Raw genomic sequence first — 56,831 nt, 5'->3', positions numbered from 1 at the left:
CCGTGAACGGCGTCATCGGCGTGCGCAGGTTCTGGATCTCGAACCATCGCTACCGCTGGATGTACACCGGCTTCATGGCGGTCGTGTTCGTCGTGCTCGCCGTGGCTCTCGTGATGGACATCGGACGATTGGTGGGCGCATGAGCGACAAGGTTCACGAGGCTCCGGTCGACGAGGCTGAGGGCTCGCCGCGTGCCGTGTGGCTGACCGTCGCACTTTTCGTCGGCTTCGTCGTGCTGATGTCCAGCTGCATCGCGGTGAACTTCTTCTGACTCAGGCGCGGCTCGAGTGCCGCGTCACCCACTGCGTCACCCACTGCGCAGCCAGGAGGACGACGGCGGCGATCGCGGTGAGTGCCGCGCACACGAGGAACATGCCGGGGTAGCCGAATCCCGGGATGCCGGCGATCGCGATGATCGGGCCGGTGAGGATCGCGCCGACCCGTCGGGTGTTCATGAAGATCCCGGTGGCGATGCCCGCGCCGCGGATGACCTCCTGGAAGAACGTCATGCCGATGCCGAGGAGCGCGGCGAACGACCAGGCGTTGAGCACCTGCAGGGCGATCAGGGCGATCGGATCGTGCACGAACGCCAGCGCAGCGTAGTAGACGACGGCGGCGACGCATCCACTGATCAACAGGCCGTGGGACGAGAACCGGCCGCTGAACCGTCCGATCAGCCACAGCGCCGGGATCTCCAGCAGCGCCGCGACGCCGAGCACGATGCCGCCCCAGAACACCGGCAGGTCGAGCCCCGCCGTCACGAACAGGGTCATGACCGTCATGATCGTGTTGTTCGTCGCCTGCAGCAGGACGAAGGCGAGCAGGATGGCGATCAGCTGCGGCCAGCCGGGCCGGTCGCCGGGTGCGGCGGGGGTGGGCTCGACGGCATCCGTCATCGCGGCCGGGATGCCGGGATCGACGGGGTCCGTCGGCAGAGGGTTGCCCGCCGCGGCGGCGCGCCGGTGCCGCAGCATCAGGATCGTGGTGATGACGTTACCGACGCCGACGACGGCGATCGCGACGAGGATCGATCGGTCGCCGAGGGCGCCCATGAGGAGCGTCGCGACGGGCGGCCCTGCGACCCACGCGAACGACACGATGGCGCGCGTGTTCATGACCTGCGCGGTCGCCGCGCCCGCGTGGCGCAATCCCGCATACAGCAGCGTGCTGCCCACGCCGGCGGGACCGCCCAGCACGACGAGGGCGATGACGGCCAGCGGCAGCGCGGTCGCCAGCGCGAGGGTGCCGGCGAGGGCGATGGTCAGTACGCCGCAGATCAGCATTGCGCGCAGGTAGTCGCCGGTGCGGTCGGCCCAGCCGGGCAGCACGAGCGACGCGATGAACCCGCCGACGTTGTACACCACGAGCACCCAGCCGACGTCGGCGGGCGTCGCGTCGTAGAGCGACGTGAGGAGGAGGGCGAGCACCGGGTTCAGGAAGGCGAACTGCAGACCCCACAACAGCGCCGAGGCCGATGACAACAGGCGGGCCGGTTGCACAGGCGGGGGAGGGGTCACTTCGCCATCAGATCACACCGCCCGACGCGCCGACAGGTACTGGTGTTGCACCCTTGATGTGCCAAAAGCAGGCTGAAACGTCGATTCGGCGGTCCCACGGGGCCGGCGAGTGCGGTTGAGCCTGCTTTTGGCGCGCCTCAGGCGTCGAAGCTCAGGCTGAGCTTGCGCAGCAGTCCGGCGAGGCGCTCGCGGTCGGTGCGGGGGAGCGCGCCGAGCAGCGCGGCCTCGGCATCCACGAGCCGGGTGATGGCGGCGTCGACCCGGATGCGGCCGTCGTCGCTGAGGGTCACCAGCACGCTGCGGCCGTCGTCGGGGTCGGCCTCGCGGCTGACGAGCCGGCGGGCGACGAGGCGGTCGATGCGGTTGGTCATCGTGCCGCTGGAGACGAGGGTCTGCTGCAGCAGCTGCTTGGGGCTCAGCTGGTACGGCTCGCCCGCGCGGCGCAGCGCCGACAGCACGTCCCACTCCCACGGCTCCAGGTCGCTGCGGCGGAACGCCTCGCGCCGCGCCCGGTCGAGGTGCCGCGACAGCCGGTCGACGCGGGAGAGCACTTCCAGCGGCGAGAAATCGAGGTCGGGGCGCTGCGTGCCCCACGCGACGACGATGCGGTCGACTTCGTCGTGCTCGGTGGTCATGCTCCCATTATCCCGGCTCGGCATCCGCGCGGCATCCGCCATGTTGTCGATAACACTTCGGTAACAGAGTGGCCGGAGAGCTTCTCACGCGCTCGCCGGGTGACGCACACTGTGACCGGTAACAGTCCTGTCGCACGGGCCGCGGCATCGTAGATCGAAGGAGATCGAACTCCATGCGCACCCGCTTCCGCATGCCCGCGCTCGGCATCGTCGCCGCCGTCATCATCGGCGGCCTCACGCTGCCCGCGGCCGCGATCGCCGACGACACGGAGACCCCCGTCTCCGCCGGGATCACGGTCCCGAAGGTCGAAAACCTCCCGGACGACTTCATCAGCGGCGTCGACGTGTCGTCCGTGCTCTCGCTCGAGGAGTCCGGCGTCGTCTTCCGCGACGACGACGGCCAGCCGGCGGACCTGTTCGACGTGCTGAAGGAGCACGGCATCACCGATGTCCGGGTGCGCGTCTGGAACGACCCCTACGACGCCGACGGCCACGGCTACGGCGGCGGCGAAGTCGACGTCGCCCGCGCCGTCGAGATCGGCGAGCGCGCGACGGCGGCGGGCCTGGGTGTCCTCGTCGACTTCCACTACTCCGACTTCTGGGCGGATCCGGGCAAGCAGAAGGCGCCCAAGGCGTGGAAGGACCTGTCGGTCGCCGACAAGGCCGCCGCGGTGCGTGACTACACGACGGATGCCCTCGCGCAGTTCGCCGACGCGGGCGTCGACGTCGAGATGGTCCAGGTCGGCAACGAGACCAACAACGGCGTCGCGGGCGTGACCGGGTGGGCGAACATGGCGCAGATCTTCTCCGCCGGGTCGGCTGCCGTCAGGGAGGTCTTCCCCGACGCCCTCGTCGCGCTGCACTTCACGAACCCCGAGACGGCGGGCCGGTATGCCGGCTACGCCGCGAACCTCGCCGCCGCCGGCGTCGACTACGACGTCTTCGCCTCGTCGTACTACCCGTACTGGCACGGGACGCTCGCCAACCTCACGAGCGTCCTGAAGAACGTCGCCGACACGTACGGCAAGAAGGTCATGGTCGCCGAGACGAGCTGGGCGTACACGCTGGAAGACGGCGACGGTCACGGCAACACGATCGACCTGCCGAGTGAGGCGACGCAGTACCCCGTGAGCGTGCAGGGCCAGGCGTCGGCCGTGCGCGATGTCATCCAGGCCGTCGCGAGCGTCGGGTCGGCGGGCATCGGCGTCTTCTACTGGGAGCCGGCATGGCTGCCGGTCGGCACGCCCGCGCAACTCGCGCAGAACAAGCTCCTGTGGGAGCGCGACGGCTCGGGCTGGGCGTCGAGCTACGCCGGCGAGTACGACCCCGACGACGCGGGCCAGTGGTACGGCGGCTCGGCCTGGGACAACCAGGCCCTGTTCGCCTTCGACGGCACGCCGCTGGAGTCGCTCGACGTGTTCGCCTACGCCCGCACCGGCGCCATCGCGCCGCGCGCGGTGACCTCCGTCGAGCAGCCGGCGATCACGGTGCAAGACGGCGCCACCATCGCCCTGCCGCAGAGCGTCACGCTGACGTACAACGACGGATCCACCGAGCAGGATGCCGTCACGTGGTCGGAAGCCGCCGACTTCATCTCCGGTCCCGGCACCTACGCGATCGCCGGCACGACCGCGAGCGGACATCAGACCACCGCGACGGTGACGGTGCTCGCCGTCAACCTCTTGCGCAACCCCGGTTTCGAGGATGCCGACGTCTCGATGTGGACCAAGACGGGCAGCGGCCTCACGATCCGCGCGACCGACGACCCCCGCACCGGCACGCGGTCGGCGCACTTCTACGCGGCATCCGCGTTCTCGTTCACCCTCTCGCAGAAGGTCACGGGGCTTGCGGCGGGCACCTACAGGGCGTCGGCGGCGCTGCAGGGCGACGGCGAGAATGCGTCCAGCGTCATGACCATTGCGCTCTCCAGTGCCGCGGGCAGCGCCAGCGCGCCGTTCGAGTTGAACGGCTGGAAGGCGTGGTCGACGCCGACGACCGATGCGGTGACCGTGCCGGCGAACGGCACGGCGACCGTCACGATCACGGTCTCCCTGCCGGCCGGTGCGTGGGGCACGATCGACGACGTCGTGCTGACGCGCGCCGCCAGCGGGGCCGACACGACAGCCCTGCGCGCGGCGGTCGATCGCGCGAAAGCCCTCGATCGCACGATCGTCACGGCCGCATCGCTGGCCCCGCTCGATGCCGCCCTCGTGATCGCCGACGTCGTGCTGGCCTCGGCGGCCCCCGACGCGAGCATGGTCGCCGCGGCCCTGAGCCGTGTGCAGAACGCGTGGGAAGGGCTCGTCCTCAGCGGCGCGGAGCCCGCGCCGGTGGTCGTCCCCGTGACGCGCACCGTCGTCGAGGGCGATGCCGTGACGCTACCCGCCGAGGTCGACGTCCGCCGCTGGAACGGCAGCGTGCAGATCCAATCGGTCACGTGGGCCGACGTGCTCGGGCAGATCGGCAGCACGGGCCAGTACACGATCTCCGGCACCACGTCGCAGGGCCTCGCGGCCACCGCGACGGTCACGGTGACGGCGCGCCAGTGGGTGCGCAACCCGGGCTTCGAGCAGACCGACGTCAGCATGTGGGAGGTCACCGGTACGGGGGCCGCGATCGGGGCGACGACGGATGCCGCCGCCGGCAGCCGTGCCGTCTCGTTCTGGGCCGGCACCGCGTACGCCTTCGCCGTGACGCAGAGCATCACGGGCGTCACGCCCGGCACGTACACGCTCGCGGCGACGGCGCAGGGCGACGGGGAGGGCGCCACCGACCAGCTGCGGGTGCAGGCGACGACAGCGACCGGCACGACGTCGGCACCGCTCGCGCTCGACGGCTGGCAGGCGTGGCGCACCGCGACGACGCCGGAGTTCACGGTCGGTGCCGACGGCGTGCTGACGGTCGCCGTGACGGCCTCGCTGAGCGCCGGGACGTGGGGCACGGTCGACGCGCTGCAGCTCGTGCGGGCCGGCGATCGCGTCGACACCACCGCACTGGCGGCATCCGCCGACGACCTCGCGGGCCTCGCCGCCGCCGACTACACCGAGTGGTCGTACGCGCCGGTGCCGCTGGCGATCCAGCGCGCGCGGATCGTCGTCGTGGCCGACTGGCCGACGACCGCCCAGGTGACGGCGGCGACGGATGCGCTCGCGCAGGCCCGCGCCGGACTCGTCCGTCGTGACGCCGACAGTGCGACGGCGGTGCCCGCGAAGGGCGTGCTCAGCAACGACAACGGCTGGGACACGGGCCTTGCGGACGGCGACTACACCGTGACGATGAACCTGTGGTGGGGGCAGAACGCCTCGAGCTTCCGGCTCTTCGAGAACGGCGTGCTGATCGCCACCGTGCCCCTGTCGGCGAACGGCACCGCCGCCCAGACGGCCACCGTGAAGGTGAGCGGGAAGAGCAACGGCACCTACCGCTACACCGCCGTGCTGGCCAACACGCAGGGTGAGACGACCCTCGACGCGATGACCGTCACCGTGACGGCGGCGAGCCCGGGTGTGCCCGTCCTGAGCCACGACAACTGGGACGGTGACGGAGCCTTCACCGTGACGGCCAACCTGTGGTGGGGAACGAACGCGACGAGCTACCGTTTCTTCGCCGACGGCGTCGTGGTCGCCGCGGGTGTGCTCAGTGCGCACACCCCGGCCGCGCAGACGGCCCGGCTGGTCGTGGCCGGAGCGCCGAAGGGCTCGCACGTCTACGTCGTGGAGTTCCGCAACGCCGCCGGTGCGACCGTCAGCCAGCCGCTCACCGTGGCTGTCACGCGGTAGGCGCCGCGCGAACACAGACCGGTGGGATGCCGGGGGAGGCCCGACCCCCGGCATCCCACCACCTGACCGGTGCTGCGCGCATGGCAGACTGGACGGGCGACCGCGGCGTGAGCGCCCGGCGCGGTCCGCCGTGGTGTAACGGCAGCACGACAGCCTTTGGAGCTGTGAGGCCCAGGTTCGAATCCTGGCGGCGGAGCATGACGAACAACGCACTCGACGCGAACCTCGCCGTGATCATCCTCGCGGCGGGGCAGGGGACGCGGATGAAGTCGGCTTTGCCCAAGGTGCTGCACCGCATCGGCGGGCGCCCGCTCGTCGGCCACGTGCTCGACACGGCGCGCGACCTCGGCCCGGGGCACGTCGTGGTGGTGGTCCGGCACGAGCGTGACCTCGTCGCAGACGCCGTGACCGGCATCGCCGACGAGGTCATCGTCGTCGACCAGGACGAGATCCCGGGCACGGGCCGCGCGGTCGAGGTGTCGCTCGCGGCGATCCCCGACTTCGCCGGCGACGTGCTCGTGCTCTCCGGCGACGTTCCGCTGCTCGACGCCGGCACCCTCGGCGCGCTCGTGGGTGACCACCGCGCGTCCGGCGCCGCGGTGACGCTGCTGTCGGCGGTGCTGCCGGATGCCACCGGCTACGGCCGCGTCATCCGCGACCCCGACGGGTCGGTGGCGCGCGTCGTCGAGCAGAAGGACGCGAGCGCCGCCGAGGCGGCGGTCACCGAGATCAACGCCGGCGTCTACGTCTTCCGGTCGACGGTGCTGCGCACCGAGCTCGCGCGCGTGGGCACCGACAACGCGCAGGGCGAGAAGTACCTCACCGACGTGATCGGGCTGGCGCGCGCCGGCGGGCTGCCGGTGACGGCATCCGTCGTCGCCGACGCGACCCTCACGCTGGGGGTCAACGACCGCGCCCAGCTCGCCGAGGCCGGGCGCCTGCTCAACGCGCGCACGGTGCGACGCTGGCAGTTGGCGGGCGCGACGATCCAGGATCCGGCGACGACGTGGATCGACGTCACCGCGACCCTCGCCCCCGACGTCACGGTGCTGCCCAACACCCACATCCTGCGGGCCACGACGGTCGCCGTCGGCGCCACGATCGGCCCCGACACGAGCCTGGAGGACTGCGAGGTCGGCGAGAACGCCACCGTGCGCCGTGCCGACGCCACGCTCGCCGTCATCGGCGCGAACGCGACCGTCGGCCCGTTCGCCTACCTGCGGCCGGGCACCGTGCTCGCCGCCGGCGGCAAGATCGGCACGTTCGTCGAGACGAAGAACTCGACGATCGGCGAGGGCAGCAAGGTGCCGCACCTGTCGTACATCGGCGACACGACGATCGGCCGCGGCGTGAACCTCGGCGCCGGTGCCATCACCGCCAACTACGACGACGTGACCAAGCACCGCACCGAGATCGGCGACGAGGTGCACTCCGGCAGCCATAACGTGTTCGTCGCGCCCGTTAGGATCGGAGATGGCGCCAAGACCGGCGCCGGCGCGGTGATCCGCAAGGACGTCCCGCCCGGCGCGCTCGCCTTGAGCGTCGCCCCTCAGCGCAACATCGAGGGGTGGGTCGACAATCACCGACCGGGCACCGCCGCAGCCGCGGCAGCGGCCCGGTCCCGGTCCGCACAGGAACAGGGCGATGGGGCGCAAGAAGAACACGGTTGACCTGGACGTCGCGCGGGGCATCGCCCCGGGGCTCGTCGCCAAGACCAAGAAGCGTCTCGTCGTCGCCAGCGGCAGTTCGCATCCGGCGCTCTCGCAGCAGGTCGCCGAGGCGCTCGGCACCGAGATCGTGCCGACGGAGCATCGCACCTTCGCGTCGGGTGAGATCCTCACCCGCTTCGAGGTGTCGATCCGCGGGTGCGACGCGTTCCTCATCCAGTCGTTCGGCCCGCCGGTGAACGAGTGGCTCATGGAGACGCTCATCATGCTGGATGCCGCCAAGCGCGCCTCCGCCAAGCGCATCACCGTCGTCGCGCCCTATTACCCGTACTCGCGGCAGGACAAGAAGGGCCGCGGGCGCGAGCCGATCAGTGCGCGCCTCGTCGCCGACCTGTTCAAGACCGCCGGCGCCGACCGCGTCATGAGCGTCGACCTGCACGCGGCGCAGATCCAGGGCTTCTTCGACGGTCCGGTCGACCACCTGTTCGCCAAGCCCGTGCTGCTGGAGTACTTCGAGCGCACCCTCTCGGCCGACGACCGCGCCAAGCTCACGGTCGTCTCGCCCGACACCGGCCGGGTGCGCGTGGCCGACCAGTGGTCCGACAGCCTCGATGCGCCGCTCGCCATCATCCACAAGCGCCGCGACCCCAACGTCGCCAATCAGGTCACCGTCAACGAGATCGTCGGTCACGTCGCGGGCCGGGTGTGCCTGCTCGTCGACGACATGATCGACACCGGCGGCACGATCGTCAAGGCCGCGCAGGCGCTGAAGGCCAACGGCGCCGAGCGCGTCATCGTCGCCGCGACCCACGCCGTGTTCAGCGCCCCGGCCACCGAGCGCCTGCAGGACGATGCGATCGACGAGGTCGTCGTCACCGACACGATCCCGCTGCCGCCCGAGAAGCAGTTCCCCGGGCTGACGATCCTGCCGATCGCACCGCTGCTGGCCCGCGCGATCCACGAGGTCTTCGAAGACGGCTCGGTCACGAGCATGTTCGACGGCGCCGCCTGAGACACCGCGCCTCCAGCTCCGATTCTGCGCGCGAAGCGGACGCGAGATCTATTCACTCGCATTCATAGCTGACGCAGAGGAATCTGAGAGAGGATGTCGGAAGTCGCCCCCTAGCGTGGGAGCACACCCCAGCCGGGAACGACAGAAGGAGGATCCGGATGATCCGCACCACCGCCGTACCGAAGCCCCAGCACAGTCACCTCCGCGCCGGCCTGGCCGCGGCATCCGTCGTGGGCGTCGTCGCGCTCGCCGGATGCGGCACCGCCGCAGACGCGGAGGAGACCACCCCGACAGCCGCGAGCACCTCCACCCCGACGGCCACGACCACCCCGACCGCCGAGCCGACGACCGATTCGACCGCCTCCGACAGCGACTACGTCGACGGCACCTACACGGCGGAGGGTTCGTACTCGACGCCCGAATCGGTCGAGACCATCAGCGTCACCATCACCCTCGAAGACGACATCATCACGGCGGTCGAGGTCACCGGCACCCCGAGCAAGCGCGAGTCGGAGGAGTACCAGTCGGAGTTCATCGGCGGCATCGCCGCGGTCGTCGTCGGCAAGGACATCGACGAGATCTCGGTGTCGCGGGTGGCGGGATCTTCGCTGACGAGCGGCGGTTTCAACGAGGCGATCGAAGAGATCAAGGCCGAAGCGGCGGCGTGAGATGACCGTCGCCGTGACGGCGTGGGAGTTCGACGCGATCGGCACCCGGTGGCGCATCGACACCGCCGCGCCGCTCGACGCGGCGACCCGCGACGGCGTGCGCGGCCTGATCGACGGGTTCGACCGGGCCTGGTCGCGGTTCCGCTCCGATTCGCTCGTGACCGCCCTGGCCGTGGGCGGAGCCGCCCCGGCACCGCCGGATGCGGCGGCGATGCTCGACCTGTACGTCGCGCTGGATGCCGCCACCGACGGCGCGGTCAACCCGCTCGTCGGCGACGCGCTCGCCCGCCGCGGCTACGATGCCGGCTACGGCTTCACCGACCTCGGCCCCGCCCCCGCCCCCGCCCGCTGGCGAGAGCTGCTGAGCTGGGACGACGACCTGCGGCTGACCCGGCCCGCCACGATCGACGTCGGCGCGGTCGGCAAGGGGCGTCTCGTCGACCTCGTGCTGGCGTACCTGCAGGGCCGCACCGAGGGTCCGATCGTCGTCGATGCCAGCGGCGACCTCGCGCTGCGCGGCACGACCGAACGGATCGGGCTCGAGCACCCGTACGACCCGTCCCGCGCGATCGGCGTGTGGCAGATGACGGATGCCGCCCTCTGCGCCTCGGCCGTGAACCGCCGGGCGTGGGTCGGGGCCGACGGCGGCGGCCTGCACCACGTGCTCGACGCGCGCACGGGCGCACCGGTGCGCGCGATCGCCGCGACGTGGGCGGTCGCAAGCGACGCGATGCGCGCCGATGCCGCCGCCACCGCACTCTTCTTCGACGGCGGCCCGCGCTTCGCGCACGCGCACGGCATCGCGTGGGTGCGCATGACCACCGACGGCCGGATCGAGTGGTCGCCCGGATGTACGGCAGAGTTGTTCCTGTGATGTCGACGCTCACCGCCGCCTGGACCCGCTTCTACGCCGTCGTCGGGCGGTACTCGATGTACCGGCTCGTCGTCCTGTCGCTCGCCGCGCTCGCGGTGGTCGCGTTCGTGCTGGCGCTGTTCGGGCTCGTCGCCCCGTCGCCGGTGGAACTGCTCGCCGCCTACGCCGTGCTGGCGGCCGCGTGCGCCGCGACCGACGTCGTCGCGCACCGCATCCTCGGCACGGCGTGGCGGTGGGAGTCGTCGCTGATCACGACGCTGATCCTCGTGTTCGTGCTGCGGCCGACGCTGGAGCCGCTGGCCCTCGCCGGGCTCGCGATCGCGGGCGTCGTGGCGTCGGCATCCAAGTTCGTCCTGGCATGGCAGGGCCGGCACGTGTTCAATCCCGCCGCCGTCGGCGCCGCGGTCCTCACGGTGCTCAGCATCTGGCTGCCGGACCTCGGCGCCTCGTCGTGGTGGGTGGGATCGCCGTACCTCGCGGCGCCGGTGCTGCTCCTCGGGTTCATCGTGCTGGTGCGCACCGAGAAGCTGCGGGTCGTCACGGTGTTCGTCGTGATCGCGGTGACGGTCGCGTTCGTGCGCACCTCGATGCAGTACCAGCAGGCCGGGCTCGACGTCGACGCGGTGCAGGTGTTCTGGCAGCTGCTGTGGTCGTCGCCGTTCCTGTTCCTCGGGGCGTTCATGCTGTCGGAGCCCCTCACCCTGCCGCCGCGGCGCTGGCAGCAGTTCACCGTCGCCGCGCTCGTCGGCGCGCTCGCCGGCTGGCCCATCGACCTCGGGGTCATCAGCCTCGGGCAGGAGCGGGCGCTGCTGATCGGCAACCTGCTCGCGTTCGCCCTCGCCAGCCGCACGGCGGTGCGCCTGACGTTCCTCGAGCGCGTCGTGCTCACTCCGAGCGTGCGCGAGCTGGTGTTCCGCGCCGAGCGCCGGTTCCGGTTCGTCGCCGGGCAGTACCTCGAGCTGGAGGTGCCGCATCCGCACCCCGACGCGCGCGGCACGCGCCGCGAGTTCAGCATCGTGTCGGCTCCCGAGGAGCTGCCCGAGGTGCGCATCGCGCTGCGCGAGGGCTCGCAGTCGAGCTACAAGAAGGCGCTCGCTCTCGTTGAGCCGGGGGAGCGGCTGGCCGTCACGGGCGTGTGGGGCGATTTCGTGCTGCCCGCGCGCCCATCGGCACCCGTGCTGATGGTGGCCGCCGGCATCGGTGTGACGCCGTTCGTGTCGCAGCTGCGCCACCTGCGCCTGAGCGACCAGGATCGCGATGTCGTGTTCGTCTACGTCGCCTCGGATGCCGAGGAGCTCGCGTTCCGCGCCGACCTCGAGGCCGCCGGCATCCCGGTCATCGTCTTCACCCGCAACGAGCCCGCGTCGCTGCCGCACAATTGGCAGTGGGCGCGCGGGGTGCGGCTCGATGCCGCCGGCCTGCTGCAGGTCGTCCCCGACATCTCGGCCCGCCACGCCTACATCTCCGGCCCGCCCGGGCTCATCGCCGACCTCGCCCCCGCGCTGGAGCGGGCCCGCTCGATCACGACCGACGCCTTCTCGGGCTACTGAGTCCGGCCTCGATTGCGGGCCTTCCTGCCTGCGCGATTCGGTGGCGCGAACCGTCCTCTCGCCCGACTTGAGGGGACAGAACGTGCACCCGTATGCCTCAGGGGATCAACCGCGCCACCCGCGCCGCCGAAGCGCATCGCGGACGATCGCGGCGCCGGGGGCGCCGTGACCGCGGATCTGGTCGCCGCCGAGTCGCACGACCTCGTATCCCGCGGAGGCGTACGCCGCATACTTGCTCAGGTCGCGTTGCCATTGGGCGCGACTCGTGCGGTGCTGGTCTCCTTCGACCTCGACGATCGTCATCCATTCGAGGTAGACCACATCACCGATCCCGATCCGGACGCCGGCGGCATCCCTGATCTCGACATCCAGCTGTGGCTCGGGCAACCCCGCGCTCGATGCCAAGAGCCGATAGTCGGTCTCCAGCGGCGACATGCTGCCGACACGGATGACGTCGAGCGCCCGCAGAAGCTCCGAACGATTGCGCCGCCGCGGCGCCATCGCGGCTGCGGCGAGTTGCTGCAGGCTCGCCAGCTGCAGTTCGGGGCGTGGTGTGCCGCTGCGATCACGGGGGATGCGCGCGATGGCGTCGCCGACAATCACCAGTTCGCGATGCGTGAGCTCACCTCCGAGGGCCGCCCACGTGGCGGCGGGGCTCAAGATCCGCAGTCCACCGTGTTGCCGGATGCTCGTGAGGCCTGCGGAAACCTGCACTCCTCGGATGCCGGGGCGCCGTGGTGCGCGATGCGGTGCGGGAACGCCGATGCACAGCTCTGGGCCCGGTTCGCAGGGAAGCCCCCAGGCGACGGCGGCGGAACGTCCGGCGAGGAAGGCGTGCTCCGGCGCGACCTGGAAGTAGGCGCGGGCGTCGCGCAGCACGCGCGCCTGGATCGCCCGGTCGAGAGCGAACGGTTCGGACGTCTCGGCGACCGACTGCGGTTCACGACGCCGTCGCACCCCGCGGTAGGGACGCTCGAGGTCGTGTGACCGCAGTCGCCCCGGGGTGGTCCCACTGCGCAACGCTGCCGCGACGGTGAAGACGCTTCCGAGCTGTGGGTCGAGCGGGCCAGGAGTGATCGGCATCCATCGACCCTGCATCATCCGTGCGGGTCGTGGGAGCGTCTCGGTGCGAATTGTGGACAGTTTCTGGAAATCGCAGGCTGGGGAGGAGGTGATGAGCCGGGTGCGCGCGACCCGAAAGGTGGCGGGTTCTGCTGCCTCCCGTGAGGGGAGGCGACAGAACCCGCCACCTCATTGGCGGGTCCGGCCGACTTCAGCGGGTGATGTCGCGGATCGTGCCCTTCTCCAGGCGCAGCCGGCGCCGCGCGCGGCGCGCGACGGCCGAGTCGTGCGTCACGACGACCAGGGTGAGACCCTCGGCGTTCAGACGCTCGAGCACGGCGAGGATCTCGTCGCGCATCGACTCGTCGAGGTTGCCGGTCGGCTCGTCGGCGAGCAGCACCCGCGGCTGCTTGGCGATGGCGCGTGCGATGGCCACGCGCTGCTGCTGCCCGCCGGAGAGCTCGCCGGGCCGGTGGTCGGCGCGCTCGGTGAGGTCGACGTGGGCCAGCGCCTCGGCGACGCGCGTGTCGCGCTCGATCTTGTCGAGGCCCAGCGGCTCCAGTCCCATCGCGACGTTCTCGGCCGCGGTCAGGGTCGGGATGAGGTTGAACGCCTGGAAGACGAACCCGACCTCGCGCGAGCGCACCCGCTCCAGCTCCGTGCTCGAGGCCTTGGCCAGGTCGGTGTCGCCGATCAGCACGTGGCCCTCGGTGGGCTTGTCCAGCGCCCCCAGCAGTTGCAGCAGCGTCGACTTGCCGCCGCCGGTGGGACCCTGGATCGTGACGAAGTCACCGGCGGCGATCTCCACGTCCACGCCCTTGAGCGCGTTCACCGTGCGCCCCTTCTGCTGGTACGTCTTCTTCACCCCCGACAGCCGGTAGGCGGGGACGGCCTGCGGCGTGGCGGCATCCGTCGTGATGTCTTCGACGATGGTCATCTGATTCTCCTCGGTGTTCTCGGGTACGGGTGCCGCGCTCACGCGACCGCTCGCAAGGCTTCGGCGGGGCTCAGCCGGGCGGCGCGCCAGCCGCCGAACGCGCCGGCGACGAGGCCGCCCGCGACGGCGAGGCCGAGGGCCGCGACGATGATCCACATCGACAGCGGAGCGTGCAGGACGACGTTGCTCACGGTCTCGCCGAGCTGGTCGAGTCCGCCGCCGCCACCTTGGCCACCGCCCTGGCCGCCCATGCCGCCGGGGCCTTGCGTGCTGGCGGCCGTCGTGGAGATCGTCGGCTGGATGAGGTTGATCGCCACGGCGCCGGCGACGCCGATGACGACGCCGATCACGCCGCCGATGAGAGCCTGCACGACCGACTCACCGGCCACCTGGCCGACGACGCGTCCGTTGGACCAGCCGATCGCCTTGAGGGTGCCGAGCTCGCGGGTGCGGCGGGAGATGCCGGAGATCGTGAACAGCACGGCGAGTGCGACCGCGACGGCCAGCACGATGATCGACAGCCACGTGCCGAGGCTCGTGATGAGCGAGCTGGCGCTCGACAGCGACGACGACACCGTCGAGGCGAGGTCGGACTGCGAGCTGACGGTCGCATCCGGCAGCGCGGTCTCGAGGCTGCTCTGCACCGAGGCGATGGCATCGGACGACGTGGCCTGCACGTAGATCGTCGAGACGACGTCTCCGGCGCCGGAGAGATCCTGGGCGACATCGAGCGGGATGTACACGTTCGCCGCGGTGTCGGCCGTCGAACCGGTGGAGGCGATGATGCCGACGATCTCGAAGTCGGTCCCGCCGACGTTGATCGTGTCGCCGACGGCGAGGTCGGAGCTCGTCGCGTAGCTGGAGTCGAGCACGGCGACGTCGGTGCCGTTGTCCGACTCGGTGAGAGCCCGGCCGTCGGTGACCGAGGTCGACGACATCGGGCCGACGGCCGTGTCGGACGGCTCGATGCCGAGCACCGTGAACGAGTCGACGTTGAACGAGCCGCCGCCGAAGCCGCCGCCGCCGCCCTGGCCACCCTCGCCCTCGCCGCCCTGGCCGGGTGCGCCGCCCTGGCTCGCATCGGACTGGCTGTCGTCGCTGGGCATCGCGGGGAGCTCCCCATCGAAGGTCGAGTTGGTGAGGCTCAGGGCACCCGAGACCGCCGACACGCCGTCGACGGCGGCGACCGTGTCGAGGGTCGAGGCGTCGAGCGTGCCGCGGGTGAAGTCGGTGCGCAGCGTCGACTGGTTGAGCGTCGTGTTGCCGTCGGCGTCGGTCGTGCCGCCGTTCTCGTCGAAGTCGAAGCTCGGGCCGCCCTGGCCGCCGCCCTCGCCGGGCTCGGCCTGAGCGCCGGTCACGGTGATGTCGGTGCCGACGCCGTAGACCGACTCCAGCGCCTGCGCCTGTGCGTCGCGGATGCCGGCCGACAGCGAATTGACGATGATGACCAGGGCGATGGCGATGCCGAGTCCGATCGCCACGATCGCGGTCTGCTTCTTGCGGCCGGAGAGTTCGCGGCGCAGGTACGTCCAGTACATGGGTTCCTTTCCGGCGCGTGCTCTTCTGCTGCGGTGATGCGCCGATGGACCGACGCTACGGACGCCGATGATGCGCGCACCCAGCGCTTCTGATGCGAAACCTATGAGCGCCCGGGGCGGGGATGCCGGCATCCATCGGAACATGGTGCCGGATACATAGGATGCTCATAATCAGTGCCATAGCAATCGCATAGCCCGCTCGTGAGAATGGAGGCATGACAACACCCGCCACCCACGCCCTGCACCGCCCCGACGGCTCGGCCCTCCGCGTGCTCGTCGTCGACGACGAACAGATGCTCACCGACCTGCTGTCGATGGCCCTGCGCATGGAGGGATGGGAGGTGCGCACAGCCGCCAGCGGCTTCGACGCCCTCACCGCCGTGCGCGAGTTCGACCCCGACGCGCTCGTCCTCGACATCATGATGCCCGACCTCGACGGCATGGCCGTGCTGCAGCGGCTGCGCCAGGCCGGCAACGACGTGCCGGTGCTGTTCCTCACCGCGAAGGATGCCGTCTCCGACCGCGTCGCGGGCCTCACCGCCGGCGGCGACGACTACGTGACGAAGCCGTTCAGCCTGGAAGAGGTGGTCGCGCGCCTGCGCGGCCTGATGCGTCGCGCCGGCAGCGCGACGCAGGGCGGCGCCGACCCGATCCTGCGCGTGGGCGAGTTGACGCTCAACGAAGACTCGCACGAGGTCGAGCGCGCCGGTACGGAGATCGAACTGACCGCGACCGAGTTCGAGCTGCTGCGCTTCCTCATGCGCAACCAGCGCCGCGTCGTGTCGAAGGCGCAGATTCTCGACCGGGTGTGGAACTACGACTTCGGCGGCCGCTCGTCGGTGGTCGAGCTGTACATCTCCTACCTGCGCAAGAAGATCGACGCCGGGCGTGAGCCCCTCATCCACACCGTGCGCGGCGTGGGCTACATGATCAAAGCGCCCCAGTGACCGAACACCCAGTGACCCAACTCGAGCCCGCTCCCGCCCGCATCCGGCGCCGCTGGAGTCTGCAGACGCGCCTCATCGTGACGGTCGTCTCCTTCGTCGCGCTGATCCTCGTCGCGATCGGGCTCGCGACGGGCGCGATCCTGGGGCAGATCATGTCCGACAACCTCGACGCGCAGGTCAGCGCCGCGAGCAACCGCATGATGGTCTTCCATCCGGGCAGTCCGGACGAGTCGGACCTGACGGCGGTTCAGGTGCTGACGGACCGCCCGGCGGAGGTCGGCACACTGCTGGTGATGCAGACCACCGGCGGCATCACCGGTGCCTACCTCGATGACGACGGCACGGCCATCGCGCTCACCGACGACCAGCTCGCCAGCCTCACCGGGGGCAACGTCGACGCGCAGGGCTGGGGGACGGTGGCGATCAGCGACCTCGGCGAGTACCGGGTGCGGCTGCAGGCGCAGGCGAGCGGGCCCGTGCTCGTGGGCATGCCGACCTCGGAGCTGACCGCCACGGTCGCAAAGATCCTCACGACGGTCGGGCTGGTCACCGCGGGCGGGCTGCTGGTGCTCGCCGCGATCGTGGCGCTCGTCATCCAGCGCTCGCTGCGGCCGCTGCGCGCCGTCGCCGACACCGCCGCGCGCGTCGCCGCGCAGCCCCTCGACCGCGGTGACGTGTCGATCACCGAGCGGGTGCCGGCATCCGACGCCTCCGACGAGATCGGCCGCGTCGGCGCGGCCCTGAACACGCTGCTCGACCACGTCGACGCGTCGCTCGCGTCGCGCCAGCGCAACGAGGAGCGCATGCGCGCCTTCGTCGCCGACGCCAGTCACGAACTGCGCACGCCGCTGGCCGCCATCCGCGGCTACTCCGAGCTGTCGCTGCGCTCGCTGCGCCAGACGCACGACGCCGGCGCCCGCGCGACGAAGGCCCAGCTCGCCGCGAGCGCGGGGCAGTCGGAGCAGGGGCTGGAGCGCATCCAGGCCGCCTCACTGCGGATGACCTCGCTCGTGGAGGACCTGCTGCTGCTGGCCCGCCTGGACGAGGGCCGCGAGCTCGTCTACAGCGCCGTCGACATCACGCGGGTCGTGGTGGATGCCGTCGCCGACGCGCAGGCGGCCGGTCCCGAGCACGAGTGGGAGCTCGACGCCGGGGAGGAGCCGGTCGTCGTCGCGGGCGATGCGACGCGGCTGCATCAGGTCGTCACCAACCTGCTCGCCAACGCCCGCGTGCACACGCCGGCGGGGACGCGCGTCACCGCCAGCGTCGCGGTGGAGGACGGCGACGCCGTTGTGCGGGTGATCGACAACGGCCCGGGCATCGACCCGGCCGTCGCGGACGAGCTGTTCGAGCGGTTCGCGCGGGCCGACGTGTCGCGGGCGCGTCAGACCGGCGGCAGCGGGCTCGGCCTGTCGATCGCGAAGGCGATCGTGACGGCCCACCATGGCATCATCACGGTCGACAGCGAGCCCGGCGCGACGGTGTTCGAGGTGCGCCTGCCGGCCCGCCCCGAGCTCCCCGCCTGACAGCCGCCGCGGGCCCCGCGCCGCCGTTTCGCGAAACCTCACAAATGTCGGCGACACGCCGTGTGGAGCCCCCCAAAACGGGACATTTGCGAGGTTTCGCGAAGGGGTGGGGGTGTGGGGTCAGTGGGTGTCTTCGGCCTCGACCTCGGTGCGGTCGCCCGACCACAGCGTGTGGAAGGTTCCGGGCTTGTCGGTGCGGCGGTAGGTGTGCGCGCCGAAGAAGTCGCGCTGGCCCTGGACGAGCGCGGCGGGCAGGCGCGAGGCGCGCAGCCCGTCGTAGTAGGCCAGCGACGAGGAGAACGCCGGGGCCGGGATGCCGGCACCCGCCGACAGCTGCACGATCTCGCGCCATGCGTCCTGCGCGCGGCCGAGCGCCTCGACGAAGTACGGCGCGGTCAGCAGCACCGGCAGGGTTCCGTCGGCGTCGTAGGCGTCGGCGATGCGGTTGAGGAACTGCGCCCGGATGATGCAGCCGCCGCGCCAGATCTTGCTCACCGCACCCAGGTCGATGTTCCAGCCGTACTGCGCGGCGCCCGCGCGGATCTCGTCGAAGCCCTGGGAGTAGGCGACGATCTTCGACGCGTACAGCGCCAGGCGCACCTGCTCGACGAACGCGTCGGGGTCGGCGACCGTGAACGCGCCCTCGGCCGGGCCGGGGAGGGTCCCCGCCACGTCGCGCTGCTCGCGGTGGCTGGACAGCGACCGGGCGAAGGTCGCCTCGGCGATGCCGGATACCGGCACGCCGAGGTCGAGGGCGGTCTGCACGGTCCACGCGCCGGTGCCCTTGGCGCCGGCCTCGTCGACGATGAGGTCCACGAGCGGTGTGCCCGTGGCGGCATCCGTCTGGCGGAGGACCTCGGCGGTGATCTCGATGAGGTAGCTCTCCAGTTCGCCGCGGTTCCACGCGGCGAAGATGTCGGCGATCTCGGCCGGGGTCTTGCCGGTGCCGCGGCGGATGAGGTCGTACGCCTCGGCGATCAGCTGCATGTCGGCGTACTCGATGCCGTTGTGCACCATCTTCACGAAGTGGCCGGCGCCGTCGTGACCGACGTGCGTGACGCACGGCTCGCCCTCGGCGACCGCGGCGATCGAGCGGAGGATGGGGCCGAGCGTGGCCCACGCCTCGTCGGGGCCGCCGGGCATGAGCGCGGGGCCGAGGAGGGCGCCCTCCTCGCCACCGGAGACGCCCATTCCGACGAAGTTGAAGCCGGCGTCGCCGACCGCCTTCTCGCGGCGGATCGTGTCGGTGAAGAGGGAATTGCCGCCGTCGATGATGATGTCACCGGGCTCGAAGACGTTCATGAGGTCGTCGATGACGGCATCGGTCGGTCCGCCCGCCTTGACCATGATGATCGCGGTGCGGGGCTTCTGCAGCGACGCCGCGAACTCCTCGTACGAGAATGCCGGGACGAAGCCTGCCTCGGGGTGAGCCGCGACGAGTTCGTCGGTCTTCGCCCGCGACCGGTTGTACACCGCGACGGTGTTGCCCTCGCGCGAGGCGAGGTTGCGGGCGAGGTTCGAGCCCATCACGGCGAGTCCGACGACTCCGATGTTGGCAGTGGCTGGCGAAGACATGGCAGGACTCCTCGATGGTGACGCGGGATGACCCCAGCGTAGTAGGGGCGGGGATGGAATCGGTGACCTTACACGTCGTCGACCAGGCGCAGGCTGCTCGCGAACGGGGCGTCGAGCGGCAGTGGCGGCATGGAATGTCCGTGGCGGCGCATCCTGCGCTCGTGCACGACGTCGCGATAGGAGCGCGTGAGCGCGGAGCGTGAGATGAGTCCGGGCTCTCCACGACTCTAGAACGGTGGTTCCAGCTCGGGGGTGAATCTCACGGTGGCGGGTGGTTTGTCGAGGTAGTGGCGGCCGGTGGGGCTGGTCCATTGCAGGGTGCCGTGGCCGAGTTGTTTCACGTGCCAGGCGGTGTGGTGTTTGGCGGTGTGGTGTCTGCGGCAGAAGTTTGCGAGGTTGTCGGGGTGGGTGGGTCCGCCGATGCTGGCGGGGATGGTGTGGTCTTCGTCGCAGCGGTGTGCGGGGCGGGTGCAGCCGGGGGTGCGGCAGTGTTCGTCGCGGGCGGCGAGGTACCGTTTCAGCTGTGCGGAGGGTTTGTACCGGTCTACCGCGAGCGGGAGTCCGGTGTGGGGGTGGGTGAACACGCGGTCCCAGCCGGGGGCGAGTCCGGCTAGTTGTCGGGCGAGGTGGGGGTGGATGGGCCCGTATCCGGCCAGGAGAGCGGGTTCGCTGGTGGGGTCACCGGCGAGGGTGAGGGCGGGGATGGTGATCTGGATGGTGCCGGTGATGCCGGCGAGGGTGCCGTCTGTTCCGCCGTGGGCGGTGGGTGCGCCGGTGAGCAGCAGGTCGGCGAGAAGGTCGGCGCGCAGCTGGTTGATCGTCCGCGGGTCGATGCCGGGTTTCGGGTTCGCGGCGCGGCCGGGGCGTGTTGTGAAGACGGTCCGGTCTCGGGCGTCACGGTCGGAGCCGTGGTTGCCCGCGTCGCTTCGCGTGGTGTCGTCGTTGGTCGTTTTCGCTGCGGCGTGGGCTTGTGTGGTGAGGCGGTCGAAGATCGCGTGTGCGAGGGGTGCGGGCAGGTCTGCGATCAGCCGGGACATGCCGTCGGCGAGGTCGCACAGCCGGATTCCGCGGTCTTCGGCGGCGATGGTCGCGTTGTCGGTGAACGCGTCTGGGCATATGGTCGCGGCGATCGCGCGCGCGGCGTGCAGCATCCGTGACGGCGATTCCGTCTCGGCGACGGCCAGCACGAGCTCCTCATAGCGGGCACGGTCGGCCTCATCGTTCAGGGCGGCGCCGGCGTGCACGATTCCCCACGCATGGCCCGCGTCGATCCGCCCGACACCGAACGCGGCGAACGCGGCCGGGTATGCCGTGACCAGCTGGTGGGCGTCACTGATGCGGGACTGCACGGTGCGATCGCCGACGCGCATCGCCATCCCGAGTTCGAGGGCGACTTCCCGCAGCGGGAGATCCGCCTCCGACACGCGCGGCATCCGCCCGGCCGCCAGTGCCTCCTGCCGGCGCAGCGCGACCCGGTCGGCGATCACATCGACCGCTTCGGCCAGCACCGCGGCCTCGGCCGCCTGCGCGGCCGCGACCTGCGCCCGGGCGGCAAGCAACCGGATGACCAGGTCATCCAGCACCGGCCACCCCGACACCGGCGAAAACACCGCATCAGCAGACATGAAGACACTCCCGTGATGAGCAACGAAAACCAGACTCTTCGCTACGGAGCAGAACGCTCCCGCCTCACCCGAGGCCACCCGTAAGGGACTTCACTCCCTACCAGCAGAATAGAATATAAAACCGAAAGAAGCAAGAAGAAAATCGAACAAATCACTTCCGATAATTCGCTGTTGAACAGAAAGAAAAAGAGGTCAGGTCAGAGGGCCGATCGAAGCGGTGATCGACGCTAGCCGTGTGAGAAACCCCGCCGCGCGCGCCACGACGAGGAGCGCGGCCTTTTCGGTTGCGTAGCGCGGGCGACGGCGGCGCGGCACCCGCGTGCACGGGGAGCGGGCTGGCAGGATGCCGTCATGCGGATACTTGTCACAGGCCCCGCGGGGTCGGGAACGGCGCTGATCGGCGCGGCGCTGGCCGCACGGCTGCACGGGCGCTTCGTGGACGGCGCCGAGCTGCGCGAGGCGCCGCGGCGCGTGCGCGATCCGCTGCTCGTCGAGGCCGAGGGCAGGGCCGCGCAGGCGCGGTGGCTGGATGCCGTGGCGGTCGCGCTTGCGGCGGGCACGGCCACGGTCGTGGCATCGCCGCTGCTGACCCGCCCGGAGCGCGACCGGCTGCGGCAGGCGGTCGCCGGACTTCACGTCGTGGAGCTGGTCGCCGACTCGCAGACCGCGACGCGCACGCGCCGGCTGACCAGGCGGCAGCGGCGTCGCCTCGCGGCCGCCCCGCCCGCGCCGGTCGACGAGCCGCTCACCGCCGACGAGCGTGGCGTGCGCATCGCCGACGATGCCGACCTGGAGTCGATCGTCGCGCGCATCGACGGCGCCCTGCGGGGCGCTCAGTCCTTGCGGTAGCCCGAGCGGCCCAGCGACCACAGTGCGGCGAACGCGCCGACCGTCGCGCCGAGGGTCATCAGGCCGATGAACCAGAAGATCGCGTGCGACATGAAGCCGTATTCCATGGGTCCTCCCGGGTTCGATGGCGTCGTCGCGGCCGCCAAGACCGGTGCGCGCCGGACGATGTCTTCATCGTAGCGGGGTCGCTGGTAGACTGGGGGAACCTCGGCGAGGGATGCGCGCATCCGTGATCGACGCGGTGATGCGAGCACAGCGAACCCCGGTTCGGTTCTCCTCACGCGCGGGCGTTCGAGTCGAGACCACAGACCCACAGGGCCCGCCCCGCAGACAACCCAGGGCGCACGCCCACAAGGAGAACCATCATGTCGACCGAGACCGACACCAAGGTCATCGCCGAGCTTCGCGAGAACTTCGGCAAGGGCTTCGCGCGCCGCCTGCGCGCCGCCGGCCAGATCCCCGCCGTCATCTACGGCCACGGCACCGACCCGGTGCACGTCGCGCTGCCGGGCCACCAGGTCGGCCTGCTCATCCGCCGCGCCAACGCGGTGCTCGAGCTCGAGGTCGCCGGCAAGCAGCAGCTGACCCTCGTCAAGGACGTGCAGAAGGATCCGGTGCACCAGATCATCGAGCACATCGACCTGCTCGTCGTGAAGAAGGGCGAGAAGATCCACGTCGACGTTCCCGTCGTCGTCGTGGGGGAGTCGTTCGCCGGCACCATCGTCAACCTCGACAACGCGACGGTGTCGCTCGAGGTCGAGGCCACGCACATCCCGGAGAGCGTGGAGGTCGACGTCGAGGGTCTCGAAGAGGGCACGCATATCACCGCCGCCGACCTGAAGCTGCCCCAGGGTGCGAGCCTCGTGACCGAGGGTGAGACTCTCATCGTCGCGATCGCGGTGCCCGCCGCCGCGCACGCCGAGGGCGACGCCGAGGACGGTGCGTCGGCCGCCGACGAGGCCGCCGCAGAGTAAGCGTCACACGCCGCACGCAGCCCGCCCCCCATACTGGGGAGGCGGGCTGCGTCGATTTCATCGAGGGGGAGCACATGGCCGAGACCTGGCTGGTAGCGGGACTGGGCAACCCGGGCCCGCGCTACGAGAACACGCGGCACAACGTCGGCCAGATGGTGATCGCGGAACTCGCCGCCCGGCGCTCCGAGACCCTGCGCTCCCACCGGGCGAACGCGCGGGTGGCGGAGACCTGGCTGCGCCCCGGCGGGGCCAAGCTCGTGCTGGCGACGCCGAACTCGTACATGAACGTGTCCGGGGGGCCGGTGTCGCAGCTGGCGCGATTCTACGACGTGCCGGCCGAGCGGGTCGTGCTCGTGCACGACGAGCTCGACATCCCGTTCGACACGATCAAGCTCAAGACGGGCGGGGGGCACGGCGGACACAACGGCATCCGTGACGTGGCGAAGGCGCTCGGCACCGCCGACTTCCCGCGCGTGCGCGTGGGCATCGGCCGCCCGCCCGGGCGGCAGGATCCGGCCGACTGGGTGCTCGATCCCTTTTCGGCGACCGAGCGCGCGCACCTGCCGCTGTTGGTGGCGGACGCGGCGGATGCCGTCGAGCTTCTCGTCGGCGAGGGTCTGCTCGCCGCGCAGCAGAAGCATCACGCCCCGCGGGAGTGAGCTCGGCTGAGCCCGCTCTAGACGAACGAGCCGGCGGCGCCGGCGCCCACCGCCACGACGACGACGACGAAGAAGACGACCGGGCCGAGCACGGCGACGACGACCGCGCCGATGCCCTGACCCCGGCCGCGACGCGTGCCGATCGCGATGGCGCCCTGCACGAGGGCCCACAGGCCCAGGACGGTGCCGACCCAGAAGGAGATCTCGGCCATCAGCACCCAGCCCCGCACGGGGGAGTAGATCGACAGGTCGGCCGATTCGAGGCTCTGGAGGTCGGAGAGCGCCGGCCCCACGCCGGTGCCGATCGCGACGCCGGCGACCGCCGCCCCGATGGCCGATGCCACGACGGCGACGATCGCGACGATGAGCGCGACGAGGCCGAGCGTCTTGGCCTGCCCGGGCTGGGCGGGCGCCTGCGGGGATGCCGGCTGCGTGGGCGCCTGCGCCGCGTAGGCGGGCGGGGCGTAGGCGCCGGGCTGGGCGTACACCGGCGGCTGCGCGGGCTGGGCGTACACCGGCGGCTGCGGCGGGGCATACGCGGGTTGCTGATACGGCGGCGGGGTCGACGGCGTGTTCTCGCTCACCTGCCCATCCTGGCAGACGGGCCGCTGCGAACTAGACTCGTGCGGTGACAGTTTCCGGGATCGTGCGCGCCCTCGCGCGGGTGGATGCCGTCCGCGACGCCGCCGACGCCGCCCGCGTCGACACCGACTTCTCCCTGGTCGCCGGGCTCGATGCGCCCCTGCTCGCCACCCTCCTCGATCGGCGCACGGCGGCCGGCAGACCCGCCGCGCTGCTCTCGATCGCGCCCACCGGGCGGCGCGCCGAGGCGCTCGGCGCCGCGCTGCAGAGCCTCATCCCGGATGCCGTTGTGCGGCACTTCCCGGCCTGGGAGACGCTGCCGCACGAGCGCCTCAGCCCGTCGGCCGAGACGGTGGGGCGCCGGCTGTCGGTGCTGCACGAGGTGGCGGCGTGGGAGCGCGCCGGTGCCCCGCGCCCGCTGGTCGTGACGGCGTCGGTGCGCAGCGCCCTCCAGCCGGTCGCCGCCGGACTCACCGAGGTCGGCGTCGTCGAACTGGTCGTCTCCGCGCGCGGGCATGACCTCGACGCCGTCGCACGGCGCCTCGTCGAGCTCGCCTATCACCGCGTCGACATGGTGTCGCGGCGCGGGGAGTTCGCGGTGCGCGGCGGCATCCTCGACGTCTTCCCGCCGACGGCCCCGCACCCGTACCGCGTCGAGTTCTTCGGCGACGAGGTCGAGCAGATCCGCGCGTTCTCGGTCGCCGACCAGCGTTCCCTCCCCGGCGAGGTGACGGAGGTGACGCTGCTGCCGAGCCGCGAGCTGCTGCTGACCCCCGCCGTCCGCGAGCGCGCCGCGGGGCTGCGCGACCGGTTCCCCGGGCTCGGTGGGATGCTGGAGAAGATGAGCGAGGGCATCCCCGTCGAGGGGATGGAGTCGCTTCTGCCGGCCGTCGCCGATGCCGTCGTGCCGCTGGTGGACTACCTGCCGCGCGGCACCGCGACCGCCCTCGTCGACCCCGAGCGGGCCGTCACCCGCGCCGTGACGCTCGGCGAGACCAACCGCGAGTTCCTCGAGGCCGCGTGGAGCGCCGCGGTCGCGGGCGCAGACACGCCCGTCGATCTCGGCGCGGGCGACTTCCTCACCCTGCCCGAGCTGCGCGAGGCGACCGCCGCGCGGGGCGGCGTGTGGTGGACGTTCAGCAGTTTTGATTCCGGAGCCACGGATGCCGCGGCCGACGGGCTGGACTCCGACGGCACGGCCGTGCGGGTGGCGGCATCACCGGTGCCGTCGTTCCACGGCAACGTCGACGGCGCGACGGCGCACGTCGGCGAGCTGGTCGCGGCGGGGTGGCGCGTGGTGGTGGCGGCATCCGGGGTGGGGCTCGTGGAACGCACCCGCGACGTGCTCGCCGAGCGCGGCATCGCCGCGCGCACCGTCGACACGCTCGACGAGATCCCGGATGCCGGGGTGGTCACCGCCGTCGTCGCGACGCTGGAGAGCGGTTTCGAGCTGGCCGGCCTCGCGGTGCTCACCGAGAGCGAGTTCTACGGCCGCACGATCGGTGCCGACGGCCGTGTCGTCAAGAAGCTCGCGTCGCGGCGCCGCAACGTCGTCGACCCGCTGCAGCTGAAGGCGGGCGACATCGTCGTGCACTCCACGCACGGCATCGGCAGGTTCGTCGAACTCGTGCAGCGCGAGGTCTCCAGCGGCGGCCGGGGCGCCATCAAGACGACGCGCGAGTACCTCGTCCTGGAGTACGCGCCGTCCAAGCGCGGCCACCCCGGCGACAAGCTGTACGTCCCCACCGACCAGCTCGACCTCCTCAGCCGCTACGTCGGCGGGGAGGCGCCGGCGCTGTCGAAGATGGGCGGCAGCGACTGGGCGGCGGCGAAGGGCAAGGCGCGCAAGGCCGTGCGCGACATCGCCGTCGAGCTCGTCAAGCTCTACTCGGCGCGCATGGCGGCGAAGGGCTACGCGTTCGGCCCGGACACGCCGTGGCAGCGCGAGCTCGAAGAGGCGTTCCCGTTCGCCGAGACGCCCGACCAGTTGCAGACGATCGACGAGATCAAGGCCGACATGGAGCGGCCGATCCCGATGGACCGGCTGCTCTCCGGCGACGTCGGCTTCGGCAAGACCGAGGTCGCCGTACGTGCGGCGTTCAAGGCGATCCAGGACGGCAAGCAGGTCGCGATGCTCGTGCCGACGACCCTGCTCGTCAAACAGCACTTCGACACGTTCACCGAGCGGTTCGCGGGCTTCCCCGTGAAGGTGCGGCCGCTGTCGCGGTTCCAGACCGACAAGGAGGCCCGCGACACCGTCGCGGGGCTCGCCGACGGCACCGTGGACCTCGTCATCGGCACCCACCGCATCCTCACCGAGAAGATCGCGTTCAAGGATCTCGGGCTCATGATCATCGACGAGGAGCAGCGTTTCGGCGTCGAGCACAAGGACGCGCTGAAGAAGCTGAAGACGAACGTCGACATCCTCGCGATGAGCGCGACCCCCATCCCGCGGACGCTGGAGATGGCGGTCACCGGCATCCGGGAGATGTCGACCCTGGCCACTCCGCCCGAAGACCGGCATCCGATCCTGTCGTACGTCGGTGCGCGATCCGACAAGCAGATCGCGGCCGCGATCCGGCGGGAACTGCTGCGCGAGGGCCAGGTGTTCTACGTGCACAACCGCGTGCAGTCGATCCAGCGCGTCGCCGCACACCTGGCCGAGCTTGTCCCCGAGGCGCGCATCGTCGTCGCGCACGGCCAGATGGGGGAGCACGCGCTGGAGCAGGTCGTCGACGACTTCTGGGAGCGCCGCGCCGACGTGCTCGTGTCGACGACGATCATCGAGACGGGCCTGGACATCTCCAACGCCAACACGATCATCATCGACCGCGCCGACAAGTACGGCCTGTCGCAGCTGCACCAGCTGCGCGGGCGCGTCGGGCGCGGGCGCGAGCGGGCGTACGCGTACTTCCTCTACGACGAGTCGAAGCCGCTGTCGGAGACCGCCGCCGACCGGCTGGAGACCATCGCCGTCAACAACGACCTCGGATCGGGCATGCAGGTCGCCCTGAAGGATCTGGAGCTGCGCGGCGCGGGCAACCTCCTGGGCGCCGAGCAGGCCGGCCACATCGCGGGGGTCGGCTTCGACCTGTACCTGCGGATGATCGGCGAGGCCGTCGCGGCGTTCCGCGGCGACGAGGTCGCGGGGCCGGCCGAGCTGCGCCTCGAGCTGCCCGTCGACGCGCGGCTGCCGGAGAGCTACATCGACAGCGAGCGCCTACGGCTCGAGGCCTACCAGAAGCTGTCGGCCGCGGCATCCGTCACCGCGGCGCCCGCCGCACCCGGAGCGCCCGATGCGATCGACCTCGTCGCCGACGAACTGCGCGACCGCTACGGCGCCCCGCCCGCCGAGGTCGAGGGCCTGTTCCGCATCGCCCGGCTGCGTCGCCGCGCCGCGCAGTCGCAGCTCACCGACGTCGTCGCGATGGGGCCGAACCTGCGGGTCGCCCCCGCGCACCTGCCCGATTCGCTGCGCGTGCGGCTGCAGCGCCTGCACCCGAAGGCGAAGGTGCTCGCCGGGGGCGAGGCGATGATCGTGCCCCTGCCGACCGGCGGCGAGCCGCTCGCCGACGCCGACCTCGTCGCCTGGACGGCGCAGCTGCTCGACCAGCTCTTCCCGCTGCCGGTTACCGAGCCGACCGGCGCGTGAGCGCCGCGCGGAACCTCTTGCGACGGCCGCACGCGCGCGGCAGTGTGGCACCATGCAGTTCGAGCATCTCGGCGCGAGCCCCCGCATCCATCCCGACGCCGTCGTCGCCCCGACGGCGGTGATCTCCGGCGATGTCACGATCGGCGCGGGATGCCACGTGCTGCACGGCGCCGTCCTCACCGCCGAGGGCGGCCCGGTCGTCCTCGGCGCGCACGTCATCGTCATGGAGAACGCGCTCGTGCGGGCGACGTCGGCCAACGCCGTGCGCATCGGCGATCACACGCTGATCGGCACCTTCGCGAGCATCGCGGGCGCGACGCTCGGCGACGAGGTGTTCCTCGCCTCGGGGGCGCGCGTGTTCAACGGCGCCCGCGTGGGGCGGCGCTGCGAGGTGCGCATCAACGCGATCGTGCACCGGCAGACCGTGCTGCCCGAGGGCACCGTCGTGCCGATCGGCTGGGTCGCCGTCGGCGACCCCGTGCAGTTGCTCTCGTCCGACCAGCACGAGCAGATCGGCGCCGCCCAGCCCGAACTCGACTTCCCCGGCTACGTCTTCGGGGTCGACCGCGACACGCCCGACCTCATGGTGCAGCTCACCGAGCGGTATGCGTCCTCGCTCGCCCGCCACGCCGCCGACCGCCGCCTGGACTGACCCTCACCCGGTGTTCTGCAGCCCCGCCGACACCCCCGACACCGACAGCAGCAGCAACTGCTGCCACGGGGCGGGGCCTCGGTCGCGTCGCCCGTGCGCAGCGCCCGCAGGGCCCGCAGCTGCAGGAGCGAGAGGGCGTCGACGTAGGGACTGCGCATCGTGACGGCGCGCTGCAGGACGGGCTTGTTCGCCAGCAGCGCCCCGCCGCCGGTGATGCGGATGACCCACTCGGCCGTCAGGCGCAGCTCGTCGAGGACGAGGTCGGCGAGGTCGGCGCGGTCGCCGAGGTCGAGGTACTGGCGCGCGATGCGCTCGTCGGCCTTCGCCAGGCTCATCCCGACGTTGTCGATGACCGTCCGCAGCAGCGGCCACTCGTGGTAGGCCCGGCGCAGCAGCTCCTCGTCGCCGACCGCCTCGAGCGCAGAGCCCAGCCCGAACCAGCCGGCCAGGTTGATGCGCGCCTGCGACCAGGCGAACACCCACGGGATCGCGCGCAGGTCGGCCAGCGACTCCACCGACAGTCCGCGCCGGGCGGGTCGGGAGCCGAGCGCGAGCAGGCCGATCTCCTCCATGGGCGTGACGGTCGCAAACCACGACGCGAACCCGTCGGCCTTCACGAGGGAGAAGAACCGGTCGCGGGAGGCGGCATCCATCGTGCGTGCGATCTCGGCGTAGCGGGCGGCCGCGTCGCGGTTGCGCTGCTCGATCGAGGGGGCCGAGGCCAGGAGCGCCGCCGCCGCGACCTGGTCGATGTGCCGCATCGCGATGGCCGGGTCGCCGTAGCGGGCGAAGATGACCTCGCCCTGCTCGGTGAGCTTGAACCGCCCATCGACGGAGTGCGGCGGCTGCGCGAGGATCGCCGAATTCGCAGGGCCCCCGCCGCGCCCGAGCGCGCCACCGCGACCGTGGAAGAGCGTGAGCCGGATGCCGGCCCCCTCCGCCCACGCCGTGATCAGCGCCTGCGCCTCGTACAGCGCGAGGTTGGCGGCGACGGGCCCGACGTCCTTCGACGAGTCGGAGTAGCCGAGCATGACCTCCAGATGCCGGCCGGTCTCCTCCAGGCGCGCGGCGAAGGCCGGGTGCTCCACGATCTCGGCGAGGATGCCGGGGGCCGCCTGCAGGTCGGCGAACGTCTCGAACAGGGGGATCACGTCGAGCACCGGGGCCGTGCCGCCCGGCCCGACGGCCAGGCGCGCCAGCTCGTGCACGGCGGCGAGGTCGGCCGCCGACTGCGTGAACGAGACGATGTAGCGCCCCGCCGCGCGCGGCCCGTAGCGGTGCTGGATCTGCGCGATCGTGCGGAAGACCTCGAGCACCTCCTCGGACTGGCTGCTGAGGGGACTGTGCAGGGCGCCGGAGGCCGCCTCGGCGAGCACCCGCGCGTGCACGGCGGAGTGCTGCCGCACCTCGAGCTCGGCGAGGTGGAAGCCGAACGTCTCCACCTGCCACAGCAGCTGCTGCAGGTGCCCGTACGCCTGGCGCGGCGCACCGGCGGCGACGAGCGACTCCTGCACGGTGCGTAGTTCGCCCAGCAGCACCTCGGGGTCGCGGTACGCGAGATCGGCGTCGCGGCGGCGGGTCGCGACGATGCGGCGTGCGATCAGCAGCATCGCGCGCTTGTGCGGTTCGGACGGCGCGCGCTTGGCGGCGTCGGCGGCGCCGTCTTCGTCGGCGTCCGACAGTCGCTGCAGCAGGCCCACCAGCGCGTTGCTCGGGGGCGTCGTGTCGGCCGCGACCGTGAGCGTCTTGGCGATGCGCTGCGCGGAGTGCTCCAGCCCGAGCAGGATGTGCTCGGCCGCGATGCCGGCCGCCTTCTTGGTGACCGCCGCCGTGACGAAGGGGTTTCCGTCGCGGTCGCCGCCGACCCAGGTGCCCAGGCGCACGAACGGCCGCACGATCGGTGCGCGGCTGCCCGCGGCGGCGCCCTGCAGCGCGTCGTCGACGCGGCGGTAGACGTGCGGCGTGGCCGTGTACAGCGTCTCGTCGAACACCGCCATGATGGCGCGCACCTCGTCGACGGGTGTCGGCTTCTCGGCGCGCAGCGGCGCGGTACGCCACAGGGTGTCGACCTCCTCCAGCATCCGGCGCTGCGCGCGGCGTTCGTCGGCGCCGCCGTGCAGCGATGCGTCGTACTCCGAGAGCAGCTTCGCGAGGCGACGGATGCTGGTGGACACCGCGCGGCGCCGCGCCTCGGTCGGGTGCGCCGTGAAGACGGGGTGGAAGCGCAGGCCCTGCAGCCGTTCGAGCGCGGCCTCGTCGCCGACCTCGGCGGCCAGGTGCACGAACGCGGCGGCCACCGAATCGGCGGCATCCTCCCGGTCGGGCCGGCCGTCGCGCGCGCGCAGCGCGCGCACCCGCTGGTGCTCCTCGGCGAGGTTGACGAGGTGGAAGTACACCGTGAACGCCCGGGCGACCTCGTCGGCGCGCGCCACCGAGAACGACTGCGCGATCGCCGCGGCCCGCTCGAACCCTTCCGGCGAGGCGTCGGAGCGGGCGGCGATGGTGGCCTGGCGCAGCCGCTCGACGTCTTCGAACAGGCCGGGGGATCCGCTCTCGCGCAGCACCTGGCCGAGGAGCGAGCCGAGCATCCGCACGTCGGCGCGCAGGCGCTCGGGCAGATCCTGCTCGGCCTCGTCGCGACCGACGAGACTGATGGCTTCGGTGCGGGGCTGTTCGGGCATCCCTCCACGCTAATGGCCCCGTGTGACGATGCGGTTACGCGTTACGATGCCGGGGTGACGCCCGATCCCGACTCCCTGCGCCAGGCGGCGCAGGCGATGCGCGCCGTGCGCGAGCGCTGCGTGTGGTCGCAGCGCATCACTCATCGCGACCTCGTCCCGTACCTCATCGAGGAGAGCGCCGAGCTGATCGACGCCGTCGAAGCCGGCACCCGCGCCGATCTGCGGGAGGAGCTCGGCGACCTGCTGTGGCAGGTGCTGTTCCACGCGGCGATCGCCGCGCAGGATGCCGACGACCCGTTCGACATCGACGACGTCGCCCGCGGGCTCACCGAGAAGATGGTGCGCCGGCACCCGCACGTGTTCGCGGATGCCGTCGCGACGACTCCGGAAGAGGTTCTCGTCCACTGGAACGCGGCGAAGGCAGCCGAGAAGCACGAGCGCCGGTCGGTGCTCGATGGCATCTCGCACCACATGCCTGCCCTCGCCCTCGCCCAGAAGCTCCTCGCCAAGGCCGCCGTGCGCGGAGTCACCCCGGGCGCCGCCGCCCCGGCGCCGGAGACCGAGGCCGAGCTCGGCGACGCGCTGCTGGGGCTCGTCGCCGTGGCGCGGGAGCGCGGGTGGGACGCGGAGCGCGCGCTGCGCGAACGGCTCCGGATGCTGGAGGGGGAGATCCGCGCGGCGGAACTGGAACAATAGCCGGGTGGCATCTGTGAACCCGCCGCGCGGCATGCGCGACTTCCTCCCCGCCGACAAGGCCCGCCGCGAGCGCGTGCTCGCCGTCATCCGCGAGCGTTACCGCGCGCACGGCTTCGACGAGATCGAGACCCCCGTGATGGAGGACTACGAGCGCCTGCACTCAGGGCTCGGCGGCGACAACGAGAAGCTCGCCTTCGCCGTCCTCAAGCGCGGGATGGATGCCGCGGCCATCGCCGCCGCGGGCGACCCCGCGCAGCTGGCCGATCTCGGCCTGCGCTACGACCTCACGGTGCCGCTCGCGCGTTTCTACGCGACGCACCGCGCCGAGCTGCCGACAGTGTTCCGCTCGATCCAGATCGCGCCGGTGTGGCGGGCCGAGCGCCCGCAGAAGGGCCGCTACCGCCAGTTCGTGCAGTGCGACATCGACATCATCGGCGACGCCACCGGCCGCGCCGAGGCCGAGCTCGTCACCGCCACCCTCGACACGCTCGATGCCCTGGGGCTCGAGGGCGGCACGATCCGCATCAACGACCGCCGCGCGCTGGAGTGGATGCTGGAGCAGTTCGGCTTCGCGCAGGGCGAGCGCCCCGGCGTGCTCATCACGATCGACAAGCTCGACAAGCTCGGCCCCGCCGGCGTCACCGCCGAACTGCGCGAGCGGGGCGCCACCTCGGCCGCGGTCGACGCCTTCGAGGCGTTCCTGCGCCGCCCCCAGACGATGGAGTATCACCCGTACGGCGAGCGCCAGATCCGCAAGGCGCTGCCGGCGGGGGCGCCCGACGAGGTCGTCGGAAGCCTCGTCGCGATCGGCGACGCCGTCGGTGCCGCTCGTGCCGGCGCCGCGCCGCGGCCGGGCGGCATCCCACTGGTCTTCGACCCCTTCCTCGTGCGCGGGATGGGCTACTACACCGGCACGATCTTCGAGCTCGCGCACCCGAGCGTCGACTACTCGCTCGGCGGCGGCGGCCGCTACGACGGCATGATCGGTCGCTTCCTCGGCCAGGACGTTCCGGCGGTCGGTTTCTCGCTCGGGTTCGAGCGCATCGTCGATCTCGTGTCTGCGGGGGAGGATGCGCAGGTCTGCGCGGTCGTCCTCGTGCACGACCGCGACGTGCCCGTCGCCGAACTCGTCGCCCTCAAGGCCGCGCTCGTCGCAGACGGTGCCCGCGTGCGTCTGGAGCAGCGCACCAAGAACCTCACGGCGCTGCTGGGCCGCGCCGCCGCCGACGGCTACACGGCTTTCGCCACGGTCTCCGCCGGCCACACCCCCGCATCCCTCGATCTGAAGCCCCTGTCCTGACCCCCACCCCCGCCGCGCACTCCTTGCGAGACAGCATCCGTGCACCGAAACAGCGGTTGCGCGCTGCAGTCTCGGTGCACCGATGCGGTCTCGCCGGGTGGGGCGGGGGGATGGGGGTGGGGGTGTGGGGGCGCGCGTCAGTTGGGTGCCCAGTCGGCGGTGGTGATGGAGATCTCGCCGGCCATGTCCTGGAGGAACCGGATGACGGTCTCCCGTTCCGGGCCCGTCAGGCGGGCCGCCGCGTGCAGGCGCTTGGCGTGCTGCTTTCCGACAGTGCGCTTGGCGGATGCCTCGGTCTCGGGCGTGATCTCGATGGCGAACGCGCGGCGGTCGGTGGGATGCAGGCGGCGAACGACGTGGCCCCCACGTTCCAGGCGGTTCAGCAGCTTCGTGGTCGAGGCGGCCGAGATCTTCAGGAATGCGGCGATCATGCCGGGCGTGACGAGCTCTCCACGGGCCTTTGCGATGATCAGGTAGTGGAGGGCGCGCATGTCCTGTCGGCTGAGCTTCATGTACTTCTCCGAGGCCTCCATGATGGCCTGCTCGGTTTCTCGCAGGTCTGCGAGCGCCCTCATCAGCCGGGTGATCTGAGCGATCTCTGCCGCCGAGAGGTCAGGAACCTGGATGAGGTCGCGGGCGGGATGCCCGGAGCCGAGGTCGTAGAGGCTCTCCGCGATCGGGTCGTGAATCGACCGAGGGCCCTGCTCGTGCATGAGAGCCATCGTAGGGCGATCGGCGCCAAGGCGTAAATAATCAACCGGAGGTTAATATATCGCCTCAGACATAGTAGCTTGGGTGAAGATGCGAGCGGGTGGAGGAGACGATGACGATCACGGCCGATGCGCAACCCCCAGCCGGGCGAGGGGGTCGCCTCCGGTGGCTGCGGGTTGCGATCCCTGCGCTGATCATCCTGGTGTGGCTGGTGGCGGCAGCCGTCGGCGGCCCCTACTTCGGCAAGGTGGACGAGGTCTCCTCGAACGACCAGACGTCCTACCTTCCCGCCTCCGCAGACGCTACCCGCGTGCAGGAGAGCCTGGCCGAGTTCCGGGGGACCGATGCCATTCCCGCAGTCGTCGTGCTCGTCGGCGCGGACAAGGCGACCGAGGATGAGATCGAGGCGCTGGGCGACGCGGTGGCCGCGCTCTCCGATCTTCCCGGCGTATCCGCCGGCATCTCACCCCTCATCCCCTCGGAAGACGGCTACGCGTTCGAAGTGTTCGTCCCGATCGACGCGGATGCCGAGATCGGAGAGGTCGCCGCCGCGGTCGGCGAGCAGCTTCGCGCCGATGCTCCCGCGGGATTCACCGTCTACGTCACGGGACCGGCCGGTTTCACCGCCGATCTCATCGACGCCTTCTCCGGGATCGACGGGCTCCTGCTCGGCGTCGCGCTGCTCGCCGTGTTCATCATCCTCGTGCTCGTCTACCGTTCGCTGCTGCTGCCCGTCGCCGTCCTCTCGACCAGCCTGTTCGCCCTCACCGTCGCCCTGCTCGTCGTGTGGTGGCTCGCGAAGGCGGGGGTGATCATGCTGAGCGGGCAGACCCAGGGCATCCTGTTCATCCTCGTCATCGGAGCCGCGACCGACTACTCGCTGCTCTACGTCTCCCGCTACCGTGAAGCCCTCCGCGTCCAGCAGGACAAATGGGCCGCCAGCGCAGCGGCGCTGCGCGGTTCGTTCGAGCCGATCCTCGCCTCCGGCGGCACGGTCATCGTCGGCCTGCTGTGCTTGCTGCTCAGCGACCTCAAGTCCAACAGCGCGCTCGGACCCGTCGCCGCCATCGGCATCGTGTTCGCCATGCTCTGCGCGCTGACGCTGCTGCCCGCCATCCTCTTCGCCTTCGGACGGACAGCATTCTGGCCCCGGCGCCCCCGGTTCGAGCCCGAGGTCGTCGCCGCCGAGGGGGGAGTGCCCGCCCGCGGGCTCTGGCGAAAAGTCGGTTCCCTCGTCCGCCGCCACCCCCGTGCGGTCTGGGCCTGCACCTCTCTGGTGCTGATCGTCGGGGCGTTCGGGGTCACTCAGCTGCGCGCCGAGGGCGTGGCGCAGTCCGACCTCGTGCTGACGGCATCCGAAGCGCGGGCAGGCCAGGATGCTCTCGGTGAGCACTTCCCCGCAGGCTCGGGCAGCCCGGTGTACGTGCTGACGCCGCACAGTGCGCTCCAGCAGACCGCCGACACGCTGCTGGACACCTCGGGCATCGACGACGTCGCCGTGCTCAGCACGGATGCGGCGTCGGGGTCGGCGCCCGTCACGGCCGCCGGGATCACCCCGTCGGGCACGTCGACGCCCACTCCGACGGTGGTCGACGGGAAGGTGCTGCTGCAGGCCACCCTGAACGACGCCGCCGATTCGGATGCCGCCGAAAGCGTCGTGCGGCAGGTGCGCGCTCAGCTCGCCGACAACGGCGACGGCGCGCTCGTCGGAGGGGTCACCGCGACCGCCATCGACACCAACGATGCCTCGATTCACGATCGTGCCCTCATCATCCCGATCGTGCTCGTCGTGATCCTCATCATCCTGATGATCTTGCTGCGTGCCGTCGTCGCGCCGATCCTCCTGATCCTCACCACCGTGCTCTCCTTCGGCACCGCGCTCGGCGTCTCCGCCCTCGTGTTCAACCACGTTCTTCAGCTTCCCGGAGCCGATCCGGCCGTTCCGCTCTACGGCTTCGTGTTCCTCGTCGCGCTCGGGATCGACTACAATATCTTCCTCGCCACTCGCGTGCGTGAGGAGGCGCGCGTCCACGGCGCACGCGAGGGCGTGATCCGCGGGCTTGCCGTCACGGGAGGCGTCATCACCTCCGCGGGTCTCGTGCTCGCCGCCACCTTCGCCGCCCTGGCGGTCATCCCGATCCTGTTCCTCGTACAGATCGCGTTCATCGTCGCCTTCGGCGTGCTCCTGGACACCTTCCTGGTGCGCGCCCTCCTCGTGCCCGCACTCTTCTACGACATCGGCCGGACGATCTGGTGGCCGTCGCAGCTCGGCCGCCGGGACGCGATCGAGACCCGACCCGGGGGGAGGCCAGACTGAAGCCCTCGTGGGTCGCCTAGACTGAGGCGGTGACCCGTCGTCGAACCAGCCCCGCGCGCCCGTTCTGGTCGGCAGCGGTCGTCGTCGTCCTCGCCGCCGGAGTCGCCGCGTGGATCACGACGCGGCCGGGCCTCGCGGGCACGTCGGTGCTGGCGGTGTGGGGCGCGTGGGCGGTACTTGCACTGCTCTGCACGCGGTGGGCGTTTCGCCCCCGGCGCCGACCCACGGCGCGGACGGTCCCATCGACCACCGACGAGCTCGCGGCTCGAGAAATCGAACGCCCCGGACGCGGCGGCCTGCGCATCACGTATCGTCCGCGGCGCAACGGCGCACCCGATGGCGGCGAGATCGTGTGGGCGTGGGTGCCCTACGCCGACGACCCGAGCCAAGGAAAAGATCGGCCTCTGCTCGTGATCGGCGAACAGGACGGCCGGCACGTCTTCGCGCTCAAGCTGACGAGCAGGTCTCGAGAGGGCTACCGAGACCACGTCGGCATCGGGTCCGGGCCGTGGGACGCGCGGGGACGGCCGTCGTGGATCGACATCGACCAGCTCTACAGCGTCCACCGCTACGGAATCCGTCGCGAGGCCGCGGCGCTGGATCACGACCGCTTCCTCCACGTGGCCGCGGCCCTGCAGAAGCGGCACGGCTGGATTCTGGAGCCGTGACGGAATCTAGACAGTCTAGACAGAGCTGGGTAGTCTGTCAGCATGACGACGTGGCAGGTGCAGACGGCGAAGCAGCGCTTCAGTGAAGTGCTGCGTGCCGCGCAGTCCGGCGAGGCGCAGTTCATCACGAAGCACGGCGAGCCGGTGGCGGTGATCGTCGACATCGCGGAATATCGACGGACTCATCGTGAGCCGGCCTCGCTGGCCGAGTACCTGCTGACCGCGCCGAAGGTGGACATCGACCTCGACATTCCGCCGCGCGTGGTGGATGAAGCGTCGGAGCGTCGAATCGACGACCTCGTGCGCATGTGGACCGAAGACGAGTGACCGTATACCTGCTCGACACCAACGTCGTCTCTGAGTCCTTCAAGCGGCGACCCGACGACAACGTCATGCGGTGGATGGCGCAGGGGTTCGACTGTCGCTTGAGCGTGCTGACTATCGGAGAGCTTCGGCGCGGCGCGGCTCGTCTCCGTGCCCGCGAACCAGCCAGGGCCGCTGAGATCGAAACCTGGATCGACGGCGTCGAGGAGCGTTTCGCCCATGATCTGCTCCCGATCGACCGCACCGTCGTTCATGCCTGGGCCACGCTTCCCGCAACGCGCACACTCCCGCCGATCGACTCGCTGATCGCGGCGACCGCGGCAGCCCACGGACTCACCGTCGTGACCCGCAACGTCCGGGACTTCTCCGACAGCGATGTCGACGTCGTCGACCCGTTCGAGTTCACGGGTTGACGGATGCCGCCGCCGGGTCGAGCCTGAGACCATGACCGATCCGACACCCGAGGCGTGGCGGGCCGTCGACCGCTACTTCGCCGACACTCTCGTCGGGCACGACGAGAACCTGGCGGCGGCGGTTGCCGACCAGCAGTCCGCAGGGCTCCCGGCGATCGAGGTCGCGCCGGTCAGCGGCAAGCTCCTGCACCTGCTGGCCCGCATCAGCGGCGCGCGGCGTGTGCTGGAGGTCGGCACCCTCGGCGGCTACTCGACGATCTGGCTGGCACGCGGCATCCCGAGCGGCGGCCTCGTCGTGTCGATCGAAGCCGAGCCCGCGCACGCCGCGATCGCCCGCGCCAGCATCGACCGCGCCGGGGTGGGGGACAAGGTCGACATCCGCGTCGGGCGCGGCGCCGACGTGCTGCCGACCCTGCGGGACGACGAGCCGTTCGACCTGGTCTTCATCGACGCCGACAAGGAATCCAACACGATCTACCTCGACTGGGCGGCCCGCCTCGGACGCGAAGGCACGGTCATCGTCGTCGACAACGTGGGCCGCGGCGGCCGCGTCGCCGACCCGCACACCGGCAGCAGCCAGGTCGACGGCACGCGCGCGGGACTGCGGATGCTGGGGAGGACCCCCGGTTCGACGCCACGGCGCTGCAGACCCTCGACGCGAAGGGCTGGGACGGCGTCGCGCTCGCCGTCGTCGTGCGACCCGGGCCTCGGAGCGCCGACGCGCGCTGAACTCAGGCCAAACTCGCGCCGCGACCTGTGCCCGCGGCATCCGCTTCACTATGCTCGAAGACGTCGGACCGACGAAGCTCCGAGATCCATCCTCCACAAGCAAGGAGTCCCCTGTGGCACTGATCGAGGCTGTAGGCGCACGCGAGATCCTGGATTCGCGTGGCAACCCGACCGTCGAGGTGGAGGTGCTGCTCGACGACGGCATCGTCCAGCGTGCGGCCGTCCCCTCCGGCGCATCCACCGGCGCGTTCGAGGCGTACGAGCTGCGCGACGGCGACAAGAGCCGGTACGGCGGCAAGGGCGTGCTCAAGGCGGTGGCCGCCGTCATCGACGAGCTCGGCCCCGCGATCGAGGGCGTCGACGCGAGCGAGCAGCGCATCGTCGACGAGATCCTCATCGAGACCGACGGCACCGAGAACAAGTCGCGCACCGGCGCGAACGCGATCCTCGGGGTGAGCCTCGCGGTCGCGAAGGCCGCCGCCGACAGCGCCGACCTGCCGCTGTTCCGCTACCTCGGCGGCCCGAACGCGCACGTGCTGCCCGTTCCGCTGTTCAACGTCATCAACGGCGGCGAGCACGCCGACAACGGCATCGACTTCCAGGAGTACTTCCTCGCGCCCATCGGCGCCGAGACGTACGCCGAGTCGCTGCGCTGGGGTACCGAGGTGTACCACGTGCTCAAGGGCGAACTGAAGTCCGCCGGCTTCGCGACCGGTCTCGGCGACGAGGGCGGGTTCGCCCCCGACCTGCCGAGCAACCGCGAGGGCCTCGACTTCCTCATCCAGGCGATCGAGAAGGCCGGCTTCACGCCCGGTCGCGATGTCGCGGTGGGCCTGGACGTCGCCGCGACCGAGTTCTTCGCAGACGGCGTCTACACCGTCGAGGGCCAGGCGTGGTCGGCCGAGAAGCTGACCGACTACTTCGCCGACCTCGTCGCGAACTACCCGATCGTCACGATCGAAGACGCGCTCGCCGAAGACGACTGGGATGCCTGGAAGGCCCTCACCGACGCCATCGGCTCGAAGGTGCAGCTCGTCGGCGACGACCTGTTCGTCACCAACCCGGTGCGCCTGCAGAAGGGCATCGACCTCGGTGTCGCCAACGCGCTGCTGGTGAAGGTCAACCAGATCGGCACGCTCTCGGAGACCCTCGACGCGATCGCGCTGGCGACCCAGAACGGCTACCGGTCGATGCTGTCGCACCGTTCGGGCGAGACCGAGGACACGACGATCGCCGACCTCGCCGTCGCCGTCAACGCCGGCCAGATCAAGACCGGCGCGCCCGCCCGCAGCGAGCGCGTCGCGAAGTACAACCAGCTGCTGCGCATCGAGGAAGAGCTCGGCGACGCCGCGGTCTTCGCCGGGCGCGGCGCGTTCCCGCGTTTCACAGGCTGAGCCACGTACGCTTGAGCCTATGACGAGAGAGGGAGCCGCGCGCGACGCGCCGGCTCCCTCTTCCGCGCGTACGCAGAAGACGCGTACGCGCGGCTCCGTCGACGTACGGGAATGGGCCGGCGGCATCCGCTTCTCGGCATTCACCGCGATCATGCTCTCGCTCGTCGTGCTGGCGGTGTTCGTCCTCGTGCCGACCGTGGGCACCTATCTCGATCAGCGTCAGCAGCTCGCCGCCCTTGCGCATTCGGTGCAGGTCACGACGGACGAGGTCGCGGCGCTGCAGCAGGAGAAGGATCGCTGGGCCGACCCCGCCTATGTCACCTCGCAGGCCCGGGCCCGCCTGTACTACGTCGTGCCGGGCGAGGTCGTGTACCTCGTCGACAACGACCTGCCGGACACCGCGATCCCGGAGGAGCTGGCCGCCGTCAGTGACGACGTCGTGCTCACCCACGTCGACTGGATGGCCCAGTTCGTCCGCTCGGTCGCCGCCGCGGGCCTGGCGCAGACCGCGACGGCGCCGACCGGCTGAGGCGGCCGTCGCACTGCCGCCGGCATCCGCGGGTAGCCTTGACGGATGCCGCACCCTGAGCTCACGCCCGCCACCGCGGCCGACCTCGACGTCATGCGTGCGCAGCTGGGCCGGCCGATGCGCGGGGTCGTCGGCATCGCTGCGCGGTGCGTCTGCGGCAACCCGACGGTGGTGGCCACCGAGCCGCGGCTGCCCGACGGCACGCCGTTTCCGACGTTCTACTACCTGACCCATCCCGGCGCGACGGCGGCGATGTCGGCCCTGGAGGCGACGCAGGTCATGCGCGAGTTCGCGGCGCTCCTGGATGCCGACGCGGCCATCGCCGACGCGTACCGTGCCGCGCACGACGCGTATCTGTCCGATCGTGCCGTGTACGGCGAGGTGCCCGAGATCGAGGGTGTCTCGGTCGGGGGCATGCCGACGCGCGTCAAGTGCCTGCACGCGCTCGCGGGGCATGCGCTGGCCGCCGGCCCCGGCGTCAACCCCCTCGGCGATCTCGCGCTCGCACGCGCCGACTGGTCGCCGCAGCGCTGCACGTGCGACCAGCCGCGGACGGGTGCCCGATGACGGCGCGGATCGTGCGGGGATTCGCCGCGCTGGTCGCAGCCACCGCCGTCGTGCTCGGTGCGACCGGGGCTGCGGCGGTTCCTGCCGCCACCCCGACGCCCACCCCCGAGACCGACCCCGTCCGCAGCGCCCAGTACTGGCTGGACGAGTACGGGGTGCGCACGGCCTGGCAGACGACGCGCGGCGCCGGCACGACCATCGCGATCATCGACACCGGGATCGGCCGGGGACCGGTCGAGTTCACCGGCGCCGTGGCCGGCGGCACCGACTTCTCCGGGGCGGGCTCGTCCGACGGCCGTACGCCGGTCGGTGCCGTCGACGGCAACCACGGCAGCTGGGTCGCCTCGCTCGCCGCCGCGCGCGGCACGGGGGCCGACAGCGGGATGATCGGTGTCGCACCCGAGGCGAGCCTGCTGTCGATCTCGATCGGGTTCGGGGCGGCGTCGTCGGTGCCGTTCGTGGAGCAGGTCGCCGATGCCATGCACTGGGCGGTCGATCACGGGGCCGACGTGATCAACCTGTCGTTCACGACGAACACGCTCACGTGGGACGAGTCCTGGGACGAGGCGTTCGAGTACGCGTTCGACCACGACGTCGTGGTCGTCGTCGCCGCCGGCAACAAGGGCAACGGGACCGAGGAGGTGGGGGCGCCGGCCACGATCCCCGGAGTGCTCACGGTCGCCGGCGTCGACCGCGACGGCGTGGCCAGCCAGCAGGCGTCGACGCAGGGCATCACGATCGGCATCTCGGCGCCCAGCGAACAATTGCTCGGCGTCTCCGCCGACGGCGTCGTCGTCGAGTGGGACGGCACGAGCGGGGCGGCGCCCATCGTGGCGGGCATCGCGGCGCTCGTGCGCTCGGCGCATCCCGAACTCGACGCGAACAACGTGATCAACCGCATCATCCGCACGGCCCGGGCGGCGGCCGCGGCCACGCGCGTCCCCGACGAGACGTACGGCTACGGGCTGATCGACGCCGCAGCCGCCGTGAGCGCCGATGTGGCCCTGGTCGACGAGAATCCGATGGGGAGCCTGGCCGAATGGGTGCGGCTGTACCGCCGCGCCGAGGTCGAGGCCAGCCCCACGCCGACGGTGACCCCGATCGCGCCCGGCGCGCTGCCGCAGGCCGACCCGCCGACCTATCAATCGCCCCTGCTGCCCAGCCTCGATACCCTCCGGTACGGCACCGTGCCACTCGCGGTCGGCACCCTGACGGCTATACTGGTCGCGCTCGGGGTCACTGCAGCCGCCCGGCGCGTCAGATCGGAGCGGGCTCCCCGTGTTCCGAGCCGCTCAACCAAGGAGTCTTTCCACCCGTGACCAGCACCGCGTCAACTCCTGTGCCCAAGATCCTCATCGTCGGCGGCGGCTATGCCGGCTTCTACACCGCGTGGAAGCTGGAGAAGCACCTGCGCAAGGGCGAAGCCGAGGTCACGGTCGTCGATCCGCTGCCGTACATGACCTACCAGCCGTTCCTGCCCGAGGTCGCGGCGGGCGAGATCGAGGCCCGCCACGTCATCGTGGGCCTGCGCCGTCACCTGAAGAAGACGCGCGTCATCACGGCGAAGGTCACCGGCATCGACCACGCAGGCAAGTTCGCGACGATCACGCCCGCCGAGGGCGAGCCGTGGCAGGAGCACTACGACCAGATCGTCGTCACCGCCGGCGCCGTCTCGCGCACCTTCCCGATCCCGGGCATCGCCGACAACGCGATCGGCCTGAAGACGATCGAAGAGGCGGTCGCGATCCGTGACCGCATCCTCACCAACTTCGACCGCGCCGCGAACCTGCCCCCGGGGCCGGAGCGCGACCGCCTCCTCACCGTCGTCGTCGTCGGCGGCGGGTTCGCCGGCATCGAGGTGTTCGCCGAGATGCGCGCGCTCGCCTCGTCGCTGCTGCGCGACTATCCGCAGCTGCGCTTCGAAGACACGCACTTCCACCTCATCGAGGCGATGAGCCGCATCATGCCCGAGGTGTCGCTGCAGACGAGCGAGTGGGTGCTGAAGGATCTCGCCAAGCGCGGTGGCTTCGTCCACCTCGACACGCAGGTCACCGGTGCCGTCGACGGCAACATCGAGCTGTCCACCGGCGAGACGATCCCGAGCGACCTCATCGTGTGGACGGCGGGGGTCATGGCGAACCCGACCGTGGTCCGCGGCAGCGACCTGCCCGTCGAAGAGCGTGGCCGCATCCGCACCCGCGCCGACCTGCGGGTCGGCAGCGAGGACGAGGTCGTCGAGGGCGCCTGGGCCGCCGGCGACGTGTCGGCCGTGCCCGACCTCACCGGCAAGGGCGTCGGCGGCTACTGCGTGCCCAACGCGCAGCACGCCGTGCGTCAGGCGAAGCTGCTCGCGAAGAACCTCGTGGCCGTGCTGCGCGGCGAGGCGCCGCGCGAGTACATCCACCACAACCTCGGTGCCGTCGCGGGCCTGGGCCTGTACAACGGTGTGTTCCAGTCGGGCAACATCGCGCTCAAGGGCTTCATCGCATGGTGCGCGCACCGCGGCTATCACGGTCTTGCGATGCCGTCGTGGGAGCGCAAGTGGCGCGTCATCGGCGACTGGTGGCACAACTTCTGGCTCACCCGCGACAACGTGTCGCTGCAGACGGTGCAGAACCCGCGCTACGTCTTCGAGGAGTTCGCCGCGCGCCCGCGTCCCGCGGCCCCGGCCGCCGAGGCGCCGGCTGCTGCCGAGGCGCCGGCGAAGAAGCCCGCCAAGAAGAAGGCGGATGCCGAGGCTGCAGCCGCGAGCTGACGCGCTAGCGTGGGGATGCCGGCGCATCGGCACGCCCCCGTAGCCCAATGGCAGAGGCAGGCGACTTAAAATCGCTTCAGTCCGGGTTCGAGTCCCGGCGGGGGTACGCGATCTCGACCCGACCCTTTTCGCTCGACCCTGCCGGTTGCGCACGGTCTGCAGGAGACCCGGTCGTGCGCAAGCGGCAGGCTCGAGGCCGGCGGCGGCGAGGTGGGTGGCGCCGGCATCCGCTGTTTCGGTGCACCGATGCAGTCTCGCGAACAGCGCGGCATGGTCGCACCTCGCGAAGGAACAACGCGCGGACGAGGGAACAGGAGATACCCGCGCTCTCGTCCGCCAGTTGTTCTCTCGCGGGCACGGGGACGTTCCCTCGCGGGCTCCGGGAGGGCGGGTCCGGGGCACGGCGGCGGTGCGGCGGGCTCCACCGGCGGGGTGGACCGGCCTAGGCTAGAGGCCATGACCCTCGACCTGCTCGGGGCGCCGGCCGCGGGCGAGCCCTGGCTCGACGCCGCCTCCTCCTGGGCGGCGCGCACGGCCGCCGTCGCCCACCTGCCGGCGCCCGTCGCCACGATCGACGTCGACGCGCTGCGGCACAACGCGCTCGATCTCGTCGTCCGCTCCAGCGGCGTGCCGATCCGCGTCGCGAGCAAGTCGATCCGGGTGCGCGAGGTGCTCGACGCCGCCCTCGCGCTGCCCGGGTATCGCGGCATCCTCGCCTTCACGCTGCCCGAAGCGCTGTGGCTGGCCAGCGACGCCGGCGGCGCGCATGACGACATCGTCCTCGGCTACCCGAGCGTCGACCGCGCGGCATTGGCCGCGCTCGCCGCCGACGCGCAGAAGGCCGCGCGCATCACCCTCATAGTCGACGACCTCGCTCAGCTCGACGCCGTCGACGCCGTGGCCGCCCCCGGGTCGCGCGCCGAGCTGCGCGTCGCGATCGACGCCGACGCATCGTGGCGCGCACCCGTGCTCGGGCACATCGGGGTGCGGCGCTCGCCCGTGCACGACGCCGCCGAGGTCACACGCCTGGCCCGCGGCATCGCGCGCCGGGCCGGGTTCCGCCTCGTCGGGCTCATGATGTACGAGGCGCAGATCGCCGGTCAGGGCGACGACACCGGATCGGGGGATGCCGTCATCCGATGGATGCAGCGTCGCTCGGGCCAGGAGCTGCTCGATCGCCGGGGTGCGATCGTCGCGGCGCTCCGCGAGATCGCGCCGCTCGAGTTCGTCAACGGCGGCGGGACGGGCTCGCTGGAGTCGACGGCATCCGACCTGTCGGTCACGGAGACGACCGCCGGCAGCGGACTGCTGGCGGGGCACCTGTTCGACGGCTACCGCGCCTTCACGCTCGCGCCGGCCGCCGCGTTCGCCCTCGACGTCGTGCGCACGCCGACGGAGGACATCGCGACGGTGCTCGGCGGCGGGTGGATCGCCTCGGGGCCTGCCGTGGCGTCGCGGCAGCCGCTGCCGGTGTGGCCGCAGGGCCTGCACACGCTGGGCCGCGAGGGCGCCGGCGAGGTGCAGACCCCGCTGCAGGGCGACGCGGCGCGAAGCCTGCGCGTCGGCGACCGGGTCTGGTTCCGGCACGCGAAAAGCGGCGAGCTCGCCGAGCGGGTCGACCGCTATCACCTGACCAGCGGCGACCGCGTCGTCGGCGAGGCCGCGACGTACCGCGGCGAAGGGAAGAGCTTCCTGTGACACGTCCCGGCGGCAGCTGGCAGAACTGGGGACGCACCGAGAAGGTGCGACCGCAGGCGGTGGAGTACCCGACGACGATCGAGGCGGTGCGCCGCTCGGTCCGCTCGGCCGCGGCGCGCGGACGGGCGATCAAGGCCGTCGGCGCGGGGCACAGCTTCACCGGCATCGCCGTCGCCCCCGGCGTGCTGCTCGAACTGAGCGAGCTGTCGGGCCTCGTCGCGGTCGACCGCGAACGGTCGCGGGTGCGGCTGCTGGCCGGCACCCGGCTTCACCGCATCCCGGCGCTCCTCGCCCCCTACGGGCTCGCGATGACCAACCTCGGCGACATCGACCGGCAGTCGATCTCGGGCGCCGTGTCCACCGGGACGCACGGCACCGGCCTGCGGTTCGGCGGCATCGCGACGCAGGTCGTCGGCGCGACCCTCGTGACCGCCGGCGGCGAGCTGCTGACGGTGAGCGAAGACGAGAACGCCGAGCTGCTGCCCGCCGTCGCGCTCGGGCTCGGCGCCCTCGGCATCCTCGTCGACATCACCATCCAGTGCGTGCCGGCGTTCGCGCTGCGGGCCGTCGAGCATCCCGAGCCGCTCGACGACGTCGTCGACGGGGCGCTCGAGCGCGCCGCGCGCGAAGACCACTTCGAGTTCTACTGGTTTCCGCACACCGACGTCGCGCTCACCAAGACCAACACGCGCCTGCCGGCGGATGCCGCCACGGCACCCCTGTCGGCCACCGCGAAGTTCGTCGACGACGTCGTCATCGGCGGCGCCGTGCACCAGGCCGTCTGCAGCGCCGGGCGTGCCGTGCCGGCGCTCGTGCCGGGAATCAGCCGGCTGTCGGCGAAGGTGTGGGGCGACCGGGAGTTCTCCGACGCGTCGAGCCGGGTCTTCGCCACGAGCCGCGGCGTGCGGTTCCGCGAGATGGAGTACGCCGTGCCGCTGGATCGGCTACCCGACGCCTTCCGCGGCGTGCAGCGCGTCGTCGCCGAGCGCGGCTGGCGCATCGAGTTCCCGATCGAGGTGCGTCAGGCGGCTCGCGACGACCTCTGGCTCTCGACGGCGTCGGGCCGCGACAGCGGCTACATCGCCGTGCACCGGTACTGGCGCAACGACCCCACGGAGTACTTCGCCGCCGTCGAAGAGGTCATGCTCGCCCACGACGGCCGCCCGCACTGGGGCAAGCTGCACACGCTGGATGCCGCGGCCCTGCGCGCGCGCTATCCGCGCTTCGACGACTTCGTCGCTCTGCGCGACCGGCTCGACCCGAAGCGCGCCTTCCGCAACCCGTATCTCGACCGCGTCCTCGGCCCGTGAGGGGCTGAGCAGGGGAACGGCTGAGAGTCCTGACTCGGCCGCTGTGCGCTGCCCCGGCGCGGATAGGATTGAGGCACAAGAGAGGGGAGTCGCTGTGAACATGGCGTGGCTGATCCCAGTGCTCATCGTCGTGGCACTCGTGGTGATCGTCGGGATCTACCTGTGGGCGACGTACAACTCGCTCGTCGCGCTCAATGTGCGCGTCGACGAGGCGTGGAGCGACATCACGGTGCAGCTCAAACGACGAGCCGACCTGTTGCCCAACCTCATCGAGTCGGTCAAGGGCTACGCGGCGCACGAGAAGGCGGTGTTCGAGAACGTCACCCGCGCGCGCGCCGAGACCCTCAGCGCCTCCTCGCCCGGCGAGGCGGGCGTCGCCGAGGGGCACATGCAGCAGGCGCTGAAGTCGCTGTTCGCGGTCGCCGAGGCGTACCCGCAACTGCAGGCGAGCCAGAACTTCCTGCAGCTGCAGCAGTCGATCGTCGACACGGAGGACAAGATCCAGGCCTCGCGCCGGTTCTACAACGGCGGCGTGCGCGAGCTGAACACGAAGATCAAGGTGTTCCCGAACAACATGTTCGCCCGCAACCTCGGCTTCCACGAGCGCGAGTTCTTCGAGGTCGTCGACGGTGCGGCGATCGCCGAACCGCCGCGCATCCAGTTCTAAGCCATGTACTCCGCGATCGCGCGGAACAAGCGCAACACCTGGCTCATCCTCGGCGGCTTCGTCGTCATGCTCGGCCTCATCGGGCTCGGCGCGGGCTGGCTCGCCGGCAACAACTGGTGGCTCACGGCGTTCATGCTCCTCGGCGCCGCCGGCTACGCCACGGCGCAGTACTTCCTCGCCGACCGCGAAGCGCTCGCGCTCTCCGGCGCGCAGGAGGTCACCCGCGAGGAGGCGCCGCGCTACTACCGCCTCGTCGAGAACCTCTGCATCACCACCGGCACGCCCATGCCGAAGCTCTACGTCGTGCAGGATGCCGCGCCCAACGCCTTCGCGACCGGCCGCACACCGGAAGAGGCGGCGATCACCGTCACGACCGGGCTGTTCGAGCTCATGACCGACCGGGAGCTGGAGGGGGTGCTCGGTCACGAGCTCGGCCACATCCGCAACTACGACATCCGGGTGTCGCTGGTCGTCTTCGGCCTCGTCGTCGCGGTCGGCCTCATCGCCGACATCCTCATGCGCATGGCCTTCTTCGGCGGCGGACGCCGGGGCAACAACCAATCGCAGCTGATCTTCCTGCTGTTCGGCGTCGTCGCCGCGATCGTCGCGCCGCTGCTGGCGGGCGTCGTCCAGGCGTCCATCTCGCGTCAGCGCGAGTACCTCGCCGACGCGACGAGCGCGCTCACCACGCGCGACCCCGACGCTCTGGCCTCCGCCCTCGGAAAGCTCGCCGAGTACGGCCGTCCGCTCGCGAAGGCGAACACGTCGATGGCGCACCTGTGGATCGCCGATCCGCTGCGCCCGGGTGGCGTCGCCCGGCTCTTCGCGACGCACCCGCCGATCCCCGACCGCATCGCCCGCCTGCAGCACATGGGCGGCAGCTTCTGAGAAGGCGCAGAAGCGGCGCGCATGCCGATAGCCGCATGAGCCGCGCCTAGACTGGCGGAATGAGCGGTGCCGACGACCAGCCCCGGGACAGACCACGCGGCGGGCTGCTCGATGCGATCCGCAGCAAGACCGTCTCGACCGAGATCGCCGCGTCACTTCCGCACGGCCTGCGCGTCGCGACGGCCTACGCGTGGCGGTTCGTCGTGCTCGCGGCGGCCGCCGGCATCCTGATCTGGCTCGTCATCCAGCTGAAGCTGCTCGTCGTCATCCCGCTGCTCGTCGCGATCCTCGTCACGGCCCTGCTCTGGCCGGCCTTCACCTGGATGCTGCGCCACCGCGCACCGCGATGGCTCGCGATCGTGGCCTCGGTGCTCGGCGCGTTCGTGATCGTGGGCGCACTGTTGTGGCTCGCGATCTGGCAGATCACCCGCGAGTGGCCGAGCGTGCGCGACCGCGCGACCGCGGCCATCGCACAGTTCCGGCAGTACCTCATCGACGGGCCGCTGCACCTGACCTCGGCGCAGATCGACGACCTCCTGGCGCAACTGGGCGGCTTCCTGCAGCAGCAGGCCGACCTCTTCTGGTCGGGCGCCCTCGTCGTCGGCTCGACGGTCGGCCACGTGCTGACCGGCGCGGTGCTGACCCTGTTCATCCTCCTGTGCACCCTCGCCGACGGCGGCGGCATCTGGAAGTGGGTGGTACGCCTGTTCCCGCGCGCCGCGCGCGCCGACGTCGACGGTGCCGGCCGGGCCGGCTGGAAGACCGTCGTCAGCTACGCGCGCACGCAGCTGCTGGTCGCGACAATCGACGCGATCGGCATCTCGCTGGGGGCGTTCCTCCTGCAGGTGCCGCTCGCGATCCCGATCGGCGTGCTCGTCTTCCTCGGTGCGTTCGTGCCCTTCGTCGGCGCCGTCGTCACCGGCGCCCTCGCGGTGCTCCTCGCTCTCATCTACAACGGCCCCTGGATCGCGCTGTGGATGCTGGTGGTCGTGCTCGGCGTGCAGCAGATCGAGGGTCACATCCTGCAGCCGCTGCTGATGGGCTCCGCCGTCAAGGTGCACCCGCTCGCCGTCGTCCTGGTCGTCGCGGGCGGCGCCATGATCGCGGGCATCGCCGGCGCGCTGTTCGCCGTGCCGCTGGCCGCGTTCATCAACGTCGTCGCCGTCTACCTCGGCAGCGGCGGCGACGGTCGGGCATCCCCGGCGGATGCCGACCTCATCTGGAATACCGTGCCCCGCAGCAGAAGGACCCCCGCGTGACCATCCCCACCCTGGCGGAGTTCGAAGACGCCGCCGCCGTCCTGCACGGCGTCATCGCGCAGACCCCGTTCGACGTCTCCGAATACCTCACCGGCATCCTCGGCGCGCCGGTCTACCTGAAGCTCGAGAACCTGCAGCGGACGGGGTCGTTCAAGATCCGCGGCGCGACCTACCGTCTCTCGCGGCTGACCGAGCAGGAGCGCGCCCGCGGCGTCGTCGCGGCCTCCGCGGGCAACCATGCGCAGGGCGTGGCGCTGGCGGCGCAGAAGCTCGGCATCCCGGCGACGATCTTCATGCCGCTCGGGGTTCCCGTGCCCAAGCTCCTCGCCACCCGCGGGTACGGTGCCGAGGTCGTGCTGGAGGGGGCCACGGTCGAGACCCCGCTGCGCCTGGCGGCGGAGTTCGCCGAGCGCACGGGAGCCGTGCTCATCCACCCGTACGACCACCGCGACGTCATCGTCGGCCAGGGCACGCTCGGGCTCGAGATCGCCGACGCGCTGCCCGAGGTCGACACGGTCGTGGTCGGCATCGGCGGGGGAGGGCTCATCGCCGGCGTCGCCGCGGCCGTCCGGGCGCGCGCCGCCGCGGCGGGGCGCTCGGTGCGCATCATCGGCGTGCAGGCCGAGAACTCGGCGGCCTACCCGGCGTCGCTGGCCGCAGGCGAGCCGCTGACCGTACAGACCTCGCCGACCATCGCCGACGGCATCGCCGTCGCGCGGCCGGGCGATCTCACGTTCGCGGTCATCCGTGACGTCGTGGACGAGGTCGTCACCGTCACCGAGGACGACATCGCCCGCGCCCTCCTCGTGCTGCTCGAGCGCGCCAAGCAGGTCGTCGAGCCGGCGGGCGCCGTCGGCGTCGCCGCCATCCTCGCCGGGAAGATCACCGCGACCGGACCGACCGCCGTCATCCTGTCCGGCGGCAACATCGACCCCCTGCTGCTGCAGCGCGTCGTCGCGCACGGGCTCGCGGCATCCGGACGCTACATGACCCTGCAGATTCCGCTGCCCGACCGTCCCGGTCAGCTCGCGCGGGTGTCGGAGCTGCTCGCCGTCGCGGGCGCCAACGTCATCGAGGCGCTGCACACCCGCCACGGGCACGGCCTGCAGATCAGCGAGGTCATCCTGCAGCTGAGCGTCGAGACGCGCGGCGAAGACCACCGCGCACAGGTGATCGCGATCCTGGAGGATGCCGGCTTCCACCCCAGGATCGTCCAGGACTAGTGTCGCGTTTCTGAAGTTGGTTGACGGTTGGCTTTCGCGAGGATCTGTTCCGGGGTCTTGGTCCAGACGAAAGGATGCTTCCGGTCGTTCCAGCCAGTGATGAATTGTCTGATCTTCGCGTTGAGGTTCGTTCACGCTGGTGAAGATTCCGCGGCGGATGGCCTGCTTGTCGATGATTCCGAACCAGACTTCGACGAGATTCAGCCAGGATCCTGATGTCGGTGTGAAATGGACGTGGAAGCGGGGGCGTTGCTCGAGCCAGGCCTTCACTTCCGGGGTCTTGTGGGTGGCGTAGTTGTCCATCACGAGGTGCAGTTCGACGTCGGGGTAGGCGCGGTCGATTTGCCGCAGGAACGCCAGGAACTCCTGCCGGCGGTGCTTCGGCTTGACCGCTCCGGTGACGTGCCCGGTCGCGATCTCCAGCGCGGCGAACAGTGTCGTCGTGCCGTGCCGTTTGTAGTCATGGGTGCGCTTCTCAGCGTCCCCGATGCGCATCGGCAGCATCGGCGCGGTGCGATCCAGCGCCTGGATCTGGCTCTTCTCGTCCACGCACAGCACGATCGCGTTCTCCGGCGGTGCGAGGTACAGACCGACGACGTCCGTGACTTTGCCGACCAGTTCCGGATCGGTGGAGAACTTGAACGTCTCCGACTTCCACGGCTGCACCCCGTACTCTCGCCACGCCCTGGCAACCGTTGCGTTCCCGATTTTCAGATGCCTGGCCAGCAGCCGGGATGACCAGTGCGTTACCCCGTACTTCTTCGGCGGCGAGGTCAACGTCGCAGCGACGATGTCCGCGTAGTCCAGATGACGTGGTCTTCCGGACCGGTCCGCGCCGCCCAAACCCGCGATCCCGAGCTCTTCGTACCGGGCCCGCCACTTCAACACCGTCACGACCGACGCATCCGTGAGCTCAGCGATCCGCGTATTCGCGACTCCCTCCGAGGCCAGCAACACGATCCGCGCCCGCTTCGCATCACCCGCACGCACCGTTGTCGACCGGAGCCAGCCACGCAGCATGGACTCGTCGCCATCGAACAGCCGCAGCGCAGGAGCCGGAGAATTCGCCATAGCCAATTCTCCCAACCATCCAACCCTTTAGGAACTAACGACACGCGACACTAGGCTCCTCCTGCCGGGCCGCCTGCCCGTCGCTCCCGCCGTCGCCGCGTCGCCGCGTCCCCCGCCCGCCGTCGCCCACCCGTCGAGTTTCGGACGCTTGAAGCGTCCGAAAGTGTCTCCACGCGAGTTTCGGACGCTACAAGCGTCCGAAACGTCGGCGTCGGGGTCGGCGTCGGGATCGACGTCGGCGTCGTGGTCGGGATCGACGTCGGGGTCGGGGTCGGGGTCGGGGTCGGGGTCGCGCGCGCGGCGGGCGCGGCGTGTGCCGGAGCGCGCCTGTGGACAACTTGCGACGCTGTGCGACGGATGCCGCCAGGATCGAGGGATGAGCAGGCTTCCGCGAGCGTTCACGATCGCTCAGGCGCGTGAGGAGGGCGTCGACGCGCGTCGACTGCGATCGGACCGGACGTGGTCGCGTCCGTACCGCGGGATGAGGGCGGATGCCGATGCCTCGTGGTTCGACGTCATATCGGCGCGTGTGCGTGCCGTGGGGCCGGATGCCGTCGTCTTCGGGCCGTCGGCTCTGTCCGTATGGGGAGTGGAGCGGCCCGGCCTCGCCGCGCCGGACCCTGACCTGCACGTCGCGGTGCCTCGGCCGGGCCGGGCGCCGCGCGGTGCCGGGATCGTCGGCTACAGCATCGGACTCGAACCGATCCACGTCACGAACTGGCGCGGGGTGCCGGTCACGACGCGGCCGCGCACCTGGATCGACCTGGCGCGGTGGCTCGCGGTGCCCCAGCTGGTTGCCGTCGCCGACCAGTTCTGCAGGCTGGACGAGAACTGGTGCACCCTGTCGGAGCTCAGCACGGCGTTGCGTGCGGCGCCGCGCGTACGCGGCGCTGCGCGGCTGCGCGAGGCGCTGGAGCTGGTGGTTCCCGGCGCGGAGTCGTATCCGGAGTCGCTCCTGCGCGTGATGCTGGAGCAGGCGGGGCTGCCGCGCGCCGCCGTGAACGCTTCGATCCGCGGCAGCGGCGGATTCGTCGCGCGCGTCGACCTGCTCTTCGAGGACTACGGCGTCATCGTCGAATACGAGGGCGCGCACCACGCCGAGGACAAGCGGCAGTGGCGGCGTGATCTCACCCGCATCGGCGAACTGCAGCGGCTCGGCTACATCGTGGAGCGTGCCCACGCCGGTGACCTGCGTGATCCGTCCGGCCTCATCGAGCGCGTCCGCATCCATCTCCTGCGCCGCGGCTGGAAGCCGGCGGCATCCCGCTGAGTGCAGTTTCGGACGCTTCACGCGTCCGAAACTCGCTCACGAAGACTTTCGGACGCTTTAAGCGTCCGAAACTCCGACACGGTGGCGATGGAACAGGCGGGGAGGAGCGGGCTCAGCGGGCTCACTGCCCGTGGTAGGTCTCGACCTTCACGATCTCGACGGCGATCTCGCGGCCGTTCGGGGCGGTGTACGAGGTCTTCTCGCCCTCGGCGAGGCCGAGGATCGCGGCGCCCAGCGGCGACGCCTCGCTGTAGACGTCGAGCTCGGAACCCGCCGCGATCTCACGGCTGCCGAGCAGGAACACCTCTTCGCCGCCCGCGACGATCGCCGTGACGACGGTGCCGCCCTTGACGGTGCCGTCCGACTCCGGCGCCTCGCCGACGACGGATTCCTTCAGCAGCGCCTGCAGCGTGCGGATGCGGGCCTCCTGCTTGCCCTGCTCGTCCTTGGCGGCGTGGTAGCCGCCGTTCTCCTTGAGGTCGCCCTCTTCGCGGGCCGCTTCGATGCGCTTGGCGATCTCTTCGCGACCCGTCGTGGACAGGTGCTCGAGCTCGGCGGCGAGACGGTCGTAGGCGTCCTGCGTGAGGAAGGTCTGCGTGTTCTCGGGCATGTCGTCTCCTAGTCGCGTTCGTCGTGGTCGCGTTCGTCGCGAAGATGGGGGGTGTAAGCCAAACGCCCCGGCAGCAGCCAGGGCGCGTGTGTGTCCCGACAGCCTACGGGATCCAGCAGGAGGTCACCAAACCGGTGGTCGCCGGCGCGATCGTCGGGACCGTCTCGGTGAACGTGCGGGTGTGCGCCTGATCGGCGGGATACTCGCGCACGATCCAGCCCACGATGCCGTGCTCGGCATCCTGCGCCTCGATGACGCAGGCGACGGCCGAACCGGGCTGGGCCGTCGTCTGAAACTCGACCGTGATGCTGTGCGCGTCGATCGCGGACAGCGCGAGGGTGTCGGCATCCACCGCGCGCAGCGACTGCGCGAAGGTCGCCCAGCCGAGGGAGCCGACGATCGCCAGCGCGACGACGCCGAACACGACCCCGCCGACGCGACCGCGGATGCCGCGGCGGCGGCCGTAGCGGTCGTCGAGCTCGGCCTGGCTGCGCGTCACCGTCATGTGTCATCCGTTCTAGGCTGGAGTTCCAGGCTATGCGCTGCGCGCAGGATCCGAGGAACGAATGCACGTACTGCCGCTCGCGCTCGAGCGTCTTGCCGCCATCTCCGGCGCGGCGACGCCGACCCCCACCATGACCGTCGCTGCCGAGGACGTCACCCCGGGCTTCGCGGGGTTCGTCGCGGTGGCGCTGGTGGCCGTGGCCGCGGTGCTCCTCGTCATCGACATGCTGCGGCGCATCCGCCGGGCCGGCTACCGCGCCGAGATCTCCGAGGAACTGGATGCGCAGCAGGTGGCGGCCGACGCCGCCGACGAGCGGGACATCGACCCGGATCCGACGGCCGAGCGTTAGGCCGGCGACCCGAGCGAGGGCGTCAGCGGCTCGAGGGCGATGAGCAGGCACGCCGTCCAGTGGCAGAGGAAAGCCAGGACGGTGCACACGTGGAAGATCTCGTGGAAGCCGAAGTGCCCGGGCCACGGGTTGGGCTTTTTCAGCGCGTAGACGATCGCCCCGGCCGTGTACAGCAGGCCGCCGACGGCGACGAGCACCATCATCGCGGGGTTCGCGTGGAACAGGTCGACGAGGTACATGACGGCCGCCCAGCCGAGCAGCAGGTACAGCGCGACGTATAGCCAGCGCGGCGCGTTGATCCAGAAGACCCGGAACAGGATGCCCAGCAGCGCCCCCGACCACACCAGGACGAGCAGCAGGGCGCCCTTTCCGGGCGGCAGACCCAGCACCGCCACCGGAGTGTACGTGCCGGCGATGAGCAGCAGGATGTTGGCGTGATCGATGCGCTTGAGCACCGCCTTGGCCACGGGCCCCCAGTCGAACCGGTGGTACAGCGCCGAGTTGCCGAACAGCAGCAGCGAGGTCGCCATGAACACCGCCGCCGCCCACTTCGCGGCCGCTCCCTGCGCCACGACGACCAGCACGACGCCTGCGGCGATCGCGACGGGGAAGGTGCCCGCGTGGATCCAGCCGCGCCACGACGGCTTGGGATCGAGTTGCGCGCTCGTGGCCCCCGGCTCGAGCAGGGGGAGCTGGGGCATCTCGACGCCCTCGTCGGCGTTGGGCTCGGTCACGCCCCGAGCCTACGCGGGACAGTATGCCGCCCAGAGCACATACGACTCGGCGCAGCGCGATAGCGTATGACCGTGACATCCACCGGCCCGCGCGAGGGGCGAGGCCTTCTCTACCGCGTGTACAGCTCACGCCTGAAGCGCGCGTTGACGCCCGAGACGGTGCCGCATCACGTCGCGATGATGATCGACGGCAACCGGCGGTGGGCGCGCCAGGCCGGCTACGCGACGGTTGCCGACGGGCACCGTGCCGGTGCCGCGAAGATGCACGAATTCCTGCGCTGGTGCGATGACCTCGGCATCCGGGTCGTCTCGCTGTACCTGCTCTCCACCGACAACCTGCGCAAGCGCGACTCGCAGGAGCTCGCCGATCTCCTCGAGATCATCGCCGAGCTCGCCGACGAGCTCTCCCGCGAGCCCGGCTGGCGGGTGCAGCACGTCGGGCGGGCCGAGATCCTGCCCCCCGAGCTCGCCCAGGTCCTCCGCACCGCCGAGCAGCGCACGGCGGGCAACACCGGCCTGCACGTCAATCTCGCCGTGGGGTACGGCGGGCGCGGCGAGATCGTGGATGCCGTGCGCAGCATCATCGCCCAGCACCGGCAGGACGGCGGCTCGCTGGAGGAGCTGGCGGCGAGCCTGACTCCCGAGCAGATCGGCGAGCATCTGTACACGGGCGGGCAGCCCGACCCCGACCTCGTGATCCGCACGTCGGGGGAGCAGCGGCTGAGCGACTTCCTGCTGTGGCAGTCGGCGCATTCGGAGTTCTACTTCGTCGAGGCGCTCGGCCCCGATCTGCGCGAGGTGGACTTCCTGCGCGCCATCCGCGACTACGCGACGCGCGACCGTCGCTACGGCGGCTGAGGCCGCCTATCCCACCCGGAGGTTCTCCCTCGTCGAGGCGCTCGGCCCCGACCTGCGTGAGGTGGACTTCCTGCGCGCCATCCGCGACTACGCGACGCGCGACCGTCGCTACGGCGGCTGAGCGGGCACCGGGTGCGTCGGTGTCGACGTCGCATGCCACAATGGCAGGCGTGAGTGCGCTGGAGCCCCTGATCGAGACGTTCGACGCCGCGACGGGATATCTCGACTGGGCCGCCTTCGGCCCGCTCTCGCCCGCCGTGCGCGCCGAGATGCACGCCGATGCCGAACTGCTCGGCTCGGGGCGCTCGTCGGGCATCGACCTGGTCGCCGCGCGCCTCGACGAGGCCCGCGGGCTCGTGGCCGGTGCGCTGGACTGCCCGCTCGACGAGGTCGTGCTGCAGCCGTCGACCACCCAGGGCCTCACGCACGCCATGCAGGGCCTTGAGGGCACGGTCGTCGTGTCGGCGCAGGAGTTCGCGTCGCTGCGGGTCACGGCAGGGCGCGCCCGTGACGCGCGCGGCCTGCTGACGGTGCGCGAGATCGATCCGCCGCACGGCATCGTGACGACCGACGCCGTCGCGGCCGCCCTCACCGACGAGGTCACGGCGCTCGCCGTCAGCCTCGTCGACTTCCGCACCGGGGCGCTCGCCGACCTGGCGGGGCTGCGTGAGCTCATCGGCGACCGGCTGCTGATCGTCGACGCGGCACAGGCCTTCGGCGTCGTCGACGTCGACTGGGCGGCCGCCGACGTCGTCTGCGGTCACGGTTACACGTGGCTGCGCGCGGGCCGCGGCACCGGTTTCGCCCGGTTCTCCGCGGCGGCGCGCGAGCGCATCCGGCCCGTCCTGTCCGGCATCTCCGGCATGCCGGGCGAGGCCGCGACGCCGGGCGTGCCGGCGCCGCTGCCGACGGCATCCGCATATTCGGTCGCGCCCGCCGACCCGCTCGCCGCCTCCCGCCTCGCGGCGGCGATGCGGGAGCTGACGGATGCCGGCATCGCCGCCGTGGCGGCGGAAGTGCACGCCCGG

At 71.2% G+C, this 56,831-nt stretch carries 48 protein-coding genes, 2 tRNA genes and 4 pseudogenes (1 of these 54 running past the window's edge); 40 read left to right on the top strand and 14 right to left on the bottom strand.

From position 1 onward, the window contains the following. Window positions 1–143, top strand: partial view of a hypothetical protein gene (locus QM720_RS00270; RefSeq protein WP_415123951.1) — the final stretch only. Its footprint begins 271 nt before the window's first position; 143 of the gene's 414 nt are visible here — the last part of the coding sequence; the start codon falls outside the window, past its left edge; it ends in the stop codon at window positions 141–143. Continuing rightward, window positions 140–271 (top strand): hypothetical protein, encoded by a 132-nt coding sequence (locus tag QM720_RS00265; RefSeq protein ID WP_415123949.1) that lies wholly within the window; start codon window positions 140–142, stop codon window positions 269–271. The genes QM720_RS00270 and QM720_RS00265 overlap by 4 nt, the downstream gene beginning before the upstream one ends. Before the next feature lies 1 nt (window position 272). Here QM720_RS00265 and QM720_RS00260 read toward each other — a convergent pair whose 3' ends face one another. Then, the gene (locus QM720_RS00260) at window positions 273–1,517 is read right to left on the bottom strand and encodes an MFS transporter (RefSeq protein ID WP_415123947.1); all 1,245 of its coding nucleotides are present in this window, start codon (window positions 1,515–1,517) and stop codon (window positions 273–275) included. Window positions 1,518–1,654: 137 nt separating this feature from the next. After that, a complete protein-coding gene (locus tag QM720_RS00255; protein ID WP_415123945.1) occupies window positions 1,655–2,152 on the bottom strand; it encodes a MarR family winged helix-turn-helix transcriptional regulator in 498 nt (165 codons plus the stop codon). Between the two features lie 173 nt (window positions 2,153–2,325). Between QM720_RS00255 and QM720_RS00250 the strand changes: the two genes are divergently transcribed. The 7 genes from QM720_RS00250 to QM720_RS00220 all read left to right on the top strand — a co-directional run bounded on the left by QM720_RS00250 (window position 2,326) and on the right by QM720_RS00220 (window position 11,699). Continuing rightward, complete coding sequence (locus QM720_RS00250; RefSeq protein ID WP_415123943.1) at window positions 2,326–5,928, top strand: glycosyl hydrolase 53 family protein; 3,603 nt, start codon at window positions 2,326–2,328, stop codon at window positions 5,926–5,928. A 124-nt stretch (window positions 5,929–6,052) separates the two neighbouring features. Further along, window positions 6,053–6,124: transfer RNA gene (locus QM720_RS00245), tRNA-Gln, on the top strand. Between the two features lies 1 nt (window position 6,125). Further along, complete coding sequence (gene glmU, locus QM720_RS00240) at window positions 6,126–7,598, top strand: bifunctional UDP-N-acetylglucosamine diphosphorylase/glucosamine-1-phosphate N-acetyltransferase GlmU (protein ID WP_415123941.1); 1,473 nt, start codon at window positions 6,126–6,128, stop codon at window positions 7,596–7,598. Beyond that, the gene (locus tag QM720_RS00235) at window positions 7,573–8,607 is read left to right on the top strand and encodes a ribose-phosphate diphosphokinase (protein ID WP_415123939.1); all 1,035 of its coding nucleotides are present in this window, start codon (window positions 7,573–7,575) and stop codon (window positions 8,605–8,607) included. The genes glmU and QM720_RS00235 overlap by 26 nt, the downstream gene beginning before the upstream one ends. A 158-nt stretch (window positions 8,608–8,765) precedes the next feature. Next, window positions 8,766–9,275 carry a hypothetical protein gene (locus tag QM720_RS00230; RefSeq protein WP_415123938.1) on the top strand — a complete coding sequence of 170 codons (510 nt, stop codon included), beginning with the start codon at window positions 8,766–8,768 and terminating at the stop codon, window positions 9,273–9,275. Window position 9,276: 1 nt separating this feature from the next. Continuing rightward, window positions 9,277–10,149, top strand: a complete 873-nt coding sequence (locus QM720_RS00225) for an FAD:protein FMN transferase (RefSeq protein ID WP_415123936.1) — start codon at window positions 9,277–9,279, stop codon at window positions 10,147–10,149. Beyond that, window positions 10,149–11,699 (top strand): FAD-dependent oxidoreductase, encoded by a 1,551-nt coding sequence (locus QM720_RS00220; RefSeq protein ID WP_415127751.1) that lies wholly within the window; start codon window positions 10,149–10,151, stop codon window positions 11,697–11,699. The genes QM720_RS00225 and QM720_RS00220 overlap by 1 nt, the downstream gene beginning before the upstream one ends. A 105-nt stretch (window positions 11,700–11,804) precedes the next feature. Here QM720_RS00220 and QM720_RS00215 read toward each other — a convergent pair whose 3' ends face one another. The 3 genes from QM720_RS00215 to QM720_RS00205 form a co-directional block, all read right to left on the bottom strand. Next, entirely contained in the window at window positions 11,805–12,782 is a 978-nt protein-coding gene (locus tag QM720_RS00215; protein WP_415123934.1) for a hypothetical protein, read from the bottom strand. Between the two features lie 190 nt (window positions 12,783–12,972). Then, the gene (locus QM720_RS00210; protein WP_415123932.1) at window positions 12,973–13,698 is read right to left on the bottom strand and encodes an ABC transporter ATP-binding protein; all 726 of its coding nucleotides are present in this window, start codon (window positions 13,696–13,698) and stop codon (window positions 12,973–12,975) included. Between the two features lie 38 nt (window positions 13,699–13,736). After that, window positions 13,737–15,236, bottom strand: coding sequence for an ABC transporter permease (locus QM720_RS00205; protein WP_415123930.1), 1,500 nt, complete (start codon window positions 15,234–15,236; stop codon window positions 13,737–13,739). Between the two features lie 215 nt (window positions 15,237–15,451). Between QM720_RS00205 and QM720_RS00200 the strand changes: the two genes are divergently transcribed. Then, window positions 15,452–16,183 carry a response regulator transcription factor gene (locus tag QM720_RS00200; RefSeq protein ID WP_415123928.1) on the top strand — a complete coding sequence of 244 codons (732 nt, stop codon included), beginning with the start codon at window positions 15,452–15,454 and terminating at the stop codon, window positions 16,181–16,183. Then, a complete protein-coding gene (locus QM720_RS00195) occupies window positions 16,180–17,709 on the top strand; it encodes a sensor histidine kinase (RefSeq protein WP_415123926.1) in 1,530 nt (509 codons plus the stop codon). Before QM720_RS00200 ends, QM720_RS00195 begins: the two co-directional genes overlap by 4 nt. A 120-nt stretch (window positions 17,710–17,829) precedes the next feature. On the opposite strand, the gene gndA is transcribed toward QM720_RS00195, so the two are convergent. After that, window positions 17,830–19,284, bottom strand: a complete 1,455-nt coding sequence (gene gndA / locus QM720_RS00190; RefSeq protein ID WP_415123924.1) for an NADP-dependent phosphogluconate dehydrogenase — start codon at window positions 19,282–19,284, stop codon at window positions 17,830–17,832. A gap of 227 nt (window positions 19,285–19,511) precedes the next feature. Continuing rightward, window positions 19,512–20,909, bottom strand: a complete 1,398-nt coding sequence (locus tag QM720_RS00185; protein WP_415123922.1) for a DUF222 domain-containing protein — start codon at window positions 20,907–20,909, stop codon at window positions 19,512–19,514. A 351-nt stretch (window positions 20,910–21,260) separates the two neighbouring features. Between QM720_RS00185 and QM720_RS00180 the strand changes: the two genes are divergently transcribed. From QM720_RS00180 to pth, 3 genes are all read left to right on the top strand, one after another. Continuing rightward, a complete protein-coding gene (locus QM720_RS00180) occupies window positions 21,261–21,758 on the top strand; it encodes an AAA family ATPase (RefSeq protein WP_415123920.1) in 498 nt (165 codons plus the stop codon). 365 nt (window positions 21,759–22,123) lie between these two features. After that, a complete protein-coding gene (locus QM720_RS00175; protein WP_415123918.1) occupies window positions 22,124–22,732 on the top strand; it encodes a 50S ribosomal protein L25/general stress protein Ctc in 609 nt (202 codons plus the stop codon). A gap of 74 nt (window positions 22,733–22,806) precedes the next feature. Continuing rightward, on the top strand, window positions 22,807–23,391 hold the full coding sequence (gene pth, locus QM720_RS00170; protein WP_415123916.1) for an aminoacyl-tRNA hydrolase: 585 nt from the start codon (window positions 22,807–22,809) through the stop codon (window positions 23,389–23,391). A 17-nt stretch (window positions 23,392–23,408) separates the two neighbouring features. On the opposite strand, the gene QM720_RS00165 is transcribed toward pth, so the two are convergent. Beyond that, entirely contained in the window at window positions 23,409–23,975 is a 567-nt protein-coding gene (locus QM720_RS00165) for a hypothetical protein (RefSeq protein ID WP_415123914.1), read from the bottom strand. Between the two features lie 44 nt (window positions 23,976–24,019). Here QM720_RS00165 and mfd point away from each other — a divergent pair, with 44 nt between their 5' ends. Both mfd and QM720_RS00155 read left to right on the top strand, forming a co-directional pair. Next, the gene (gene mfd, locus QM720_RS00160) at window positions 24,020–27,625 is read left to right on the top strand and encodes a transcription-repair coupling factor (RefSeq protein ID WP_415123912.1); all 3,606 of its coding nucleotides are present in this window, start codon (window positions 24,020–24,022) and stop codon (window positions 27,623–27,625) included. A gap of 52 nt (window positions 27,626–27,677) precedes the next feature. Beyond that, window positions 27,678–28,277, top strand: coding sequence for a gamma carbonic anhydrase family protein (locus tag QM720_RS00155; RefSeq protein ID WP_415123910.1), 600 nt, complete (start codon window positions 27,678–27,680; stop codon window positions 28,275–28,277). A gap of 3 nt (window positions 28,278–28,280) precedes the next feature. Here QM720_RS00155 and QM720_RS00150 read toward each other — a convergent pair. Then, window positions 28,281–30,958: pseudogene (locus tag QM720_RS00150) on the bottom strand (phosphoenolpyruvate carboxylase). A 12-nt stretch (window positions 30,959–30,970) separates the two neighbouring features. Here QM720_RS00150 and QM720_RS00145 point away from each other — a divergent pair. After that, a complete protein-coding gene (locus QM720_RS00145; RefSeq protein ID WP_415123908.1) occupies window positions 30,971–31,654 on the top strand; it encodes a MazG nucleotide pyrophosphohydrolase domain-containing protein in 684 nt (227 codons plus the stop codon). 31 nt (window positions 31,655–31,685) lie between these two features. Then, window positions 31,686–32,954 (top strand): histidine--tRNA ligase, encoded by a 1,269-nt coding sequence (locus QM720_RS00140; protein ID WP_415127749.1) that lies wholly within the window; start codon window positions 31,686–31,688, stop codon window positions 32,952–32,954. 137 nt (window positions 32,955–33,091) lie between these two features. Here the strand turns inward: QM720_RS00140 and QM720_RS00135 are convergent, their stop codons facing one another. After that, complete coding sequence (locus QM720_RS00135; protein ID WP_415123906.1) at window positions 33,092–33,667, bottom strand: MarR family winged helix-turn-helix transcriptional regulator; 576 nt, start codon at window positions 33,665–33,667, stop codon at window positions 33,092–33,094. A 110-nt stretch (window positions 33,668–33,777) separates the two neighbouring features. Here QM720_RS00135 and QM720_RS00130 point away from each other — a divergent pair, with 110 nt between their 5' ends. From QM720_RS00130 to ilvA, 17 genes and pseudogenes are all read left to right on the top strand, one after another. Then, the gene (locus QM720_RS00130; protein ID WP_415123904.1) at window positions 33,778–35,982 is read left to right on the top strand and encodes an MMPL family transporter; all 2,205 of its coding nucleotides are present in this window, start codon (window positions 33,778–33,780) and stop codon (window positions 35,980–35,982) included. 29 nt (window positions 35,983–36,011) lie between these two features. Continuing rightward, window positions 36,012–36,650 (top strand): type II toxin-antitoxin system PemK/MazF family toxin, encoded by a 639-nt coding sequence (locus QM720_RS00125; RefSeq protein ID WP_415123902.1) that lies wholly within the window; start codon window positions 36,012–36,014, stop codon window positions 36,648–36,650. Between the two features lie 42 nt (window positions 36,651–36,692). Then, window positions 36,693–36,977, top strand: coding sequence for a type II toxin-antitoxin system Phd/YefM family antitoxin (locus QM720_RS00120; protein ID WP_415123900.1), 285 nt, complete (start codon window positions 36,693–36,695; stop codon window positions 36,975–36,977). Then, window positions 36,974–37,387 carry a type II toxin-antitoxin system VapC family toxin gene (locus QM720_RS00115; RefSeq protein WP_415123898.1) on the top strand — a complete coding sequence of 138 codons (414 nt, stop codon included), beginning with the start codon at window positions 36,974–36,976 and terminating at the stop codon, window positions 37,385–37,387. The genes QM720_RS00120 and QM720_RS00115 overlap by 4 nt, the downstream gene beginning before the upstream one ends. 31 nt (window positions 37,388–37,418) lie before the next feature. After that, window positions 37,419–38,116, top strand: a pseudogene (locus QM720_RS00110) (O-methyltransferase). Between the two features lie 113 nt (window positions 38,117–38,229). Continuing rightward, on the top strand, window positions 38,230–39,510 hold the full coding sequence (gene eno / locus QM720_RS00105) for a phosphopyruvate hydratase (RefSeq protein WP_415123896.1): 1,281 nt from the start codon (window positions 38,230–38,232) through the stop codon (window positions 39,508–39,510). A gap of 19 nt (window positions 39,511–39,529) precedes the next feature. After that, complete coding sequence (locus QM720_RS00100) at window positions 39,530–40,039, top strand: septum formation initiator family protein (protein ID WP_415123894.1); 510 nt, start codon at window positions 39,530–39,532, stop codon at window positions 40,037–40,039. Between the two features lie 45 nt (window positions 40,040–40,084). Beyond that, the gene (locus tag QM720_RS00095) at window positions 40,085–40,606 is read left to right on the top strand and encodes a DUF501 domain-containing protein (RefSeq protein WP_415123892.1); all 522 of its coding nucleotides are present in this window, start codon (window positions 40,085–40,087) and stop codon (window positions 40,604–40,606) included. After that, window positions 40,603–41,925 carry a S8 family serine peptidase gene (locus QM720_RS00090; RefSeq protein WP_415123890.1) on the top strand — a complete coding sequence of 441 codons (1,323 nt, stop codon included), beginning with the start codon at window positions 40,603–40,605 and terminating at the stop codon, window positions 41,923–41,925. Before QM720_RS00095 ends, QM720_RS00090 begins: the two co-directional genes overlap by 4 nt. A gap of 20 nt (window positions 41,926–41,945) precedes the next feature. Further along, on the top strand, window positions 41,946–43,361 hold the full coding sequence (locus tag QM720_RS00085) for an NAD(P)/FAD-dependent oxidoreductase (RefSeq protein WP_415127747.1): 1,416 nt from the start codon (window positions 41,946–41,948) through the stop codon (window positions 43,359–43,361). 33 nt (window positions 43,362–43,394) lie between these two features. Beyond that, window positions 43,395–43,467 (top strand) — tRNA-Leu (locus QM720_RS00080). A 350-nt stretch (window positions 43,468–43,817) separates the two neighbouring features. Then, window positions 43,818–45,059: an alanine racemase gene (locus tag QM720_RS00075; protein WP_415123888.1), complete on the top strand. Its 1,242-nt coding sequence runs from the start codon at window positions 43,818–43,820 to the stop codon at window positions 45,057–45,059. Continuing rightward, window positions 45,056–46,369, top strand: a complete 1,314-nt coding sequence (locus QM720_RS00070; RefSeq protein ID WP_415123886.1) for a D-arabinono-1,4-lactone oxidase — start codon at window positions 45,056–45,058, stop codon at window positions 46,367–46,369. Before QM720_RS00075 ends, QM720_RS00070 begins: the two co-directional genes overlap by 4 nt. 100 nt (window positions 46,370–46,469) lie before the next feature. Beyond that, window positions 46,470–47,036, top strand: coding sequence for a LemA family protein (locus tag QM720_RS00065; protein WP_415123884.1), 567 nt, complete (start codon window positions 46,470–46,472; stop codon window positions 47,034–47,036). A gap of 3 nt (window positions 47,037–47,039) precedes the next feature. Next, entirely contained in the window at window positions 47,040–47,924 is an 885-nt protein-coding gene (locus QM720_RS00060) for a M48 family metalloprotease (protein ID WP_415123882.1), read from the top strand. 59 nt (window positions 47,925–47,983) lie between these two features. Next, window positions 47,984–49,183, top strand: a complete 1,200-nt coding sequence (locus tag QM720_RS00055; RefSeq protein WP_415123880.1) for an AI-2E family transporter — start codon at window positions 47,984–47,986, stop codon at window positions 49,181–49,183. Beyond that, window positions 49,180–50,406 carry a threonine ammonia-lyase gene (gene ilvA / locus QM720_RS00050; RefSeq protein ID WP_415123878.1) on the top strand — a complete coding sequence of 409 codons (1,227 nt, stop codon included), beginning with the start codon at window positions 49,180–49,182 and terminating at the stop codon, window positions 50,404–50,406. Before QM720_RS00055 ends, ilvA begins: the two co-directional genes overlap by 4 nt. On the opposite strand, the pseudogene QM720_RS00045 reads toward ilvA, so the two are convergent. Beyond that, window positions 50,403–51,477: pseudogene (locus QM720_RS00045) on the bottom strand (IS630 family transposase). The gene ilvA and the pseudogene QM720_RS00045 overlap by 4 nt on opposite strands. Before the next feature lie 376 nt (window positions 51,478–51,853). On the opposite strand from QM720_RS00045, the gene QM720_RS00040 reads away from it, so the two are divergent. Beyond that, complete coding sequence (locus QM720_RS00040; RefSeq protein ID WP_415123876.1) at window positions 51,854–52,747, top strand: hypothetical protein; 894 nt, start codon at window positions 51,854–51,856, stop codon at window positions 52,745–52,747. A gap of 121 nt (window positions 52,748–52,868) precedes the next feature. Here the strand turns inward: QM720_RS00040 and greA are convergent, their stop codons facing one another. Then, entirely contained in the window at window positions 52,869–53,357 is a 489-nt protein-coding gene (gene greA / locus QM720_RS00035) for a transcription elongation factor GreA (RefSeq protein WP_415123874.1), read from the bottom strand. Window positions 53,358–53,460: 103 nt separating this feature from the next. Next, on the bottom strand, window positions 53,461–53,862 hold the full coding sequence (locus tag QM720_RS00030) for a DUF4307 domain-containing protein (RefSeq protein ID WP_415123872.1): 402 nt from the start codon (window positions 53,860–53,862) through the stop codon (window positions 53,461–53,463). Window positions 53,863–53,923: 61 nt separating this feature from the next. Here QM720_RS00030 and QM720_RS00025 point away from each other — a divergent pair, with 61 nt between their 5' ends. Further along, window positions 53,924–54,211 (top strand): hypothetical protein, encoded by a 288-nt coding sequence (locus QM720_RS00025; RefSeq protein WP_415123870.1) that lies wholly within the window; start codon window positions 53,924–53,926, stop codon window positions 54,209–54,211. Here the strand turns inward: QM720_RS00025 and trhA are convergent. Beyond that, on the bottom strand, window positions 54,208–54,912 hold the full coding sequence (trhA, locus tag QM720_RS00020; RefSeq protein ID WP_415127745.1) for a PAQR family membrane homeostasis protein TrhA: 705 nt from the start codon (window positions 54,910–54,912) through the stop codon (window positions 54,208–54,210). The genes QM720_RS00025 and trhA overlap by 4 nt on opposite strands. A gap of 105 nt (window positions 54,913–55,017) precedes the next feature. On the opposite strand from trhA, the gene QM720_RS00015 reads away from it, so the two are divergent. From QM720_RS00015 to QM720_RS00005, 3 genes and pseudogenes are all read left to right on the top strand, one after another. Next, window positions 55,018–55,803: an isoprenyl transferase gene (locus QM720_RS00015; RefSeq protein WP_415123868.1), complete on the top strand. Its 786-nt coding sequence runs from the start codon at window positions 55,018–55,020 to the stop codon at window positions 55,801–55,803. A 31-nt stretch (window positions 55,804–55,834) separates the two neighbouring features. Beyond that, window positions 55,835–55,924, top strand: a pseudogene (locus QM720_RS00010) (isoprenyl transferase); the annotation flags it as partial. 49 nt (window positions 55,925–55,973) lie between these two features. After that, window positions 55,974–56,831, top strand: an 858-nt coding sequence (locus QM720_RS00005) for an aminotransferase class V-fold PLP-dependent enzyme (RefSeq protein ID WP_415123866.1), incomplete at its 3' end; no start/stop codon positions are given.

Origin of the sequence: Microbacterium sp. (genome assembly GCF_047602155.1) — a bacterium.
GTDB lineage: Bacteria > Actinomycetota > Actinomycetes > Actinomycetales > Microbacteriaceae > Microbacterium.
This window is presented reverse-complemented; position numbering and strand designations above follow the sequence as displayed.

What these genes read in the sequence shown, in the direction of transcription:
- QM720_RS00250 (WP_415123943.1), top strand. Translation starts at nt 2,326, where the DNA reads ATGCGCACCCGCTTCCGCATGCCCGCGCTCGGCATCGTCGCCGCCGTC.
- QM720_RS00230 (WP_415123938.1), top strand. Translation starts at nt 8,766, where the DNA reads ATGATCCGCACCACCGCCGTACCGAAGCCCCAGCACAGTCACCTCCGC.
- QM720_RS00100 (WP_415123894.1), top strand. Translation starts at nt 39,530, where the DNA reads ATGACGAGAGAGGGAGCCGCGCGCGACGCGCCGGCTCCCTCTTCCGCG.
- QM720_RS00265 (WP_415123949.1), top strand. Translation starts at nt 140, where the DNA reads ATGAGCGACAAGGTTCACGAGGCTCCGGTCGACGAGGCTGAGGGCTCG.
- QM720_RS00135 (WP_415123906.1), bottom strand. Translation starts at nt 33,667, where the DNA reads ATGCACGAGCAGGGCCCTCGGTCGATTCACGACCCGATCGCGGAGAGC.
- trhA (WP_415127745.1), bottom strand. Translation starts at nt 54,912, where the DNA reads ATGCCCCAGCTCCCCCTGCTCGAGCCGGGGGCCACGAGCGCGCAACTC.
- greA (WP_415123874.1), bottom strand. Translation starts at nt 53,357, where the DNA reads ATGCCCGAGAACACGCAGACCTTCCTCACGCAGGACGCCTACGACCGT.
- QM720_RS00130 (WP_415123904.1), top strand. Translation starts at nt 33,778, where the DNA reads ATGACGATCACGGCCGATGCGCAACCCCCAGCCGGGCGAGGGGGTCGC.
- QM720_RS00200 (WP_415123928.1), top strand. Translation starts at nt 15,452, where the DNA reads ATGACAACACCCGCCACCCACGCCCTGCACCGCCCCGACGGCTCGGCC.
- glmU (WP_415123941.1), top strand. Translation starts at nt 6,126, where the DNA reads ATGACGAACAACGCACTCGACGCGAACCTCGCCGTGATCATCCTCGCG.
- QM720_RS00025 (WP_415123870.1), top strand. Translation starts at nt 53,924, where the DNA reads ATGCACGTACTGCCGCTCGCGCTCGAGCGTCTTGCCGCCATCTCCGGC.
- QM720_RS00180 (WP_415123920.1), top strand. Translation starts at nt 21,261, where the DNA reads ATGCGGATACTTGTCACAGGCCCCGCGGGGTCGGGAACGGCGCTGATC.
- QM720_RS00040 (WP_415123876.1), top strand. Translation starts at nt 51,854, where the DNA reads ATGAGCAGGCTTCCGCGAGCGTTCACGATCGCTCAGGCGCGTGAGGAG.
- QM720_RS00155 (WP_415123910.1), top strand. Translation starts at nt 27,678, where the DNA reads ATGCAGTTCGAGCATCTCGGCGCGAGCCCCCGCATCCATCCCGACGCC.
- QM720_RS00225 (WP_415123936.1), top strand. Translation starts at nt 9,277, where the DNA reads ATGACCGTCGCCGTGACGGCGTGGGAGTTCGACGCGATCGGCACCCGG.
- QM720_RS00030 (WP_415123872.1), bottom strand. Translation starts at nt 53,862, where the DNA reads ATGACGGTGACGCGCAGCCAGGCCGAGCTCGACGACCGCTACGGCCGC.
- QM720_RS00090 (WP_415123890.1), top strand. Translation starts at nt 40,603, where the DNA reads ATGACGGCGCGGATCGTGCGGGGATTCGCCGCGCTGGTCGCAGCCACC.
- gndA (WP_415123924.1), bottom strand. Translation starts at nt 19,284, where the DNA reads ATGTCTTCGCCAGCCACTGCCAACATCGGAGTCGTCGGACTCGCCGTG.
- QM720_RS00145 (WP_415123908.1), top strand. Translation starts at nt 30,971, where the DNA reads ATGGCCCCGTGTGACGATGCGGTTACGCGTTACGATGCCGGGGTGACG.
- QM720_RS00075 (WP_415123888.1), top strand. Translation starts at nt 43,818, where the DNA reads ATGACCCTCGACCTGCTCGGGGCGCCGGCCGCGGGCGAGCCCTGGCTC.
- QM720_RS00205 (WP_415123930.1), bottom strand. Translation starts at nt 15,236, where the DNA reads ATGTACTGGACGTACCTGCGCCGCGAACTCTCCGGCCGCAAGAAGCAG.
- QM720_RS00255 (WP_415123945.1), bottom strand. Translation starts at nt 2,152, where the DNA reads ATGACCACCGAGCACGACGAAGTCGACCGCATCGTCGTCGCGTGGGGC.
- QM720_RS00095 (WP_415123892.1), top strand. Translation starts at nt 40,085, where the DNA reads ATGCCGCACCCTGAGCTCACGCCCGCCACCGCGGCCGACCTCGACGTC.
- QM720_RS00140 (WP_415127749.1), top strand. Translation starts at nt 31,686, where the DNA reads ATGCGCGACTTCCTCCCCGCCGACAAGGCCCGCCGCGAGCGCGTGCTC.
- QM720_RS00120 (WP_415123900.1), top strand. Translation starts at nt 36,693, where the DNA reads ATGACGACGTGGCAGGTGCAGACGGCGAAGCAGCGCTTCAGTGAAGTG.
- QM720_RS00175 (WP_415123918.1), top strand. Translation starts at nt 22,124, where the DNA reads ATGTCGACCGAGACCGACACCAAGGTCATCGCCGAGCTTCGCGAGAAC.
- QM720_RS00065 (WP_415123884.1), top strand. Translation starts at nt 46,470, where the DNA reads ATGGCGTGGCTGATCCCAGTGCTCATCGTCGTGGCACTCGTGGTGATC.
- QM720_RS00220 (WP_415127751.1), top strand. Translation starts at nt 10,149, where the DNA reads ATGTCGACGCTCACCGCCGCCTGGACCCGCTTCTACGCCGTCGTCGGG.
- QM720_RS00210 (WP_415123932.1), bottom strand. Translation starts at nt 13,698, where the DNA reads ATGACCATCGTCGAAGACATCACGACGGATGCCGCCACGCCGCAGGCC.
- QM720_RS00055 (WP_415123880.1), top strand. Translation starts at nt 47,984, where the DNA reads ATGAGCGGTGCCGACGACCAGCCCCGGGACAGACCACGCGGCGGGCTG.
- QM720_RS00060 (WP_415123882.1), top strand. Translation starts at nt 47,040, where the DNA reads ATGTACTCCGCGATCGCGCGGAACAAGCGCAACACCTGGCTCATCCTC.
- QM720_RS00235 (WP_415123939.1), top strand. Translation starts at nt 7,573, where the DNA reads ATGGGGCGCAAGAAGAACACGGTTGACCTGGACGTCGCGCGGGGCATC.
- QM720_RS00215 (WP_415123934.1), bottom strand. Translation starts at nt 12,782, where the DNA reads ATGCCGATCACTCCTGGCCCGCTCGACCCACAGCTCGGAAGCGTCTTC.
- QM720_RS00185 (WP_415123922.1), bottom strand. Translation starts at nt 20,909, where the DNA reads ATGTCTGCTGATGCGGTGTTTTCGCCGGTGTCGGGGTGGCCGGTGCTG.
- pth (WP_415123916.1), top strand. Translation starts at nt 22,807, where the DNA reads ATGGCCGAGACCTGGCTGGTAGCGGGACTGGGCAACCCGGGCCCGCGC.